The following is a 57,671-nucleotide window of genomic DNA, read 5'->3' as shown; positions in this document are numbered from 1 at the left end:
ACCCAAACAGAAGTCCAGCAATTTTGCCAACGTAATGGTATTCAGCTAGAGGCTTGGTCACCTTTAATGCAAGGCCAATTATTAGACCATCCTACTCTACTAGAAATTGCAAATAAGTATAACAAAACGGTACCGCAGATTATTATCCGTTGGGATCTACAAAACGGGGTTATTACGATTCCAAAATCAACGAAGGAACATCGGATTATCGAGAACTCCAATATCTTTGACTTCCAATTAACGGAAGAAGATATGAATCGAATTAATGGTCTGAATCAAAATCACCGGGTTGGGCCAGATCCTGACAACTTTGATTTTTAGGGGATAGTCTAGCTGCTAAATAAGATGCCTCTTTATATCTAACCGGGTGAGAAAACTGAAAATAACATTGTAAATTGGAGACGCAATTCCTTATGAATGAAATAGCGTCTCTTTTTCTATACACCATCCCTTGTACCTAAAATACAAGTTCATTAAGAATTTATTCTAGCAAAACTTGATTTCCTTCCAGTTAAAGGGAATTTTTATGTTAAAGTAATTGTATAGTATGCTTGAACCAAACTTACTCACCAAACGAAACAATATGGACGTGAGTTTAATGAAATCAACTATACAATGCGGAACTTCAGTGGGTTCTATAATAATGAAAGGTATGGTTTAACGAATGAAATTGCTCACAAAGAATCTTCTTTTTAATGTTGCTTTATGTATGCTTGTAGGAATGCTAGCTGGATGTGCTGGCGAAACAAACGAAAAGTCCACAACAGATTCTTCCGAAAAAAGTTTAGCTTTAGAATCAACAGAAGATAAAAAGGAAACAGATGAAAATTCTTCAACAAGTGAGTTAGAAGAGGCAGAGACTAATGCAAATGACACCTCTTCGGATAAAAATGTTAATAACAATTCGGAGATAATCGCATCTGAAACTAGTGACGCAAATGTCGTCTATCAGGGAGAAACACTATCCCAATATTCTAGTGAACAGATCGAATATGCTCGAATTTGGTTACAGCTAGGACCGAACCAAGAGATAGATGAGTTAAACGTTCGGCATATTTCAGCTGGGGAACCAGTTAATATTTATGATGAAACAAGTGCTACCTACCCAAAAGATGTGGTTACATTAGAGGGATCTCGTTCTGTTGATGGTTCCGTAACTTATAGTAGTAATGGGAATGGTACGATCAACGTGTACAATGTTCCTTCACATTGGGCTAGTCCCGCTCAGGTCGAAGAGAACTTTATGAAAGAATACACAGAGGATATTATAAAAAGTGCAAAGCTGGTGTACGTTGATCCAGGTGACAACGAAAAAATTATAGAATTAATCAAACTGCTACATGTTAATAATTAAGGATAGCTTCAGTTCCATCAGCTTAGAAAAAGGGACAGAACCCCTTAAGTTGGCGTCATAATTCTAACTTAAAGGGGTGTTTTTATGGCAAAATATAGGTAAAAATTCAACATAAGACTTCATTAATTAAATGATCCCCACAATTCCAGATTAATAGCGTATTAACTGGCACTTCTTATGGCGAGTATAGTAATAATCTCTTTTGTAAAACATCTAAGACCTCTTCAGGTATTTCTTTGACCTTTATATCTTCACCCAGAAAAAGTAGCCAATTGGATAATTCATTCAACTCTTCAAGATGATTAACATCAATAAAAGTCTTTAAAACAGCCGTGGTTTGATATGGATTCGTATAAGATATGCTAGCCTTCAAAGGATGGTATTTTTTGAACTGGGCAATTGCCTTTGGACCTAGTTCTAAAACAAGGTTAACCATTTCTTCCTGCTTACTCATTTTTTCTAAAACCTTTTTCTTATTTAAACGTTTTTTGACCGGGGATGGTTCAACATTTGTAAGATTGTCTACAGGAACGATCCTTCTCTTTTCATCCTTTACATCAAATCCTTCAATAAACCACATGCTTTTTTCACGATATAAATGTAAGAGATAAATTGGATATATCTTTACCTTATTATCTTCTTTGATCGTAAGTAGTAAATTGCTATCCAAAAGAATGTTTTGGATAAGAGTTTCTAACATAGGATGGGGCAGGTCTGATAAATCAAGCAAGTCAGGATTGTGAGGATTCGTACCTTCAAAAAGCAAAATTTTATGAAGAAGCACTAGGTCATCTTGCTGGTTTTCTGAGATAAGCCCGAGAAGTTTTTCTGCTAATGAATGACGACTCTTTAAATAGGGAAGTTGTTGATTTCTAGTGGCCATAAAGGCAATAAACAATGCTTTGATTTCATTATCTGTAAAGCGTACCGTTGGCAGGACAGAGTTGTTCATAACAAAATAGCCACCATCTCTACCAACTTCAGCAACAAGTGGCATCCCCATCGCCTCTATTTCCCTAATATCCCGAATAGCTGTCGAACGGGAAATATTAAACTCTTTCATGATTTCCGATATGGTAAAGTGGGCACGATTGTTGATATAGCGCATGATTGTATTAATCCGCTCAACTTTTTTCATTAGGGCCTCCTAAACAGTGTCACTTTTTGACATGGTTTAAGGCTATTATAAACTCAGAAAGAAAAAACAAAAACACTTTGTTTTAAAAAAAGGAGGAAATTTGGAAATGGCAAATTATAAGTTAGAGGAAAAGGAAAGCTTTACTGTATTAGGGATTGGAACGGAGCTTAAGAGTGATTACACAGACTATATGGGCATCAACAAGGAAAAGGCAGATTTCTGGCAGGCAGTACAAGAAGACGGAAGTTTAGATAAGTTAAAAGCTATTGCTTCGAATGACTATATTTTTGTTGTGAACGAGGCAGTGAATAATAAAATGATGCATTATGCTGGGGTTATGACAGAAGAAACCCTACCAGAAGCAACACGACTTATCCAATTTCCAGAAGGGGAATACATCATAGTCGAGGGGGAGGCAAGTACAGATGAAGAGCTAAGTAACAAGCTCACTGGAATGGCCTTTGGTGAAGCCCTTCCTGAAGCAGATTACGTTGCCTATGTTGGTGGACCGAATACCGCTGTGGTGATGGGACAGCGGGACGGCCTTGTGTATGGTGAAATGTGGATTCCTGTTGTTCGGAAATAAAGGAGGAAGCGATATGTCATATATTGTTGATTTTAAAAATGTATCTACAATAGGGTTAGAGTCATCACCTGTGGCAGATGCGCTAGCCGGGTTGCGGGCTAATGAAGCGAGATACTTTATGAATAAATACAAACATGAATTTACGGTAGTACCAGCTAGTGAAAGTCAGGAGACATTAGAATATGTGAACCGAATATTAAAGGAAGAACGTGATCTTGAGTTTGCTGCTAAACCTTTAGAAACGTCGAAGTTTCAAGTTGAAAACATCAGATGGGCCTACATTTTTTATGAGGATGGACTTGAAGTTAATGTGTTGTATACGGTTGACAACCCTAAGAAGCGCGCTGTTGGTTTTAAGCTTTCTGAAGGAATGGAAGTCCCAAAAGAGCTAGAGGGTAAGTTTAAATTTGCTAGGCAGAAGTCTAAATTAGCCGGAACTATACGAGGATCATTCTTTGTCATTAAAGGGGAGTATTAATCTTAACAAGCACCCTCCAACTAACTGGAGAGTGCTTTTTCTTTGCAGGGAATCCAGATTAGAAAACCCCATTTACATAGCTTAATCAAAAGATAAGCTATCTCTTTATGCTTTAATCCTTTTAAAATCCCCATTAATTAATACTGCCTATCAATTTTATTCACTTTACTTTATTAATCAGCTCTATATATTGTGAATCTCCATATCCTACTGTTGGGAAAACTTCGAATAGCCGCTTAAGCAATTCAGGTGTAGGTAACTGTTTATTTTTCTCAATAAATTTTGTTACAATATTAGTTTCTTTCTGCATTTCTAAGTATAACTCTATAGCTTGGTACATGACTGGAGGAAGTTCATTTTTTGGTTTCATGTGATGGACCAATACTTCTTCATAAACGGAATAATAGCTACCCAAAGTAAGCTCCGTTTGGCTAACTTTAAACTCGTCCTCTCTAAAGCTATTGAAAAATACTTTACCTTTATATTGAGACTGCTCAAGATAGGCTAGAATAGTTAGAAGGTTCATCTGACAAAACATATCTTCCCCAAACCATAATACAATATAATCATAGTTTTTATGGAACAGGTTATTGAAGGGTTTTATTACCTTAGATCGGTAATTGTCCTCTGACTCACCATGTCCTGCTGCTCTTGTTTGAATAAAGTCTTGGTCGAATATTGAAGTCGTAGTCGCATTAATGCACATTGCTTCATTAAATGGCGCATAATCCGAATTCCCCATAAGCTTCTTACTTTTAAATTCCTCATACATGAGTTGGCCGTTTAATATGTTCAGTACGTTATAGTCAAATAGTTCACTCTTCCTACTCTTTAAACGTTCAACCTCAACTTCCCTCGATATATTCATTCTACAATCATCCTTACCATAATAGATTTGGAGCTTAGCAAATGATTGAACAGGCATCTGATTTACTTGGAATTCCTTTGGATTAATACCAAAAACTGCTTTGAAAGCCCTACTGTAAGCTTCCTGAGATGAATAATTATAATCAAAGGCAATATCGATGATCTTTCGATTATTTGCTAGATCTTCCGTAGATAAATACAATCTTCTAAGAAGAATATAGCGCCTAATACTAATACCTGTAACTTGATGAAATTTAAAAGAACAATAATAAGGTGAATATCCCATATAACGAGCCAAATCATCTAGCGAGAACTCTACTTTTAACCTATCCTCCATCCAATCAATCATTAATTGTATATATTCATTCATCTGCCTCACTCCTTACTAAAATAATAGGCTATATTCAGGTTATTATTTTGATAGTTGTTGTGCTAACATTAGCAGACTTTGCTTTACTAATGCTACTTTACCAAAAATAAAACTCCCCAAAGGTATCAGAATTCTATCTACCTTTGGAGAGTAAATCTCTTTTATGCTAATTATAATTATTTCTATTCTTCGTTAAACGTAACTTCTACATCACCATCTGAAGTGCTGATTTCCATCTTATTATCCGTTTTGGCAGAATGGGATGCTTTCACTCCTAATTCTTTATCATTCACATAGACGTCACCAAAGCTTGATTTAATCGTATAACTCAACTCTGATTCTTTATTCGCTAAATCCAAATAGACACTTCCAAATTTACTTTCAATCATGGTTTCACCAAAGAGTACGCCATTAATTTCTATATCTCCATCCGTGCTCTCTATTTTAGCCCCTTGACTGGTGAAATTTTCAAAGTAAGTATCACCAAATTCGATTTTTATGTTGGTATTTACAGCATCAATAGACTTAAACTCATTAGATCCATCCGTCATTTCTATCATGAAATCATGTGTCTTCACATCTGAGGCTGTGACATCGCCAAACCTGTTCTCAATCGTTAATCCATTTGAGTTAATATCATATATCGCTACATCGCCATCTGTAGCTTGAATCACCCATTGATCTACTGATATTCCATCTATATGAATATCACCAAATTTACTGGATATCTTGGCATCTTCTAATTCAGCATCCACTGGAACATAAATTTTAATGTTTGTTTTATCAGTGAATCCAGATAGATTCATGGAAAAACCGAACCACGTATTGGCGGATTTTTCATCGCTAATTTTCAGTACTTCATTTTCAACTTTATGGCTAATCTCTATACCATCCAATCGTTCAATCTCTAATCTGAATTCATTTGAGGGAATAATCTCTATATCTGCATCTGCAAGATCTACGTCAAGATTCTTATATTCTTCTAATATAAATTCTTCTTGTAAACGGTCACTTTCCCCCACTGCCTTAAGTCCATCGCCAGTATTAATAATTGAAAACTTAGCTCCCGTCAAAAGGCCAATTACTGCAAGAAGGATGCCAACTACAATTAATCCACTACCAATTACTTTCACTTTATTTTTCCCTTGTTTCACTTATTTCCCCTCCTTGCGTCTGTTTGTGATTTTATCAACCAGCCTTTTTAATAATCTCACTACACCAGTGCTAACCTTTTTGGAGAAATATACAATTGGGGAATATAGTAGCATCCCAATACCAAATACAACTAGACCTATGCCAATAAAGAATATTGCCGTCTGCCAATGTTGAAAGATTACTGCAAATCCGGATACCGTACTGACAAATCCCGAAATTGGTAAACCAATGACAAAAATAAAAAGTGTAAGAATAGTCATTCCACATACCAAGATTAAGGAAAGTGCAAAAAGAACAACCACAGCCAGCAATGGCAACGCAATAGGTGAAGCTAGAATTGCCAGTATGATGAACCAAACTGCAGAAAAGCTTTTTTTCGTTGGACTATTATCCGTATCCAAATCTTTCACCGCATAGTCCGCTAAAATCTGTGATGCAACATGGGACGGGGAACCTAACCTTGCAATAACAACATCTGTACTTTCTTCGCCTGCTTCTTCAAAATACTCCTGATAATAAAGAATAGCCTCATCTATTTCTTGTTTTGGTAGTTTTTTGATTTTCAATCGAAGCTTCCTTAGATATTCATCCTTACTCACTATTTTTACCCCCTAATAAAACAGAATCAATTCTTTGCTTATAGTCGACCCACTCTTGAAGCAGCTCCTTATACCTTTCAATACCACTATCCGTAATACGGTAATATCTGCGATTTCTACCCTGGAATGGCTGATCATATGTGGTCAAGTAATCTTGCTTCTGCAATCTACGTAGGACAGGGTAAAGTGTCGATTCCGATATATCCATAATCTCACGTACCTGCTGAGTCAAGGAGTAGCCATACGCATCCTCTCTTGCCAACACGGCAAGGACACATGCATCAAGTAATGAGGAACCCAGCTGGAATGACATTGGAACACCTCCATATTTAATTTATAATACTATACGTTATATAATATTGTTTCTGGTGATATTATATGACGTATAATATCAGAGTGTCAATAATATTTTGTGGAAAAAATTTCTTTAAATGGAAGACGGTCTAATTTGTTTGCAAGTTTTATTCAAGAAATAACAAAACAGCACCCTCTAATAAATCGAAGGTGCTGTATATATAATTCTAAGTTTTTCCCATCAATAGGTGCCTTTTCATTAGGCTTGATTAACGTCATTCACAAAAATCATTTTCGAGATCTTCAGCGTGCTCCACAACCCCGACCTGATTTAGTTCAAAATAATAATTGGAATAACAGTCTTCAAGTCCCCTTAGCCAAACAATTTCATCATCACTTGCACCTTGATTCCAAGTCTCGTTCGTATGACTGTGACTTTCGATGTATATTTTCGCCTGTCCGTCTTCTATCGTAAAATCTTTAATATTACTTACATCGACATAAATATCGGTATCATCATAATTATAGACTACTGTATTATCCTTAAAAATCGTTAGGTAGGGTTCAAAACCTGGAAAGTCCGAGCCGAAGAATTCCTCTTTGAAACCAAAATTAATTTGTTCTTCTAATCTGTCATCTTGGTCAGGACCGAACTTTTCATCAAATATTTCTATATAAGCTCCTAATGGTTCATAATCGCTATATTGAGCTCCGTAACTTAGTGCAGTCGATTCCGTTATGCTATAACCATATTTTTCTTCATAAGAATCGATAATTTCTTCAACATGTTTATCGAATTTAATATGTTGAAACTCGCTACCATTATGTTGGTTATTGAAGATTTTATCTAGATTAGTATTTTGATTGACAAATATCGGTATAAAGTTTACGACTGAGAAAATATTATCTTCTCCTGAATTATATGTAATGGGAGCTTTTATTCCTAAGACAACTAATCCGGATGCTGTAGCCGAAAGCTCTCTGTTCTCTGAAAGGGTCACAATATCGTTCCCCTCTTCTATCCAAAATTCAACTGGAGGATTTGATTTATTGAATATTTTCGAGGATTGGGAATCATAGCTTATGGTATAGGTATCTCCGATTTCCATCATACTAGGAATACTTATATTACTGTATGTGAATTCTTCTTCTTTATCATGTATTAGGATAAAAATACCAAAACCAAGCAGTATTAAAAAACCTAAACATAACGCTACTAGTAGTTTATTTCTTTTAGTTTGCAAGCATACTCACCCTTTAATGGAAATTAATAATTCACCTTCCAAAATTTTGCATAAACACTTATAGGTCAATTTTACCATAACACCTTTTAAAAGGGTGATACTACTGTATGCAATTCAAACCAAGCCATAAACAACACTCCTGTCCCAACTAATTGAGGAAAAGCAAAAAAGAGGTATACTAAATACTGTCATCTTTAAAAAATATGAACAAAGAAGGAATTAAATTTGGATATTTTTGCAGCTGAGACCATACTTACACTACTAACCGTTGTCGCAATTGATTTAGTATTATCTGGAGATAATGCGGTGGTTATTGCAATGGCTACTAGAAGATTACCTGAACATAATCGTAATAAAGCAATATATTTAGGGACAGGCTTTGCTATCGTTTTGAGGATTGTATTTGCGGTAGTTATTGCATTACTATTAAATATTCCACTTGTCCATTTTTTTGGAGGTCTACTCCTTTTATATATTGCCTATCATGTACTAGTCAATAATGGCCAGGAGGAAAATTCTGTTGAGGCAAAGGACTCTATTGCTGGTGCAGTCGGAACAATTATAGCTGCGGATGCCGTCATGAGCTTAGATAATGTCGTTGCCGTTGCGGGTGCTTCCAAAGGTAATATTTTAATACTTGCTTTAGGAGTACTGATTAGTATTCCTATTATGATATTTGGGTCAAAAATCATTGTTAAATTCATGGAAAAATATCCTTGGATCGCGTACATTGGCTCGGGAATTTTGGCTTGGACTGCCGGTAACATGATTATTGGTGATGAAAAAATAATGGAGTGGTTTCATATTAAAGAAGGCATTATTACCTATATTTTCAGCATTATTGTAACAGTACTATTACTGGCAGTTGCTTATTTTAGGAACCAAAAGAGAGCTTCTTCAGCCAATTGAATAAAAACCGGGTTATATAGATAATAACCCGGTTTTTCTATTTTACTAAAAGAGAAAAGTTTTGTTCCTAGCGTTAAAAAGAGGAGTTAACTCCAAGGTGAATAATACTTAAGCTCACTAAATGGTCTTGTTACTTTTCCCTTCATCCTAACTAATCTCTATTTATTATTCATCACTTTAGCGAGCTCAGACAATGACTCGTATTGTTTAATGTGATAATTCCGCCCTTCCTTTTGCAAGTAACTTTTTTCACAAAACTGGGTTAACACATGCAATAGGTGACGGTAGGATACCCCTAAATAATCACACACCGTTACGTGTTTCTCTTTATAAATCCCTTCATCAGCAGTCTGCAAGATAAAGTCTGCTAGCCGATTTTCAAGGGGAAAGGCAAGACTTTGGGAATATTTCGCCGCTATCGTCGTTGCTTTGACACTTAAAAACCTTGTTAATTCACGAAGAAACTTTGTATCCTCCAGTAACTTTTCACGATAACGATTAAATGGTAGAGCAAAACAAATTGTCTTGGTGGTTGCTTGAATTCCCTTTGTATAATATATTTCATTTAATAACTCCATCTCACCAATGAATTCCTTCGCATTGATAAAGTTGATTAATGATACTTTTCCATTTTGATGGGTTACATATATTTTCGCTTTTCCTTCGATCATGTAAAATAGAAAATCTGGCCTCATTCCTTCTTGAATGATCCACTCGTCCCGCTTATATTCACGAATCTCCGTGTATTCGTCAATCGAAAAAGAGAATAGATGGGCAATAGAGTGTTCTTCTAAATATAGCCGCTTCTTCTCACCTTTATAAATTTCCATCTTCCACCTCAAAAATAGGAGATTTCTCATATTATTTATCCTTATTTCCATGATATCATGCAATCATTGAGGAGGATACGTATGAATACACAAAGATGGATGGGCACACGATTTTTTAGTTTCTTTCTAACGTGGGGGATTTTTCTACCTTACTGGTCTGGTTGGCTTGTCTATGCAAAAGGGGTTACCGTACCAGAGGCTAGTCTAATTATGAGTTTAGGATTAGTCGCAAGAGGTCTTTCCACCTTATTTGCATTTCCATATTTATCGGAGAAATTTAGTAGTAAAAGTCTTTTAAATGTGGCTGGAATCAGTACTTTAATAGCTATTCTTTGCTATATTCCAATCAATTCCTTTGCCGGTTTACTCGTTATTACGATTATTGTACACATCTTTTACCCGACGTTAATGCCTGCTTTAGATAGTGCGGCAAGTGTTTTGATGCAAAACAACCAATTAAAACATTACGGCAGAAGCCGTCAATGGGGGTCCATTGGATTTGTTTCTATTGGATTTGTCATCACTATCTTTACCGGAGAGTTTGGCGATGAAGTCATTCTTTGGGCATTTTTAATTGGGATAATTGCTTTAGTTGGCCTCAATTTCTTGAATGCACCTGATATTTTATCGAAGAAACCGGAAGTAGATGACACGGAAAAAGTAAGTATGGTAAAGCTGTTTAAGATGAAACACTTTCCGTTAGTACTTATTATTGTTGTTTTACTCCAAGCGGCACATGCCACATATTATAATTATGGCTATATTTTTTTACAGGATATCGAAGCACCTATACACCTTATTGGGGTAATCCTTAATATTGCGGTACTTGCGGAAATCGCATTCTTTTTCATTGCAGATAAGAGCTTTAATAGGTTCTCAACTGGTAGTTTACTAACGCTATCTGCTCTTGGTTCTACCGTACGTTGGATATTAGTATTTGCCTTTCCGAATGTCATTGTTTTCTGTATCGCACAGGTCCTACATGCTTTTTCATTCGCTATGGCACATTATGCGTTTATGAAGTATTTAACGGCTCATATACCACTAGCTTATATCTCCAGAGCACAAGGCATGTACTCTGCCTTTGCGATGAGCTGGAGTACAGGGGTGTTTACAGTACTGGGTGGCTATTTATACGAGATTGAACCAAGGTTCGCCTTTATTGGGATGGTAGTATGTAGCTTGCCAGCGATGGTGATTGCGATGATTTATCGCAGATTGGATACTGGGTTGAAAGCTAGAGTTAACTGATTAGTAGATGGCTAAATAGAAAGACGAGATCCTACCTGAAATAGATCTCATCTTTCTATTATTCTATATTAAAAAGTATCTAGGATCTCTTATATTCATCCTTGGATTAGGATTAAAGAGTTTATATATAGCCTTACAGATTTTAACGATAAGCAATATTGGATACCAGCCTATTATTAATGTAAACAAGTTAACTATTATCGCTGCCTCATATAAGTCCGGTATTTCCGAAAACAAAAATAATGATAGGCAATTCCCTATAGAACCAACTAGTACGTATACTATTGGCATATACCACTTTGTATATTTTCGCCAATATACAAACAGAAACGGAATTACCATATTTACTAACACGACACCAAGTAGTATTTTTTCTTCGAATTCAAACGTATTATCTTCTAACAACGGTACACTCGGCATGATTACTGCTCCAGCAAAAAGTGCATATAAAAATAACATGATAATGACTAAAAACTCTGCTCGCTTTGTTCGTCTCCGTTGATCCTTTTCTTTTAACTGTTCAACCTTTTCATCTTTCCAAATGATATAAGGCTTCGAGGTTTGGTTCATTGTCAGGGGAATAGGTACTGGCAACCTTTCACCATCCCATGGAATTCCTTCAATCTGATTAAAGTCAACATCATAAGAAGCCGTGCTATCATATGCGATAGTTAAGTCATATTCTGTATAATATATTGGAATACCCTTATCCTTTAGTCTTAACAACCAATCCTCCAATTCTTCCGCATCATACAACCGTTGATAAAAGTTACCGTCTTGATGCATAATGATGAGTAATACACCTAATATATCAAAGCTAGTTTTATGTAAGTTTAAATATTTACCTCTCAAATTACCAATTAATACCTTGTTCATCTCGTCGAAACCAATATGTTTCTCTTCTACCTTATTCTTAGTTTTGTGAATATGCTTGATAGCAATTCCATTCTCATGGAGCACAAACTCACTTACATGATTTACATATCGATTAATTGTTGCAACACTGACCCACGGTATGCTCACCAGCACAATAACGACAAACGTACAAAAGATAGCTGGTATTAAAAAATCCCCTCCAAGTATATACCAGTATATCGTTGCTATAGCTAGTGCCAATGTTAACAAGCCAAATATCACTGCAAGTACCAAATTTAAGTAAAAGCCTGTCTTTGGCATTTTTGAAGAATATTGAAGGGGTTCATGTTGACTTTTTTTCATTGGATCATCCTTTCCTAAGCTTTTTTAAGATTCATACGGTTAGAATGATAAAAAGTTTCGGGAATTTTATAATGTCCCATAACATTAAACCCCGTCACGATAATATCCATATGATCCCAAGTAATTTTCACTCCACACGTCCTGTTCCGCAGAGATAAGATCCAATAATTTATTCAATGACTTGAAAGCTTTCATACGTGCAACCAGCTTTTGATCAATATATCCTAATGATTGAATGGCTAATTCCTTTGCTCGTTTAATATGCTGATGCTCTGTTTCCGATAACACTTCTCGAACGACATCTAATGACCAGGCCGCCCGAGACACCGTGCGAATAATTAGAATACGTCTAACATCTGCTGGCGAATACATTCGATAGCCGCTCTCCTGGTGACGAACAGGCGTTATTAGCTCCTCATTTTCCCAATGACGTATTGCAGAAGTAGCTACTCCCGCAATCTCCGCTACTTCACCAATCGAATAAAATTCTTTTTTCTTACGACTTCGTTCAAACCATTCTACTTCTTCTACATCTAACATTTCTATAACCTGTTCTGCTTGATGTCTTTCTTTCTGTAATTCGGTTTGCGCTTGATTAATCTTCCACAAAACCGGCATTATTTTTCCTTCTTGGATTAACGGCATCATTTCCCGAACAAACTGCATCCCGAAACCAATATTCATCTTCACGATACATTGGAAATAGGCTGCATGAATCGGTGAGTACTCGCGATAGCCATTTTTTGCTCTCGGAACTTCTGGAACAAGCCCCCATTCTTCATAATGCTTCAGCGTACTTGTGGACACACGACAAAGCCTAGCTATTTCAATTCCCTTCATTTTTTCACCGTCCTTATCCCTTCAAGTATAACCTTAAAGAACTTGATAACCTTTTAGTCTTCAAACCCTATCATAACAAATAAAATTCCAATCAAGTAGGGGGATTGCATCAATGTTGTACGATAGAAGAGCGAGTTAAAGGTGAATAATACTGTCAACAGGCTATATGAACACCTTTCATAAAGACAAAATAATAAAGGAGGCAATTCATATGTTAAACATGATTCGTATTGAAGGTGCACAAGAAAACAACTTAAAGAACATCACGCTAGATATTCCTAGGAATCAATTAGTAGTTATCACAGGGCCCTCTGGTTCTGGAAAATCAACCATTGCATTCGACGTACTGGAGCGGGAATGTAATCGTCAATTTCTAGAATCCAGCGGACTATCTACTGATGTGTTCGAACGACCAAAAGTAGATAGAATTAGCGGTCTATCCCCCTCTATTGCCATTAACCAGCATGTAACGAACCGCAACCCCCGATCAACTGTTGGAACTGTAACCGATCTCTACACTTACTTGCGAAAACTCTTTGAACAAAAAGGAAAACGTCCATGCTCCAATTGTGGTGAAACACTTTCTCCACTACCAACTGGATCTGATGAAGGAACAGTAATATGTGAAAACTGTCAGGCAACACATGAACGTCTAACCCGTGCTGATTTTTCTTTTAACAAACCTTCTGGTGCCTGTCCTACCTGTTCAGGGTTAGGTGTTGCCAAAGAGATTAATATGCAACGACTCTTTAATCGTGAGAAATCCTTAAATAATGAAGGAGTAAGCATTTGGTCTGGGACTTGGGGAGAGTACAATACGAATGTCGTGATTGCCGGAAGTGAGCATTACGGCTTAAATATAACCGCAGACAAACCACTCCAAGATTTCACCGAGGTAGAGTTAGACTTCCTTTATTACGGAGTAGAAGATGAAAGATTTGCGCATCACTTCCCAGACATTAAGCCACCGAAAACCGTTGCCAAAGGAAAGTTTGCTGGTGTATTAGGCGCAATGTGGCGTTCCTATAAAGAAAGCGGAGAAAATGCACAGGTTGCAGATTTCTTTGAGTCAAAAATCTGCCCGGACTGTCACGGTGAACGATTGCGGGAAGAGATTCGCTCTGTTCATGTCAATGGAAAACGCTTGCCTGAGCTCTCTCTTCTTCCTTTAAACGAGCTGTTGAACTGGGTTACTAACACGATAGAACTATTTCGGGATGAGGATGATGACCTTTTAGCGACCGTTCTCAATGATATGCATGAACGACTCAAGCGAATTTTGCAAGTTGGCTTAGGCTATTTAACACTTGATCGTCAAGCAATCACCTTATCAGGAGGGGAAGCACAAAGATTACGGCTTGCTTCTATCCTAGGCTCTGGACTTACCGGTGTGTTATATATTCTAGACGAACCTACTGCCGGATTACACCCTCGTGATACGGATGGGTTAATCGCAGTAATGAAGAGTTTACGTGACCTAGGAAATACTGTTCTTGTTATTGAACACGACGAATCCGTAATGGAGGAAGCTGATCACCTCATCGATATTGGCCCAGGTGCTGGACGACTCGGTGGAGAAGTAATTGGTATCGGGACAGCTTCTGACCTTGTTCAGAATCCAACTTCCATCACTGGTCGCACACTTGGAAGAGAAATCTCCTTACCTTCCAGAGGGCGGAAAGGTAATGGAAGATCTATTTCCATCAATAATGCTACGAGACATAATTTAAAGAATGTTTCCGTTGATTTACCACTTGAAACACTCACCGCGATAACGGGGGTTTCTGGGTCAGGAAAGTCTACTCTAATCTTTGATGTCTTAGCGAATCAAGAAGGCTGCGAGTCTATTACTGGAATGGAAGAGATTGACTCCATTATCAATATTGGACAAAGTCCACTAGTTCGAATGGCGCGCTCGAATGTAGCGACGTATATGGATATCTATACAGATTTACGAAAAGCCTTTGCCGATCAAGAAAGTGCTAAAGATTTAGGCCTTACCGCTAAACATTTCTCTTTCAACACACCTGGAGGTCGCTGTGATCGATGTGAAGGAATGGGGAAAGTAGATGTGGATCTTCATTTCTTGTCCAATACCCAAGTTACCTGTCCAGTTTGTAAAGGCAAACGTTTTAAGGAAGAAGTACTGGAGGTAACGGTAGAAGGGTATTCGATTTCCGATTTCTTAGAAATGAATGTGGAAGATGCACAAAAGCTTCTTTCAGGGAAAAAAGTTCAAAGCCGATTAAACCTTTTAGTTGATGTTGGATTGGGTTACCTAACGTTAGGACAACAGCTTACCACTTTATCTGGTGGTGAAGGGCAGCGTTTGAAGCTAGCAAAAGAATTAAGTGGATCCCAAAAAGGGCATACACTCTATTTGCTAGATGAACCAACAAGTGGACTTCACACCTCAGACATTACCCATTTACACGAATTACTGAATCGCCTAGTAGATGCGGGAAATACCGTCATCATGGTCGAACACAATATACCAATGATCTCCTCAAGCGACTATATTATTGATATGGGGCCAAATGGTGGAGCAGAAGGTGGCGAAGTGATAGCTACTGGAACTCCTGTTGAGTTGAAGGTGAATGCGGATTCTGTCACTGGTAAATATATTGCTATCTGATTATACATTAGAGGCTGGGACAAAATTAGACGAATCAATAGCGAACAATAATCTAATTAAGCACCGGAAATATACGTAGACTCCTTGAAAAAGGAGACCACTTTTTCTACGTGCGATGTGTCGCTGCCGTAGCATTCCTTGTCCTGTGGGAGGATAGGCCTAGCTGAGACCCCTCGGGGAGCGATAGCTCTGAGGAGGCTCAGCAGCCGCCCATTGTGAGGTAGACACTGCGACGGTTTTGTCGAGCAGATGTCGCCCCTGTACGGGAAGTAAAAGCGAAGTATATTTGCGGTGCGGGTTTTCCCACTATCTATAGATATTGTTCGGATTCTGATTAGGCTAAAATACTTTTGTCCCGGCCTCATTTTGTCAAGGTTTCATTTCTTATCCACACTAAAGCTTCCAATTACCTTTGACCGATATTTGTAAGTTATCGATTACTTTATCTTTCAATGTAACATCAGGGATAAACAAAAAAGCTCCTGCCTTTGCCAATGCATTTACCTTCGACCTTGATACTCCTAATATCTCTGCTATCAGCTTATCTATTCTAAGACCAAAATCATATTTACAGGTAATTCTAATTGTCACTTCGCTAGATATGGACTCAGAATTTCCCTTTCGTATCTCATAAGCTATATCTTTATTTACAGCATCACATCGTTTTCGTAAATTGCTAATTTGAAAAGCATGATACCAAATCATATCTTTATTATTTTCCATATACTTTTGATGTCGTAATGGATCAATTCGGTTTACATGTACTCTTGATAAAATTGGGCAATTCCAAGTACCCTCGCAATTTATACACTTATATATAAGCCAAATATCAATCATTTTCTGATTTGCATTGACTCTAAATTTATCACTACATGAGAACTCTGTGCTCTTTTTGCAGTTCTTACAATTTCGGATAACATTAGGTGTTTCATGAGCAATAATCTCATACGAAACAATATTATTTAAACTCATTCCGGCTCCTCCAATTAATTCAGAGGAACGCAAATAATACTGAATGGAGAATGATTTTCCGATAGAAAAACTCGCTCTTCCTATATGAATGTGTTCGTTTTTCTTATGCAGGCTGTAAAGTTTTTTTGCCTACAAAAAAAAGCAGGATACCTTATAGGTATCCCGCTTGGAATTAACAAAACAGATTATCCCGCGTTCCCTGTAATGGTTAAAAATAGGCACACTTCTCCCTTAGACTGAACAGTACTGTTCAAAAAAGAAATGTACTATTTAGTTACTCAACCATTACAAGTAATTTGGCAAATCCAATTCCACCTTCCGTATTTCTCCTATTTAGAATTATACAACAATTACACTTGTTGTCAATGACACCATGCATCATCTAAATATATTTCCTGATATCGTGAACATAGCCCCCACACACAATCGATCCACTTATTTTTTCTTCTTCAATTCTCTCAAATATCCCATAGACGAGGCAAACGCAGCAGCTCTTTCCGGAATACCTTTTCTCACTAGTGCTTCTGCAGTTTCTTCAATTTTGTTTCCAGCACCTTTTAACTCCATATGATTACCCTCCCTTCCTGCCCATATTATTTACCTGGTAAATAAATATATTTATAAGGCGGTATTATAGAGTTGTGATTCTTATCCCTTCGTCTTTTAAAGGCACGTGATAGGTTGATGCCCAAGCACGATAGGCGAATGAAGCATATTCTTTAGTGTAGAAAACAATTAGGAGGAATTTGCCTTGACTAATGAATATCAAACTTTCGGACTGCCAGAAACATTTCATCCGGAGGTTCACGAGGAACGTATACGACCTGGGTTTGGATTCGGTAGACCGGGTTTTGGTTTTGGAAGACCTGGATTCGGATTTGGAAGACCTGGATTCGGATTCGGTGGGCCTGGTTTCGGCTTAGGATTTTTAGGAGGACTTGCGACAGGAGCAGTATTGTCCCCAGGACCTGGATTTGGCTATAACTATCCGCCATATCCTTACTATCAACCGTACTACCCATACTCACAATATCCAAACTATAACGTGCCTTTCTCCCCATATTAAAATCAACCGATATAACGAAAAAGCGGAGCGACAACTCGCTCCGCTTCTTCATTCCAAATTACTCCCATTCGTCTCAATAACTTCTTTATACCAGTAATAACTTTTCTTTTTAATACGTTTAAGGTCATGTTCCCCTTCTTCATGCTGATTCACATAGACAAATCCGTATCGTTTTTGGAAGCCATTTAACCAGCTTAAAAGGTCTGTAAATGACCATGTGCAGTAGCCAATTAAGTCTACGCCATCACTAATCGCTTCCTGAATCGCCTTCAAATGTAATCGGATATAATCTATACGATAGTCATCATTGACGATACCTCCGTCCTCAAGCTTATCATATTCCCCTAAGCCATTTTCACTGATCAGAACAGGTAATCCGTATCGATTTGTAATGCGCCGAAGTGCGATTCGAAGTCCGGTTGGGTCGATGTTCCAATCCCAATTCGTTCGCTCCAGATTTTCGTTTTTAACTGTTTTAAATAGACCTGGTACACCGCTATCTTCGGTTGAACCTTTCTTTCCGGAAGTATTCATTTTACCTTCTGATACACCGTCTAAAGGATTCCTCTCAAAAGTAGTCGTTTGGTAATAGTTTAATCCCATAAAATCCGGTTTACCTTCTTTTAGTAATTCCAGATCACCGTCTTCAATCGTTGGAGTCAGTCCCTTCCTCTCTAAGTAATTCCAGGCAACTTGAGGGTATGTTCCCCACGCATAGATGTCCATCCACCAATGCGCATTCAACTCTTCTGCATTTTCCGCTGCAAGAATATCCTCCGGCTTAGCGGTTGCAGCATAGGAAGGAGAATAAGCAAAACTAGGTCCAATCTTTCCTTCTGGTACATAGTTACGGAATTCTTTAATGGCACTTGCATTCGCAAGATTCGCATGATGATTCACTTGATAGAATAGCTTCTCATCCTTCACCCCTGGAGGATGAAGGGCGTTTCTGTATCCAAAGCCTACGAAGATATTTTGTTCATTCAAGCTCACCCAATACTTCACACGATCACCAAAGTGCTTGAATAGTGTAACCGAATAATTAGTAAAGTCGCGAATAATCTCCCGGGATTCCCACCCACCATATTCATCTTGAAGCGCCTGTGGTAAATCCCAATGATAAATGGTTAAAATCGGTTCAATCTTATGCTTAATCAACTCATCGATGATATCACTATAGAATTGGAGACCTTTTTCATTTACTTCGCCTTTCCCTTTAGGAAAGATACGAGTCCAGGCAACCGAGAAACGATAGGCCTTCAAGCCCTGCTCCGCCATCAGACGGATATCCTCTTTATACCGATGGTAGTGGTCAACTGCCGTATCACCAGTCGTACCTTTGAAGGTTTTGCCGGGAATACGGACAAATTGGTCCCAGTTAGAAGGTCCCTTTCCATCCTCGTTCCAAGCCCCTTCTACTTGGTAAGCAGCAGAAGCTGAACCCCATAAGAAATTACTAGGGAATGCCACTAAATCTTTATGTATCATGTTACTTCCTCCTCTGTAAGAAGTGATATAACGCACCAATCAAATTAGAGTCATTGCCAAATTGGCATGGATAAACCTGAATATCTAAACATGCTTCATTCGGCTTCATCAGCTTGAGCTTATCATTAATTTTATCAATTAACCCATCCCGTTTACTGATAGCCCCACCAATTAATATTTTTTCTGGGTCAATCATGTATTGTAAATTGTATATCCCTACTGCCAAGCGCTTGATGAATTTCTCAATCTCATCCTGCACCTCCAGATCACCCGCATCTGCCATTTGAAACACCTTTAGTCCATCAAGGGTGTCTGGGTCCATATTTTTCCGTTTAGCCACCTGCATCACTAAGCCAAAGGTTGCCGCAAGTGAGCTCCAGGTTTCGCCGATTGGCTGATCAAAATAATCCTCCAGAATCATATATCCGTATTCACCAGCGAAAAGATTCCTACCATGGCGAACCTTTTTATCCAAAACTAGCGCCCCACCAATTCCAGTACCAATCACAATACAAATGTAGTCGTCAATTCCTTTAGCGGCACCAATCCAGCCCTCTGCTAACCCCGCACAATTCGCATCATTTTCTAATTCCACCACCAGATTTGTACGTTCCTGAAGAAGCTCCTTTATGTTCGGACCATGAATATAAGGAACAGCCGTGATTCCTTTAATATATCCGGTTTCCACGTCGACTGCACCTGGCATACTAAGGGCAATGCCACTTAGTTCATGACTTCCTTGAAACTCCTCTACCACGGATACAATAGCATTTACTAAAGATTCTATACCGCCCTTCGGTGTTGGAACGGAGGACTTTTGTATAAAAGACCCGGCTTCATCCATAAGGGAATACTTAATTGCGGAACCACCAACGTCAAAAACTGCATAATAGTTCACCCGAAAACCTCCTAACACCCCATACAAGATTCTAGTTGCTTATTTTCTAATACCATTCAGTGAATCACTTTACCAGAAGGTTTTACTCGCTCCACATGACTCCCTAATAATCAGTTCAGAGTCTGTAAACACTGGCTTCAATTTCGATTTTCCTTCAATCAAATCATTTAACATATACGCAGATAACTTACCGATTTTTCCTTATCCTGTTTTACTGTGGTCAGCTTAGGATCACTATAACGGCATGCTGGAATGTCATCACAACCAACAACACTGAGGTCGGTTGGAACCTGTAATCCCGCTTCACGCACAGCCTTTAATGCTCCTAATGCCATTAAATCAGACGCAGCAAACACTGCTTCAGGAACATCCTCTAATTCTAGCATTCTCTTCATGGCGAGATAGCCGCTCTCTTCCTGGAAATCTCCGAATTGAACCCAATCATCCTTAATTTCAAGGTCGAATTGATTCATTGCATCCTTAAATCCCTTTAACCGTAAATTTGAAATAACAGATTCACGCATCCCGCCGATAAATCCAATTTTACGATGGGAATTTAGATAAAAATGCTCGACTACTTTTCTCGATAAACTCACATTATCTGTCATGACATAGCTTGCATTAGGACCTTTTAACTCGATATCAATCCCAATACAAGGAAATCCACTTTCCGCAAGCTCAAACGTAGCATCCTCTACTTCCTCACCAGCGATAATCAAACAGCCATCCACATTGAAATGCTTGCACCTAGCTAAATAGCTTCCTTGATCCTGTAAGAAGTGCTCATTCGAAAACATCAGGATGTCATACCCCAGTAACCCAATATTCTTCTTAAAGGTGGAAATAACTTCGTTGAAATATGGGTGCGTCATGTCCACATTGATTCGTCCAGCATAAATCAAACCGATAAGATTAGATTTTTTCGTTGCTAGGGACCTCGCTGAAAAATTTGGTGCATAGCCCATATCGTTAATAACGGTCATGACTTTATTCTTCGTTTCCTCACTTATTCCCTTATAATTATTAATTACTTTTGAAACAGTAGCTTGTGATACTCCTGCCATTTGTGCAATATCTTTTATGGTTAACCCCATCGTATGATCTCCCCTAATTCCTTTAGAAAAACTCGCATTCGCTCGTCCTTTTGCGAATGTATTAGTTTTACTTATGCAGGCGAGAAAGGTTTTTATACTTTCCCATCTGCCAAAAAAATATTCTTCCTACTGCTAGATTACTAGGAGTCCTAGAGTGACACAATAGCCAGGCAGGAAAAAAGCATTATTTTACCGATCCTTCCGTAATACTCGAAATAAATAATCGGTTAAATAGTAAGAATATAACTAGTAACGGAACGGTTGCCCAGAATACACCAGACATAATCATTCCGAAGTCTATATTATTCGTATTGCTTAATTGCGCTAACGCGACTTGGATGGTATACATATCTGGATCTCTCAAAACGGTAAACTGCCATAGGAACTCTCCCCACACTGCAGTAAAGACGATAATTCCAAGTGTTGCGAATGCTGGTAGAATAATAGGCAAGACGATTCTCCAGTAAATCCGGAAGTTCGAGCATCCATCTAATTTCGCAGCTTCAATTAGTTCATCCGGAACCGCTCCCGATATATATTGTCGCATTAAGAATATCCCTAACGGATTTAAAAAGAACAAAATCATAACTCCCGGTAAGGTATCCAAAAGCCCTGCTTTTGAAATTAGGAAGTATTGCGGAATTAACCCTAGCTGTGGCGGGATAATCATCGTTACCAAAATCGCAACAAACAGTATATTTTTCCCTGGGAATTTAAACTTTGCAAATGCAAATCCCGCTAATGAACTGATGAATAGTACGACAATCGTTACAACCGCACACAGTACAAATGAATTTAACATCCCTCCAAAGAAGTCAATCTGACTTAACACCTTTGTAAAGTTCTCAACCAGCATATCTCCTGGTGTTAGAGTTGGTGGAATGGAGTTGTAAGCCGCACTTGGCCGTGTCGCCATAACAAACATCCAATAAAACGGAAAAAGAGAAAGGATCGAAGCAATGAATAAAAAGGCGTAAATGGATATTCTACCAACGGATAGCTTTTTTCGATTTTTTCTCACGCTAGTACTCATTTCTTAACACCTCTCTTTTTCCTTCCAAATCCTTGCGTTAATCGTAAATTAATGACAGCAAAAATTGTAATGATAACTAATAGAATAATCGCTGTCGCAGAAGCAGTTCCAAATGACTGTAGTCGGAAAGCATCTCGATACAAGTACATCACAATCGTCATCGCTTCATCTCGAGTGAATGCATCTGCACCTAGGAATACAGTAGGTTCAGAGAATAACTGCATCGCGCCCACTGTTGATGTAAATACCGTCAAGATGATAAATGGCTTCATCATTGGGATCGTAATATATCTGAGTTGTTGAAACTTATTAGCCCCATCAACGGTCGCTGCTTCATACAAATCATTCGGTATACTTTGAATCCCTGCTAAATAAATAATCGTGTTATATCCAACCCATCGCCAAAATACCATCAGGGATATCGCAATCTTGGTACCCCATTCAGATGCCGCCCATGAGACCGGATCGAGTCCAAAGAGATTGGTTAACACATAATTGGCAAAAGAAGATTCATGATTACTGAATAACACACTAAAAATTAAAGCCACTGCAACCATTGATGTTAAATATGGCATAAAGATGGTAACGCGGAAGAAGCTTTTGAACTTAAGGAAAGCCAGATTTAATAAATAGGCTAGAATAAGCCCGACCACTAATTGGGGAGCCGTCCCCATAATTCCCATCACAATCGTGTTGTAAACCGATTTCCAAAAAAGCGGATCGGTTAGTACGAGCTCAAAGTTAGCAAGACCATTAAAGGTCATCGGGCTTAACCCATTCCATTTTTGGAAGGCTAAATAAATGCTAAATAGCGCTGGATATAGTCCAATTAATGCAAAGATAATGAAGAAAGGCGCGATATACAAATAACCCGAAATCATGTCCTTCTTCTCTTCAGACCTATATTTCTTTTTTTTCCATATCGCTTTCTTATTGGCAGAATTCATGTTCACGCCTCTTTTCCATTTCAAAGAATACAGTTGCCTTTTAGGCATTTTTCCACCACTCACAGAGCATAGAAACCCTTTATATGAAAGGGGGCCGGCTTACCCCAATCATCCTTTATGAAGCTAAAGGCCTGTCATGTTAAGCCGACCATTTCACTATTACTATCGTTATTTATGAACAGACTAACTAGTTTCATAGATTAACGTTTCATTAAGTCCTCAGCACGTTTTACAGCCGCTTCCCATTCTTTCTCTGGGTCTGCACCTTCGTTTTGGACATTTTTAAGTGCATTCAAGATTTCGTTATGCACCGGGAAGTATTTCTCCCCTTTGTATCCAATACCAGTAATATCTTGAGCCGCTTCAGCAAATACCGGAGCTGTCGCCTGGTTACCAAAGAATTCATCTTCATTTGTCTTGAACTCTTCCATCTCATAAACAGAATGAGCAGAAGGGAATAATCCATGACTTTGGAAAGATTTCAACTGATTTTCCGGTGATACAAGCCATTCGATAAAGTCATACGCCTCTTGTGCATGCTTTGTTTCACTTGGTACCGCGATGTATGATCCACCCCAGTTTGCTGCAAACTCAGTTGGTAATGTCGCTACTTTCCATTTACCAACAGCATCCGGTGCATTTCCTTCCATCCAGCCTTTTAACCAGCCTGCACCAAGTTCTGCTGCAAATTCACCTTTATTAACCGCATTAGCCCATTCCGGACTCCACATTTCATATTTGCCAACGATACCTAAATCATTTAAATGAACCGCATAGTCATATGCTTTCTTCACTTCACTGTCTTCACCAAGATTTAATTCATTATCCGGAGTTAAATAAGCTGTTTCTGCTGCATCTAAGTATGCTCTAAATGCCATTTCGATACTATCCACAAAAGGCATTCCCGTTGCCTCTTTTACTTTTAATCCTGCTTCTTCAAATGCTTCCGGTGAATTAATTAGAGCTGCCACCTCTTCTGGATCCGTTGGTAATCCTGCTTGTTCAAATAAATCTGTTCGGTAGTATAATGCTTTCGGACCGATATCTGTCGGAAGTCCAAACAAGAAGTCTCCATCCGCATTTTCTCCACTTTTCCATTTCCAATCTAAGTATTGATCCTGTACATCTTTTGCCCCAAGGTCATACAAGTTATTAAATCGATCTTGTGCAACTTTGAAACGGTCGAATTGATCAATTTCTAACATTGCGATATCCGGTGCACCACTTCCAGCTGATAAAGAAGTAAATAGTGCATCATGATGATCTGCTGTTTCAGATGATTTTATTTTAATTTTCACATTCGGGTTTTGTTTTTCATATTCTTTTGCTAATTCTTCATAGCCAGTCGCACCAAATGTCCAGAAGTCTAGCGTAATTTCACCCTTCGAATCTCCACCAGTTTCCTTGTCCCCATCTCCACTACACGCTACTAACGAAACTACAAGTAAAGCCAAAAACCCTAGTAAAGCAATACCTTTAATCCTTTTCAACGTCATTACCCCCTAATAATTTGTTTACTCTCTTGATTCAATTTAGAAAAGTGCCCCCCTTATAGTTAAAGGAATTAAATTAAGGAAACCGCTTTCTAAAATGTTCAAAAAAATATAAAAGTAACCGCTTACAACGTATTATAGTGGGTATTATTTTAAAAATCAACATGTTTTTTTGGGATTTTTTGAAAAAATAATACACCTCAGATGATTTATCAGTGGATATCGCCACCATTTTAGGAAACCGTTTTCGAAGGGTAACTATTTGAAGAGTTTATTGATAGATTTATAGGAAAAACAAGCTTGCACTAATGATGGTATTTAAAATATAGTAAAGTCTACATTTGTTAGTGGTAAAAAGCATGATCATTAATTTATTTGTTCTAGTAAGTCATAAAGTTTATGTGTTAACTCTTCTTGTTTTGTAAGATTGCTTTGTTGAGTAATCTCAATTCCAACTTTATTTATTTCTTCTAAAACCTCCATTATTCCGCTATCGTTAGTTCTTTCTACAAAATATCTAGAATATATACTAGAGACAGATCCAATATGAGAGTAATGACTTTCTTTTGTTGTATTCTCTGGTATTACTTTCAGAGACTCTTGAGTCTCTTGTACCCACTCTCCCATTGTTGCATACTCGGATATTTCAATCGTTGCAGTTTCAAGTGATTCCTCATTATCGAGCTGTTCGATTGTATTAGACTTGTGTTCAACATTTTTGCCTACATTTTCATCCTCTTGTTTTACATATATTTGTGAATCTCTATCTCCCATATTCACTACGAAAATAATGGCTGTACTAATGGTAACAATTAGCAATCCAAATCGTAAAAGTATTTTCTTCATCCTCCATTCTCCTTTATGTATTATTTATCACTTGTATAACATTATGGTATGGTATGGTTTTTACTTTTCAGCTATTTCTTTTGCCTGGATAAACTTTTCTATATTCTCTAACGCTTTATTAAATGGTACTTTCGCTTCACAATTAGGTACTAACTCTTTAGTTTTCTTCAAATAACCAATCGTATCGTCTAACCAAATCAAAAAAGGCGGATGTTCTTCTGCATAGACCTTTGCTTGATTCAATTGTTCCATAGTCCCCTCTACATAAAGATTTATTTGGTTCATATCTTCCCACTCGTAAACGTCCGTGTTATACGTTGAGTGAATTAAGCCAACAATTACCGGTAGATATTGTTCTTTAGTCGGCTCTTGGGGACCTATGTTAGAATCATAGGTTACAGAAAAACCCATTCCCAATTTGAATAAGTCATACCCATTATCATAAGAAATAGTAGTCCTATTCTCTTCCACAACTCCATCTGTTGGAAATTTGTAATCTTGAATTTCCTTAATAATATCTTGATAACCATCCACTAAACGCTCTATCTCTATCTCTTTTTCTTGTAAAATACCATCAATAATAAATTCACTTTCTTTCGGCTCATCATTTTCATTTTCAGCATTTACTTCCGAATTTCCGTTCTCTAGCATCGGCGAAAATAACCAAACAACTAGTAGGCAGACGAAAAAGAAACCCAATAGTATATACATCTTTTTCATAACCAAATCTCCTTTCTAAATAATTTAGTGCCACCTTACCGATTCAATAAGCATCCTTAATCTTATTATGTAATTCCTGAATAGCTACGTGTTCACCACTAGGATTCTCATTTATGGATTCATTGTCCCCCCTCCGGGTAACCTTCTCTTAATATAGACGCTCATTTAGAAAAAAAGCTTCGGTTTATTTTCTATATTTAGATCAGATAATTAAAGAGAGTTTACACAGGGTTGTGGACTACCTCTTGAGTTGATTAATCCCCCTATATGTGGAATGTCAGCTTATTCCTCCCTTAATTAAATAATAAGCCCTGATTTTGGTTATAATATAGAATTCTCTTGATTCTGGTAATGGAATTTTAACAATGATAGAACTTCATTAATCCCAAACCAGAAAAAAGGCTCTCGAGGTTCTCTCGACAGCCCGAAAAACTTATTCGTTAATTTAGTTAATCATGGAGATTGCTTGATCTAAAACTTTGTCTCCTTGGATCATACCATATGCCATTTGGTCGATAATATCTACCTTAACTCCCTTTGGCTCCAGTTTTTTTCTTATTGTCTTTTCAAGATATCGAACTTGTGGACCTATTAGCACAACATCAAGGTTTTCCAAATTATTATTTAACTGGGACTCTGCAACTGCATCTATTTCTACCTCTATATTTCGTTCTTTAGCAGAATCTCGCATCTTCTTAACGAGCATGGATGTGGACATACCAGCTGAGCACACTAAGATTATTTTCATTCGTTTTTCCCCTCCAAACATTGCATTTTTTCATACATGTCAATCATTTCATTGGCTAAATCTTTTACCGTTAACGCTGTCATTAAATGATCTTGTGCATGCACTAATATGACCGTAACCTCATTCTTTTTTCCGCTCGCTTCATTTTGCAACAGTTCCGTTTGCACATGATGTGCTTCAACAAATGCTTGTTCTGCTTCCTTTATTTTTTCTCTTGCCACTGAAAAGTTATAATCCTTCGCATAGGAAATTGCCTCCATTGCACTTGAACGAGCATTTCCTGCATGAAGAATGATATTGAATGATAATGTTTGTATATCCTCAATTGATTGCATGATTATTGCCCTCCGAAAACCTTTAATTGTGTAGTATTTATTTTCTACTATACTACTAAATTGCTCATAGCATTCTATAATTAATTAACTCAATCCCTAATTCATTTACGTAATTTTTGATTCTATCCGATGTCAATATTGTATATTCTTTTAGCCGTGTATCAACATAGGAGCTTTTGGAAATCAGATCTGGGTCAATATATGCTGGATGACAGTTAATTTCCACTGTCTCATCTTTACCCATCTCAGCAACGTTTCTTAATTGTCTTTCGAGCGTTTCGTAACTTACCGCTTCACCGTAAAACTCCCTCATCATTAACCTAGTTCTTTTTACTGTTTTATATTGTACATCTGTTATCGGATCATTGTTTTCCCTTCTAAGAGGTACTCCATATTTATTTGCTAAGGAAACGGCAATAGGTAATGCCATTTCATGACCATGAACATGATGGTGACTATCCAGATGAGTAGGACTCATACCAGTAGATAAAAACCTTTCAATTTGGGCAGTCCATTCACGTTCAATATCCTCTGGTTTAGCATGATCGAAAATAACCTGTTGGCTATAAAAGCTTCCTTTATGATCCGTTAATGATGGAACGTTCTGAGAAAGTGGTGTACCACATGTTAGAACGAGATGGACCCCAACCCCTAAATCGGAATTCTGTTTGGCTAATGCAACTGCATGATCAACATGAGGTGAATTACACATCATCGTCGTTGAGGTAACTATCCCATTTTTAAATGCATCTAAAATTCCATAAGTAACTGCACGTGTATAGCCGAAATCATCAGCATTAACAATTAACTTCATATGATTACCTCGATTCTGTTTAGGATGCAGGACATACCTTTTAAAATACTAAGCTACTACATATTCATTTCAATTTTATAAGGTTATACCGCTTCTTTTTTGCTTGTATTCGTTACATTCTTTATCATTGACCGGTCTAGGACCTTTAAGAATGGAAGATACAGTAAAGCACCTACAGCCAAGTTAACTAATTGCAAAATGGACCCTGCAATTGACCCACCTGTAGCTAAATATCCCCCGATGATTGGAGGTGTTGTCCACGGCACCATAACCACCGTTTTTGGAACAAACCCTAAGGATGTGGCAAAGTATGCTATTGTTACGTTAACAAGTGGTACCAGAATAAACGGAACAAACAATATCGGGTTCAAAACAATTGGAAGTCCGAAAATTAAAGGCTCATTAATATTAAACAATGCAGCTGGTGCACTCATTTTTCCTAAGCTTCTTACTTGTTTAGCTTTAACCGTTATAAATAATGCAATTAGAAGTGAAATACCTGTACCTGTACCACCCATCGCAACGAATACATCCAAAAATGGTTTTGTTATAATGTTTGGAACATCGTGAGCTGATACCCCTTGTTCAAATAGCTTCGTATTCTCTAAAAGTCCCGGTATATACACCGCTTCAATAATCGGTTCTAAAATGTTGGATCCATGTAATCCAAAGAACCATAAAAATGATTTTGTAAATTCAATACCTAAAACAGCAGGTAATGTACCAGCAAAGTTTTGGAATGGAGCTTGTATAGCCTTGTATATTAGGTCTTGAAGGCTTGTGCCAATTACATCAATGAACAATACCTGTAATAAACCAAAAATAAAGAGTACAATCATGGCAGGAATAAGTGATGCAAATGATCTTGAAACAGCTTCCGGAACACCATCTGGCATTTTAATTGAAAGGTTTAACTGAGATAATTTCCTGAAAATCTCTGTTGCCATCACTGCTACCAAAAGTGAAACAAATAAACCTGATGCAGACATCCAATGAAGTGAAATACCACTACCATCTTCCGTTAATGGTGATAAAATAATTAATGAAGCAACAGATACTAATGACGCCGCTAAGGCATCCACATTGTATGCTCTTGCTAAACTATAACTGACCCCTATCGCTACAACTAATGAAATGATTGCAAACGTGCCGTTCCAGATATAACCTCCAAGGTCCTTCCAGCTTTCCCCAAATACATTCACCATGAAGTTTTGAAAAGGTTCAATTGGTAGATTATTAATCAGAACCGCTAACGACCCAATGATAATCAACGGTAATATAGCTGCAAATCCATCACGTATTGCTACTAAATGACGTTGTGACCCTATTCTTCCTGCAACAGGAAGAAACTTATCCTCAAAAACACTGAATACCTTTTTCATCTTACTTCCCCCTTAGTTTGAATTGTGGTAAATCATGTTCATGTGCTTCTAATAACTCATCAAGAATTACCTTACTGTGTTTTTCATCTGCCACCAATGGATTCATGACCAAAGCCAAATATGCATCATGATATTCTCCAGTAATTGCTGCCCTAATCACTAGCTCTTCATATGCTTTCATTTGCTGAATTAATCCCTTAACACGATATGGTAGGGATCCTATAGAAATTGGCTTAGGACCATCCTTGGTTATCACACAGTTTATTTCCACAACCGCATCATCCGGCAAATCAGAAATAGCTCCATTATTAAGTGTGTTTACGGTTTGTATATCTTGTTTATTATTATAAATAGAATCCATAAGACTACATGCTACATCACTGTAAAATGCACCCCCTCGTTGTTCTAATTCCTTTGGCTTGTCATGTAATTCAGGGTTTTTATATAGCTCAAAAAGTGATTCCTCTAGTTGTTGGACCACCTCTGCTCTTGTTCCATGCTCCTCATATGCGATAAGGTCCTTCTCGAGTACTTCTCTAGTTTGAAAATAATATTGATGATAAGGGTTAGGTAGGAGTCTCGTCGATTCTATAAACGTTTTGGACCAGCCAAGGCTAACGATATTTGCTGGTGAGTAATCAAGCCCCTCACTATCGATTAACTTTTCTAAAACCTCATCGATTTGGTCGATTCCATTGACAAACACTTTCTGACCGAATATGAAATGATTCATACCGACAAATTCTATTCTGACATCATCTGGTGATACATTTAGAATTTCAGCAACAGAATGACGCATGTTATACGGAATATTACATACACCAATTATTTTTTTATGAGGCGAATACTTTAATAGTGCTTCCGTTACAATCCCAGCTGGGTTTGTAAAATTAATTATCCATGCATCTGGACAAATTGAATGAACATCATTTGCCAGATCCATAAGTACTGGTATGGTACGAAATGCTTTAAATGTTCCACCAGCACCATTCGTTTCCTGACCAATAAAACCATGGCTCAATGGAATTCGCTCATCCTTTGCACGTGCATCCAAACGGCCAACACGAATTTGGGTGGATACAAAATCAGCATTTTTAAGTGCTTCCTGACGATTCAATGTCCATGATAGATTAATAGGTTTCGTCGACTTTTCAATCATTCTCAATGCCAAATCCCCTATAATTTGTAACTTTTCCTTTCCTTCCTCAATATCAACAAGTACGATATCAGTCACTGGAAAACTATCGTAACGTTGAATAATCCCTTCAATAATTTCTGGTGTATAGCTAGATCCACCGCCTATAATAACTAGTTTTAATGTCACTCTAAGTTCACTCCTCTGGCTCCTGTTGAAAGCGCTTTAATTTCCACCAATAAAATTTAAGCAACTAAGTTTATTTTCTTACCTCAAAATGTACCATACATATTTTTAATTGTCCATACATATTTGTATTGTTATTTTAATTGTACGTACATTATATAGTTGTCCTAAACTTGTAATATCATTTGTTGTTGATTGTTATTATTTGTATTATCTTGTACACTAAAAATATACAGAAAGTTTTAAGGAGTTACTACAATGGAAAAAAACCAATCATTACATGCTTATATAAAAGAAGAATTGCTAAATCGAATTAAATCGAACGAGTATAAAAAAGGAGAAAAAATTCCTACTGAGCTAGAGCTGTGTAAGGATTTTGATGTAAGTCGGACTACTGTAAGAACTGCCTTAAATCAGCTAACACTAGAAGGATATTTGACTAGACAACAAGGTAAAGGCACCTTTGTAGCAGAACAAAAGTTAAAACAAACACTATCCCATACGGTGAAACGCTACAGTGATCAGGTGGCTGTTCAAGGAAAAAAGGCAGAAATAGAGCTAATAGCAATAAATGTAATTCCGGCTAATGAATTTCTCGTAAAATCATTAGATGTTTCTTTACAGGCTCCTGTCCAAAGGATTGAAAGGGTTCGGAAAGCTAATGGTGAACCAACACAATATGAAATAGCATATATACCGTGGGATGTAGCACCCGGAATCACAAAAGAACATGCTGAAACATCATTATATGGTTCCTTAAAGAATCACTTTCATGTTCACATTGCCAAAACGATTGAACATATCGAAATTACTTTTGCAGATGAACGTTCTAGTGCATATTTAAACTGTGACGAGGGCTTACCATGCTTCTATATCGAAACCACCGCCGAAAACGAATTAGGACAAAAAATAGAATTTTCACGTTCTTACTTTCGCGGAGATAAAACAAATTTTATGATTGAGAGGAATTATCCTTTGGAATCATAGGTTTAAATTATGTTCTATTCACAAAACAAACTAGTAGGCGAATAAAGATTTTTACTAAATTAGGGACGATTTCTGCAGATACAGTTGAAATGTCCCGATTTTTTTAGCTATTAGTACTTAATATGAAAAGTACTTCTAATGAATAAGGGTCTTCTAACATTCTACTTTTGTACTTTTATATATTAGACCACTAATGAACCCATTCATCTCCCACTTAGCACAGCTTGAAGTGGGAGTCATCTGGCTAAAATGATAAAATGGTATAATAACGACGTACTATCATTAAAAACTAGCATTTGCTCGCACTTTAGCGGATGTGTTAGTTTTCTTATATCAGCGGAAAGTTTTTATACTTTCCCAACTATAAATAAAAGGAGATACTTTCCTATGGCCCCTTTAAATGAAGAACAATTGAAAGATATACGTGATGAACGTAAACAACAAATTATGAGTGCTGCTATAAAAGTATTTGCTGAAAATGGTATCAAACTAACAAAGATAAGTATGATTGCAAAAGAAGCTGGCGTTAGCCACGGCTTAGTTTACCATTACTTTAGCTCGAAAGAAGAAGTATTGTATGAAAGCTTAGAATGGGCTATGGAAATGGCCGATACGAAAAAAAATTGGATGAAATGAATCATACGAATCTATCTCCACTTGAAAAGATAAAAGCTTTTGCAACATTTGGATTAAAAGAAGGTAACAGCGATATATTTAGAGTTATACAGCATTTAGGAAACTCCGATAAAATGCCCGAACACATTCAAGAACTCGTATTCAATAGTGGGAAGATATATATGGAATCATTGTTCCCTTGGATATTAGAAGGACAAAAAAACGGAGAAATTATCCAAGGAGATCCACAAGAACTTTTAGAGGTTTTTCTCAACGTTATCTCCGGTATTATGGCGGATGACCTCGATTTTTGGAATCAAAATATTGATCAAAAGGTTGATATATTACTAAGAATGCTATCCACACGTTAATTGCTTATATTTTTATTGACACTTCTATTCGTTTATCATATCATATTATTGACTGAATGAATCAATCATAAAACATTCAGTCAATTTTTCGCAGTTTTGTTGACTGAATGAATCAATCATAAAATAAAAGGAGTGAGTTAAGATGAATGACGCGATTATTTCTGTTAAAGATTTGAAGAAGTTTTACGGAAGCCAGAAAGTATTGGATGGTATTAATTTTGAGGTAGAACGCGGACAAATATTTGCCCTGCTAGGTGAAAATGGCGCAGGTAAAACAACAACAATTCGAATTTTATCCACATTGATCAGACCAGATGAAGGAATTGCTATGATCGATGGTCTAGACACATCCCGTGAAGCTAATGAAGTGAGAAAACGAATCAGTTTAACGGGACAATATGCGACGGTAGATGAGCTATTAACCGGAGAAGAAAATCTACAGATGATGGGACATCTCAATCACCTGAACCGAAGTACTGTCAAAAAGCGTACAGCTACGTTGCTAAGACAATTTGATTTGTTAGATGCTGCTAAAAAACAAGCAAAATCTTATTCTGGTGGAATGCGCAGAAGATTAGACATAGCACTAGGCTTACTAGCAAATCCAAAGGTCATCTTTCTAGATGAGCCTACAACAGGATTAGATCCAAGAAGTCGATTGAATATGTGGACATTAATTCAAGAGCTTGCTAAGAACGGGACAACGATATTTTTAACAACGCAATATTTAGAAGAAGCTGACCAGCTCGCAGATAAAATTGCCCTTATTCACAATGGGAAAATTGTGGTAGAAGGCACAGCTACAGAGCTTAAAAAGATGATTGGCGAAGAAAAGCTTGTATTACAATTTCAGTCCCCAGCCAACCTCATGAAGGCACACAATCTCCTTGATGGACAATTAAATCATGCTAGTAATAGTCTGATCCTTACAGCAAAAGACTCTACTGAAGACTTACGAAATACGTTAAATACATTACATGAACAAGATATGATGCCAATTGATATTTATTTCCGTAAACCTACTCTGGAAGATGTTTTTATGGAGATTACTAGTCATAAACAGGAGGGAGAAGTAAAATATGGATGAGATGAAGTGGGTTATAAGAGATGGATGGACTATGTCACGACGTAGTTTTAAGCATATTTTAAGAAATCCTGATGCGTTATTTCTAAGTATTGGGTTACCTGTAGTCCTCATGCTAATGTTTGTTTTTGTATTTGGTGGAGCTATTAATACTGGCACAGAATATATAAATTATGTTGTTCCAGGGGTTATCATAACCTGTGTTGGATATGCTAGCTCCATGACAGCCGGAAGCGTCGCTCAAGATATGGTCGGTGGATTATTCGAACGATTCCGCAGTATGCCGTTAAGACCCTCTTCTTTACTAGTAGGTCATGTCATCGGTAGTTTTGTTAGAAATGGAATTGGTGCAGTCATTGTTTTAGTTGTAGCATTACTAATTGGCTTTGAACCAAATGCAGAATTTTGGGATTGGACCGGTATAATAGGCTATCTTAGCTTATTTTTACTTGCCATTAGCTGGCTAGCTGTCGTATTTGGCTTAATTGCTAAAAGCGTGGAATCTGCGAGTGCTTTTACCTTTTTCATCATGTTTTTACCCTATGTAAGTAGTGCCTTTGTTCCTACTGAGACAATGCCAAAATGGCTACACTCCTTTGCCGAACATCAACCAATGACACCGCTAATTGAAACATTACGCGGATTTTTAACAGGAACTCCAATTGGTAATAGCGCCTATCTAACACTATTATGGTTTGGTTCTTTGTTGATTCTCTCCATCATTATGGCCACTATTATTTTCAAGAGAAAGAAACAGGAATAAGCTTAATATGAAAAAATAAATGGAGTGCCCGAATAGGGTCACTCCATATTTTATAGGCTATGTACTAGAAATAGAACGCTCAGGCATGATAACATACCCCATTGCCTTCCTCATTTTGAGAACTTTTATTAGTTGATCTTGAAGAGAAGCATGACAGGTTACCTCGATAATTACCTCACTCTTACGTTTTGCCACTACATTTAATTTCTTTTTATTGATAACTACTTCGACTAATAATCCCAGCAGGAAACCACCAACTAAGCCTAACAGCCCCCAAATAATTGGACCCCATTGCCATACGAATCCATATATAGTTCCAAGAACAGAAAAGATTGTTGCACTCATCATCGCCCCATCAAGAACGCTACCGCCATCGGCACGATGAATGGTATCCATGATATGTTGCTGAGAATCCAAGTTTTCCACAGGCAATGCTACGATATTTTGCGCAGGAACACCCATCTTCTCTATATCATGAATGACCATTTCGACAAACATGGAATGGTCAAATGTAGCAATAACCTTTGTTGCATCCTCTTCCATTTTGATTGGTTGTGTCAAGTTTTCATCCCTCACTCTAAGAAACCGTATTTGCTCAATATCATATAGTATATTGCTTTCAGTTACCGATACATAAGCCTGATAGATCGCAAAAGCAAATATGGAAGGTATAAACAAAAACCACTGCCAGTCTACCATTACAACTGCTCTATCGAAATCGCCAAGAAACGAATAGAGCCACGTACGTATTGCCACCGCTTTATAGCAAATAAATACCCACCAAGCCAACATAAATGCCCCAACAACTGTACTGCCACCATATAATTGTCCCAAACCAGGGGTAACAAAAGACCAGAATAAACCTAGCAAGGGCTTTTTCTTGTCTAAGATAACTACGTCGAAAAAGCTAACATCTGAAGGTGTAACCGGCGCATCTTCAATTTCAGCTAGAACATGACTTTTCTTTATTTCCACCGCACAACGATAACTATCCCAAATGCTATAGATATAAACTGCCAAATAAAGCAAAACCCAATCCTGGTTTACTATAGCCTTAGCTTCCTCAAAGTTCCCGTGGAAGGACAAGGCAATTGCCACATTTAGGTTGGAAAAGTTATTTACCACGATTTCCCAAATAATAAGAATAAAGCCATGGAGATACTTGCCTAAAAACATATGCCCAAAACCTGGGAAGGCTGCTGACCACCAAGCCGCAATCCAAGGAGGGCGAGGATATACCGAGTTGGTTCCCCAAACGGATATCTTACCTTTGGCATAACGTGGTTTTATGTTTCCTGACTCAAACTTTTGGTGCGGCATAGGACTTGGACTCCTTTAGTTAAACCTGCTTATAATTTGAGCAAATATTTACCAATTTATTCGTTGGGAAGAATTTTAGAAATTTATATGCAAAAAATCCGATCCTTGTAATTATTAACAGGATCGGATTCTATCAAATTTACTTCGTTTGAAATTTTGAGATGGATTGTTGTAATTCCTCTGCAAGAAAAGCTAACGATTGGGCGGAACTAGAAATCTCCTCCATTGTTGCTAACTGCTCTTGCGTTGAAGCTGAACTTTCTTGACTTGATTTAACACTATCATCCGCCACTAGTTTCACTTGTTCAAGAGCTTCCGATATATTCAGCGCGATTTGTCTAATATCTTCAATGGACGTTGCAACATCGATTACTTTATTCGAAACACCTGTCATGGATTCTTCTATTTTTCCAAATGCAGATCTCGCTTCTACAGTTGAGGCTATTCCCTCTCCCACTCTTGCAGTACCTTCATATATAGAATTAACAGCATTTTGAGTTTCAGATTGTATGTCAGCAACCATTTCGATGATTTGGTTCGCAGAGTTCTTAGATGCTTCTGCTAATTTTCTAACCTCATCTGCCACTACAGCAAAACCTTTTCCATGCTCTCCAGCTCGTGCCGCTTCAATTGCAGCATTTAACGCTAAAAGATTGGTTTGATCAGATAGATCCGTAATGAGTGTAATGACACTACCTATTTCAGTAGATTTATTTTCCAATGAGCCAATCGTCTTCGCTATTGTTTCAAATGACGATTTAATATCATGAATACGTTCATCTACATTTTCTATGGAAACAATTCCATTATTGACATACCCTGTTGAATCATTCGTAGATTTTTTCATGTCGATACTATTTTCATGAATGCTGTTCACATTGTTTACTAATTGAGAAAGGGATTCGGAAACATGATTAATTTTATTTAACTGTTCTTCCACACCAGCTGCGTTATCTTGAACTAAGTTCGAAAGCATTTCCGTTGATTGCGTACTTTGTTCCGCACTTGCTGTTAGTTCTTCAGATGCTGATGCTACATGATGTGCTGATTCACTCGTTTTCATAATCGTTTCATTTAAATCATCCACCATGATATTTAATGAATTGGCTAGCTCACCGATTTCATCCTTTGATTTCAGCTGAATCTTATCAACAGTCAGGTTTCCAGCCGCTATTTTCTTCAACGATGAAGATACAAGTCTAACAGGTTTTGAGATTACTTTAACCAGATATAAGATAACTAAAACAGATAAAACAAGGATGGAACCAAATATGATCATCATCAAGTATTGGCTATGTTTACTAATCTCTGCAACTTCCACCCATGCATCATTGGTTAGTTTTTCTGTATCTTCCATGATTAGTTTATGTGTTTCTCTGTAAGAATCGAAGTACTCTTTCCCAGCACCAATGTTGGCTCTGGCTCCTTCTAGGTCTCCATCTTCCACTTGCTGAATTATAGATTCAAAGAAAGATTGAATATCTGCTATTTGCGGTTGTGCTTCTTCTATTAATGAAGCCATAATGGGATGTCCGTCTACATATGAGTCAATTATTTCAAGATTGTTAGAAATTTCTTCCAAACCCAAGTAATAGGGTTCCAGAAATTCCTCATCACCAGCAACTAAATATCCTCTTACTCCCGTTTCTTGATTCACTAATGCTGCTAGAATATTATTCGCTGCATTTGATAGGGGGATTGCATCATTCACAATGTCATTTGCTTCTGATTCTACTTTATGTATCCCATACCAACCCAGACCAAATATCCCTGCAATGAATAAAATGATAACACCAAAACTAACTACTAACTTTTTTCCTATCGACATAACCTTTCCTCCGATTCGTGTTGTAAGATTCTAAGTTTTCTTAGGTTCACTTTTATTAAGAACTGTGATAATAATGATTCTAATAGTGATATAGTTCATCTAAAACAAATATATTTTAGTAAACTAGTTACTAAAATATACTAACATATTTCCCTCTCTAAAAATAGCGTTTATTCGACATTTTTCTGTGAATTTCGACACCAAATTATGTAAGTTTATGAGGTTTTGGCTGATGGTTTTTAATGAAGAAAACAACGGGTTAAAAACCTATATTGGTTTTCTCATATAGGTACAATTCGCTCTATCTGTATTCCTTGATTACTAGATAGTGCCCAGTATGGAACTAATTCTGAAGTATTTTCATCCCGTTCGCTCTTATTCGCTATAGTAACTATCTTACAGAAGATTAATCTAGTTAAGGAGAGAAATAAATTAAAAAGAATCTTTAGCTTCATTAGAGCCAAAGAACCTCAGTAGTTTCTTTCAAATTCAATATTTCATCATAAATTGCTTCTAGATCTAAACTCTAAAATATTTTCATCTGGGTCTATCACATGGAAAGACGAGTGTGCCGAACTTCTTCTCACCTGAAAGTTTTTTGATTCTAAGAGCCGATAGTAATAGAATATTTGCATCGGTTTAGATTCTTTTATTCATAAATAGAAATTTCCATCCGGATTACCTCTCTTTACAGAAAAATATCTTCTTTGGGAGGAAGATATTTTTTATGTTTATTTAAAATAAAACCTTGCATCATATCTAATTGGTTGTAGATACTTACAAAATCATTTGTGGGATCACATCTTAAAGTTTCATCATCTTCCAAATGCATTATTGGAAGATTTTCAAACTCTGAAATTGCTTGTTTTACATTTTCCAGAGAGAATTCATTGAGGACCATTACATCGTACAGTGTTAGCTTTTAAAGGTTCAAATGCTTATTTAATTGTTACAGATATAGCGTCAACTATCCCTGATATGAAAAGTTATGTTGAACAATTAGGCCTAGATCCTTTTAACTCGATTATCCTTGATGGTTCAGGTTCAACCGCTATGAAATGTAAAGAATTTACGAAAAAGGGTGGAGAACGTCATATATTTAATATGATTAGACTTAGGAAGACAAATTAAGAGAGTGGATTATCCACTCTCTTTTTTCTTGATATTTTCAAAGATAGTAAGAATTACAGCCACAACAAATGGAAGTGTATAGTATGGGTTGATAATCAATTGATAACTTGTATTTACAGCAGATTCTTTTATCATGTCTGGAAGAAATGGTGTAATGATCATAGCTATGAATAAGAAAAATACTAAATCAAAGAAAGCACTATCATTATTTAGTTTTCTTTTGAAAAGGTTTTTCAGGTAAGAACCAACAAAACCAATGACAAATATAAAAGTAATAAAAAATAAAGTAATTATGAATGGGAACCAAATAAATATCTCGTAGTTCGAGAATTGTATGGTTTTCGGTTGGTTCGGTTCAAAATAAATAAGTAAGTAATACATTAATGCGGTAATGAAAGATGTTATAAGTAGGTTTAAAACTTTTGAAAAGAAGGCAGTCATTAACAACACCTCGTTTTTAGCGGTTTAGTAAAAAAATTAACTGAGAAATACTATATATAATAGCATATATTCTAGTTTATATTTGAATAATTAAATATTTGAAACCTTTGTTGATTATATACCTGAATACTATTCAGTAAGAGGTGATTTTGCGAAACGATATATAGCGAAAGAAAAAATACGAATCTCAAATCCTTAATATATTTAAATCTTTATCAGATATTTAATGATTTTCATATACAGTTGAAATGAATTTTATCGAACAAAAATTTAATATTTATAGGGAATTCTCGTTAGAATACTTGGAAAGCAACAGTCATAGTTTTTACTTTCAACAAGATAAAATAATCCCACGTAATCTTCAAGAAATTGAAACTATGTTAGAGAAACTAAAGACTAAAAAATTTAATGATTTCTTCGTGCTGAGTAATTATGGGAGTATTAACAAAAGTTAGATTGTGGATACAGATAACAGTTCTATTCCTACATATATTATATTAAAGAAAATGTTAGATAAGAAAAAACTTGAAATCCAAACACCTGCATTAGATATTATATTTAGTACCATTAGTTATTAAAATAACAGGTGCATTAATTGTGCGAATACTATATTATACTAGATTACTTCAACTTCCTCAGATTGATTCAATTTACTCAAGGATTATTATATTAAAAGGGTACTTTTGTCATTTGAGAATGCTTAATAAATTGTTATTATTAATATAAAATGAGCGATGGTTCCTTATTTTTGGAAAATATTGAATCTTATTAGGCGGTTATACGTAAGTATAGTTAAATAAAGGAGGAGATAAACTTGAAAAAATTAATGCAAGTGTTGTTTGCAGTAGTGTTGTTATTTGTAGCAGGGTGTGATGCCGAAACCTCCAAAGAAGATGAGATTAAAGAATTTGTGATGGAATATAAAACCAAAATGTATACAATTGAGGACCCTTCAAATATGCCAACAGGTTCAGAACTCATAGAGCGTATTAAACCTTATGTGTCAGAAAAAGTACATGAAAAGTTATTAGTAAATAGTGGGCTTAATTATATACCCAGGGTAGCAACGAATATCTCTGCAAGTATTGAAGTACAAGATGTTGAACTCACTAAAACAGAAGATAATAAAGACGGAACAACCGATTACGACTTTGTTCTAGAATTAAAGTTTTATAACGAGGATTTTTCAGAAGTTGTAACAAAGGCAGGGCAATTAACTATACAAGATGAAAATGGATATAAAGTTACTCGTGATTGGGTAGAGCCTACTCAATTTGAACAAGACGCTCTTTTAAAAAAGACAAAACAATAAAACGTCTGAATTTATAATGAACTGCCCACGACCCTCTATAGCCCGCGGCACTTTTGATACCACCATTAGTTACATAATTATACATTGGGTCATAGAATTGCGAATCTGGTTGTCCTTCGCAAACTACTTTTTCACCACATTTACATTTATAAAAATGGGCTAGGTATTTAATTGGGTCCTTTGTTTTTTGATCATAAGTATGAGCACCGCCTTGTGCAATCATTCTATGGACTCCATAAACAGCACAAGGTGCAATCCCCGTAGGTTCGATCCCCGTGGACACCTTTTTTTCTTGATTAATTCCCACAGTTTCATTATCAATGAACTGATCTTTCATAATTTAATATCCCCCTTAATTAAATTTGAACTCTATCTGGATTAAGTTCTCATATTAAAAAGTGGAATAAAGAATAAATGAATCAGCTAATCAACTATTTTTTATAATAATCCTTGTTTTTATCACAAATATAATTTGTGAAGTGCGGATTGAAACATCCCAACACGATTGGCCATTTAAAGTAATAACGAATCAAATCGTGAATAGAAAAAGATTTTTCATTCGTTTTTATGTTAATATTTAGGAATATAACAATTAGGAGTTTAATTCCATAAATGTTAAGTTAACGGGATTAGAGTTGTGGTATTTAGCAAACCCTTTTACCAGTGATTTTGAGAAGGATGGACCTTTTAATATTTTTTTGATAGGGATGCAATTATAGATTTTAATATCAAAGTGGATTCTTTATGTGCCAATATTAGTTCTAATTACAATGTTCGTGAGAGTGGTAAAATGTTTTTTGATAAAAAACTACATTTCACCCCTTATATTAAAATAACTCCAGATGAACCTCAATCAATAGAATGGTTTGAAAAAACTGTGCGAAAATTAAGAAATTTATATACTCTGTTACTGAAATCACCTATTCAAATAGAGTCACTAAGAGCAAATATTGGCGAGAATAAAGTAGTTAATATCTACCCGATTCGATTTGAAGAAAAGAAAAAACTAGAGGTTAATTGGTTTGAAATTGAGCCACTATGTTTACCTAGATTAAAAGGTAGTTTAGAAACAGTATTTAACAATTGGTTTGATTCAAAAGCTGAAGCTTCCCAATTACTTTATTCACATATTATAAACTCTCAACATAAGATGCCTGTTGAAGATATTTTTATTAACTACACTAAAGCTTTAGAGAGCTATCATAGAAACTGCGCAGAGCAGGGAACGTTCATTACAGAGGATAGGTATAATTTAGTAGTTGAAAAGATGATTGAAGCAGTTGAAGCAGATGTCACTAATGATTTGAAGAATAAGCTGAAAGCAACTTTAAAGTATGCTAACGAATTCGGATTCCAAAGAAGAATAAAAGAATTAGTCAAATATTTGCCTGAAGAGTTAATAATTGAGATTGATACTTTTAGAGACAGGAAAAATTTTGCCGATAAGGTGAGAAATACAAGAGATCAATTAACTCATTACTCAAACACTGGTGCGGTTGTTTTCAATCACCTTGAAATGATATACGTTAATATGTTACTAAGGATAATAACAATGGTTTATTTATTACGAGACTTAGGGATTCAGGATGAATTTATTATGGAAGCGATATTTAAAGATTCTACCAATTTTGGAATACTAGAGAAAATAAATGAAGTATTAAGTTAATGTGGTTATTTCAGAAAGGGACGCTTACCTGTATCTATCATTAACGCATTTATTATTTACAAACTATAAAGTATTTGGACAAACATAAATAAGATTCCTGCATAAAACATTATATTTTTCCATATTGATTTTTCTTAGAGTATTCGTTAATATAAATTATAAAATAACATAATAATTAAATGGGAACTCCCAATAAGCACACGAATTCATTCGTGCGTTTATTGGGAGTTTTTTATTTCCCGTTTATTATGGCTGTTGAATAAAAAGATGGAGGTGTACCAATGAAAAAGTTTTTTATCACTCTTACCACTTTTGCATTAACAATATTAACAACCTCAACGGTGTTTGCCAATTCTAACCCTTGGAGTAAAGCTGGAATCAAGGATTCCGGTAGTATTGATTCTTCAGGACTGTTTAAGGATTTGGATATGCTAGTCGGTATTGTTATTGCACTAGGGGGATTTATCATTATCAAAGCTTACTATGGGCGTTTTTCTACTATACCATGCGTAGCTTAACCATTATGATTTTTATGATTTTAGGTCCTGTCATGGTTGCTCTTTACTTAATACCACAAACAAAAGATATAACTCTTGGTTGGATTAGGGAATTTATAGGAACTGTATTAGTGCAGGCTGTACATGCCATTACCTTCTTCTTAATAGCAGTACTTTCTATTACAGCCGATGGCACGATTGAGTCTGTAATGTTATACGTTATTTTTATCCCTGTTGGAGAGGCCGTTAAGGGCATATTTGGACTAACCAATAATACACAAGGGGCTTTAGGTAAAGCAACCACATTTAGCGGTTTGGCAGCACTAGGCGGTGTGATAGGCGCGACCAAAGGTGCAATCTCTGGTAAATCGGTATCGGGAGCATTACAGTCTATGAAAAATGGTGCTCAGACTGGCGCAAAAACAGGTAAATCAGATGACGGCTCTAATTAAACGATGAATGTGGGTAGTAATTAGCCAAGCGCTCCAGGAAGAGTATCTGAAAAGATGCTTAGAGCAGGAGATATTGTTTCTGGTGGAGGAAAGGCAGTTGTTGGCTCACTAGGAGCTATTGCAGGAGCTGCATTAGGTCCGGCTGGTGCTTTAATGGGTGCTGAGCTAGGAAGTAGAGGTGGAGGAGCACTAGGTGGTATTACTGCAAGATCCACAGCCGCGTTAGGTCAGGGAATTAATTCACGTATTCAAAAAGGAATTGGTGCGCACAGTCTTTCGCATTCTGAAGGTGATAGCCAATTTACTAGTATTTCAAAAGGGTTAGGTGCTGCTACTGTTGTTTCAGGAATAAGTCGTCAATTTAAAAGGGCTAGCTCCTCGGCATTGCAAGGAATGAGGAATAATCCAAGTCGACCAATTCATGGCGCGTTGTCCAGTCTGAACAATGAACTCAATATAAATGATAAGTTGAAACAAGCTGGCAATGCGATAGTCCATCCTAAAGAATCATTTGATAATTACAGAAGCGCTAATCCAGTCGCTTACAGAGAAACTATGAAAAAGTTTCTGGTTATGTAGGTGGAGTAATTGGTGGAAGAACAGGTCACCAAGTTGGAAATCAACTTGCTCAAAAAGTCTCCCCATTCAAGGACAAAGTTCAGAATCAAATATATTCACCAAGCCAAATTATGCAGAACGCTAGAAGAGATACTAATGGGAATATAGCTCCTGGTTCCGTACAGTTAGTAACGACGTCTGAAGACTCTTACATTCAAATAGAGAATCAATCTGGACAGAAACAAATTGTATCTAAGATGGTAGGGGGGAATGCAAATCTTAAAAAGGGTCAGTCGACCAGCGTAGATATATCTAAACAATTACAGCACATCGTTGCTAATCCTAATATCAATCAAAACGTTGAAAATATGCTTAAGAAAGAAGTTCAGCAACATCAAGTTGTCAATCAACGAAATTTACAAAGAGCATTAAATGATACAAGAAGAAATCCACAAGGTTTTAAAGGGACTGATTTACGATGAATAATAACAATCAGTCACAAGTAGCACAACAAGCTAAGAATGCAATTAAGAAGAAAGTAAAAAGGAAGGTTGCTAAGGTTGCGGTAAAGGTTGTAATGTCTATGGTGATTAAGCTAATAGCGTTAGTAGGATTACCTGTGCTACTAACTATAGCTGGTATCTTCCTTTTAGTTGTTCTCATAAGTGTATTTATTTCTTCCATTTTTGGGGGGAATTATGGTGGTGAGGACTTAGGATTAGAAGGTGAAGCAGAGGAACTAAGGCTATATATCATAGAACAGGTTGAATCAACAGTGGACCATAGTAGACCTGAACAGATTCCTTATAAGTTACCTCATAACTTAATTGCCGCAGTAATGCAAGTTGATGTGATGATGGGAAATGAAACAGAAAAACCAATGATAAAACCAATGGCCGAAGAATTAGCTCCTGACTTTACCTATGATGACATACCTGTAAAAACTGAATCATATACCAGAACTTGTACAAATGGGAACTGTTCAACTAGTGGAACAACAGTTTCTACATCATATGTAGAAAAATTAGTAAAGGTAGTCACTTGGGATGGAGTTGTAAAAATTACCTATGATACTAGTTGGGGTGATTGGCAGGTATCGACTTCATCCTCCTCTACTACAGTTAAAAATAGTGACGGTACAACATCTACAATTAATACTACGGTATATTCTTATTCGAGAACAGAGGAACTAACGGAAGTAAAGCAACGTGAATACGATTATACAAAACTTGAAAATGTATTGTTTGATTGGGATTATAAACGCGAAGATATTCAGTTTGTAGAAGCTGTTTATGATGAAACTGATGGAGAAATCTATTACACCGAATGGTTAGATGGAAATGTAGATGAGGTAGGAAATGGAGGCTACAACCCCAATCCTAATTTACCTAATCTACCACCAGTTGATGATGGTTTATATACCGCGCCTACTACGGGGCCGATTTCGTCGTATATGGGACCCAGATGGGGTACGCAACATTATGGTGTACCAATAGTATCGATAGCAGATGGAGTTGTTTCTAGATCTGAATACCATAACTCTTATAGTATAAGTGAAATTTACTAGAAAAAAGGTAAACCCACCGTTTACCTTTTTTCTAGTATTTTTAACAGAATAGCTATTATTAGTGAAGTTTGTATAATAACTATAACTAATAGACTAATAATCATTTCGCTATCCAGCGATGAATTGATGTTCAATACTAAAAATAATAATGTACTCATAACTAATATTATAAAAGTGTACAGTATTAACTTTCTCAAATGACCCTCACCTTTTAGATTTAATCTAGAGATCCAACTCGATACCGTACGCCCGAGTATCAGTAGTTGAAGTTGGTGTTATACCCAACCCAGCTGGATAAACAGTTACACTAGGGCTACCAGAAAACCTTTTATGACCGTATTCAAACTTAACATTAATTGTTTTAGATGGAAGTGATTTATTTCGGTATACGTATTGACTTATCATTCCACTATTTAAGGTCCAATTGCTATACGTCTTTATATCGTATGATGCACCAACACCAGCACTTGCAGACCAATCAGAGGTGGTTTTTTGTAAGCACTACAGTTGACGTTTCCATCTCCCCAATAATCCCAACAATGTCTACTCTGATGTTGTGTCGGCTTGCCTGAACTCATAGGTATAGAAAGACCAGCTGATTCTGGGAAACCAATTGTCATTTTATCTACTAAAGTGAAAGTAGGTAGTGTCTTCCATCTGAATTGACCAAGGAGATAAAATTTATCACTTCCAGAACGATCACTAGTTACTTTATATCCATATCCTTTTACGTCAATTTGACTTGATGGAATGGTCTTCATGAGTTTAATTTCTCCATCTGAGTAGCTTGTAGCTATATCATCATTAGTAGATTCTCTGCTGACTAACTTCGCCTTATCCTTTATTAAATGTTTTAGAACATCCTCTGGTAGTGATTCTATTTCTTCCTTAGTATGACCAACTTCGTTTACTAGGTAGTCGTACTCATTTTCTGTTAATCTGATGTCTTTGGAATTATAAGCGGATTCTGCTGAAACATTGAGGCCTAAAATTAGTAACCCAAACACTACAACTAGTAGCTGAACAAGGTGCTTTTTAAGACTCATTTTTACCACAATCCTTTTAGATAAATTTTTACACTATATATAATTAAACAACAGTCACCTAAAACCCTTTATTTTCCATTATTTTTATTTAAAAATGAGGCTATTTTACCAAATATCTGTAAACTCGAAAGAACGACATAATATAGGATAATGTAGTATTTAGTGAATATCGAAGAGTCAAATCATACTTTTAAAAACATGAATCATCTTGTCTTTCACATTATATCGTGTAAAATAGAGACAGCATGATAGAACGGGTGGGGATATCGCTTCCCTTCTGGAAACCATTTGCTTGGTGAAAGGAGGGGATGTCGATGGAGATAGAAGTAGTATTGTTAATTTTAACGGTGCTTTTTACAGCTGGTGCATTTTTGTTGAAGCTGTTAGACTTCATTAGACAGTTAGTCAAAGATTTTATTGACAAAAGCTGAACCCCACCCTTTGATCGCTAAATCAAAATAAGGGTGAGGTTCTTTTTTGTACATGCATATTGTCCAGGAGGGAGCCCCACCCGAACATCAGTATCATGCAAACTAAACCGGGAATGTTGACAGCATTCTCGGTTATTATATTAGTATTGTTTATTTACTGTTATTATACATAGTAATAAAAAATATGTCTATTGGCTTTGTCCAAACAACATGTACCAATATTCAGTTTCCCCATAAATTACGTATACATAACACAGATATCAAAAGAAATAAACGTCTAGTATCTAAATAGCTTAAGGCCTTTCTACCGTCATTTTACTAAAATAGACTAAGCTGTTCCATTTCGTCGTTCAATCCCCTTTTAGAATCTAATATCTGCTGTTTAGTTTCCTTCCTACATATTTCATTTGTAATTGAATGACGACTATAGGTACCAAGGTTATGATGTGGGTTGATAACAACTACAAAGAGTTTTCACCTCTGAATCTATCTCTTCATAGTAACATGTTAATTTTCCCATCACACATTCTTTAAAGTGACTACGTGAAGCGAACCCAGCTCTACTAAAACCAGTCTTGGTAAGGCCATTTTTCTGTTTGGTATTCACATTTTTTACCTCCGCTAATTTTATATGCCTTTTCCACTATCTCCTTAACTTTTTAATGAATTATCTTTATAGGAATTAGTGCTAGCCTTAACTAATAATTTAAAAAGGCAGACTAGGAAAAATCCTTGTCCACCTTTTCTTTTCTTCTTACTTCTCATTAATACTTGACAACACATGTTTCTCCGCCTTTGCTATCGTATTATGTAACATTTTGCCATAATATCGAACTTGCCGCGGATACTTCGCTCTAACCAGTTTAGTTTTGATTTTTGTAATCTTCTCTTTTTCGTCCCTAGTCAAATTTTGTATTAATGTTGACATGTTAATTCCTCCTATTTTATCCTATCAAGCCTCTGAAATTCACTCTTTACTTTTTTCGCTGTCAATTTGTCTTTTAATTTCGGCAATTAGCTTTTCCTCTGCTTCTTCCAACATTTTGCGCTTCTCTTCACTCGCATGTAACTGCTGACTTAACAAGATAGATTCTCCACTTAAACCAGCAATGATAGAAATACCAATAATAGATGGATATTCCAAATCTAGAGCACCTGGTACTAAAATAGTTATGGCCAACAATGCGGCAATAGCACCTACAAATACATCATAGATAAAACCAAAGTAGTTTTTTCCATCAACTTTATAAGGTTTATCCAACTCTCTCCTACTGTTCATTAAGCTAACTAAGAAACCGATTAGTCCACCAAGAAAAACTGATAAGAACAGTTTGCCAATAATGATCATAATAGTATCATCCCCCCTATCTTTTTTAATTAGAAAAACAAAAAGAGCCCCAGGGGGATTAATAACCATACTTATTGTATGATAATTAATCATCCCAAAGGACTCTATGTTTATAGTTTATTAAAACCTGCAGCTAACCTAATTGAAAGGTTGCTAATTAAGTAGAAAAGAAAAAGATTATATATCTATTATATATAGTAGTTAACCAAAAGAAAACATCAAACTACTGTTTTATCGACTTCAGCTAATAATGCCTTTATTTTGTCTTTGTAGAAACGTACACGTCTTGGATATTTTGCATTTTTAATTTTTTCTCTATATCCTAGATATAAATCGAGTTGTTCTTTAGTAAAGGAACTCGTAGCCGTAGGATTTTGTGTTCTCGCTAGATCGATTAAAGTATTGAGTCGTTTTGAATAATACTCAGCCTCTTCTAATGATTTCGCATTATTCAAAAGATCCCTTATAAGACTATACTCATTCCTTTGTTCTTCAGTAAAAGAAATCATCAAAATCCCTCCTTTTATTACTATAATATTAACATAATCTAATGCAATTAACACGTTCACGAAAAAAATGATTTCCAAAAGATTGACTTCTTATGCATTGAAATGAGAACTACATGGATGGTTGGGACCGTCAAGTAAAATGAAACAGTTAATGCTAAAATAACTGAAACACTTTATTGGGAATTTAATCCCTCCTTTATGGTGGATGGCAGCCTCTTACAACAAGGCATCTGTTAATCATCGTACTGATTTTATACGGTCGCTTTTGAGAATGCTATCATTATTTCGTGACTTGGGGTTTGTGCTTCCATGTCTAAATCACTATTATGTAATTTTAGCTTTTTTCTAGAGCGATGAAGCGCTGTTTTAATAGATTCATTACTTATTCTTAGCATAGATGCTATCTCTTTTGAACTGTAGCCAAATACATCCTTCAACGTAACAAGCATAGCCTGTTTCAAAGGTAAAGTAGATAGTAGGATTTCAATTAGACCGTCATAATCTATCAAATCGTCCGCTTCTCCTAAAAGGTTTTCGTTCAACGGAATACTTTCTTTATATTTCCTTTTCTCATCGATAAAATGGTTCTTAGCAACCGTACATAAATAGGAGTATGCAATCTCTTTGTTCGGATTCGTTTTCTTTATTTTATAGACTTTTAGCATCGTTTCTTGAACAAGATCCTCAGCTGTCCAAGGTGACCCAGTCAACATTAAGCAATATTTATAAAGTTTATTAATCTCAGTTTCTAACACTTCAAAAACCATGGTTGCCTCCCTTTTTCTATATATTTATATGTAAATGTAACTTTTACACTATTATATTCGTTATAAGAAAGAATTTCATTTTAAGGAGGAAGATTATGTTTAAAGTAGGCGGTATATTTATACCAGTTACAGACATTGAGAAATCTACTGATTGGTATGTAAAGTTTCTTGGAGCTAGGATTATCGATAGTTGGGGGGAGGGCGTTGGATTTTACTTACCAGAGGGGACTGCACAATTAGCTTTGGTAAAAGTGGAATCACCTCAGCCAACTGAATTTACTATCAAGGGTAGCCGAAAGAATTCCTATTATAATTTTGTGGTGGATGATATCGACATGGCACATCAACATTTCAAGAACAATGACATACCAACTACCGAGATCGATGATTTAGGTGGAATGAAGTTTTTTGATTTCTTTGACTTGGACGGTAACCCATTTAGTGTGGTTAATGAAGTTGAAGGCTCCCCATACCACTCCGATAATATACGGGAAATGCAGGAGAGGGATAAAAAGAATAAATTAATTTTTGATAACAAGTAAATAATTGCCTCTTAGTTAGTTAGGAACCTGTAATACTAGACTAATTACAGACAAAAGAAAAACGAGCTTGAAATCTCAGGCTCGTTTCTTTCTTTTTGAGAGCTTTATCATATTTGCAATGTTTTCTATGATAAAGAAGATGGCTTGCAATTATTTTTATTACTAAAGTGACTACACTAAACTCCTAACCAATCCATCTTCACCATATTCTATATTGCTCCCATTGATATAAAAGGGCTTACTGTATCAATCCCCATCATTTCTAATATAGAAAGAAGAGCGACGATTAATTCACGTCCATACTTCCATCTTCTATTCCTTCCACTAATTTAAAAATAAATCGATAAATTAACCGATATGCTTCCTCTAATGACATCTCTTCATGAAACCCTTCCACATAATTCAAGGCAAAATTCAAGTCCCACATGCCATCCTTTTGATTGAACATCAATTCGAATCTTGCTTCATCTCCAGATAGTTCTTTACTTAAGTATTCTTTAAGAGATAACTCAAACTTTTTCTGCAATTGCAATCCTACCATAACGTCGTATGTACCAAATACATCACTTAGTTCCAACGAAACTGCATCGACGCCGATAAGTTCCAACCAATCCGATTCTAAGTAAAGAAACTCATTCTTGTGTTTTTGAAGGTAGTCAATTGGATGTTCTAAGAAAACGAATGATTCTTCAGCAAGCATTTCTTCCGTTTCTTTATCGCATCTTTCTATGTAAGCATCTAGGAAACGTGTCGTAGGATCTTTTTCTATAAGTGTAATATCATTTGAGATTAATTCATATTTCTCAATAAACTCTTTTTCCTCTTGATATATTTCAACCGTAGGCATTTCACCCATCAATTCGGATGAAATGTATTGTTTTATTCGTTTATGTAACATTGGTGTATCCTCCTGAATATAGTGCCTATCACCAGTGCGGTACTTCTTTCGTGCATGTTGGGTAAAAGCACGCCATTTCATGTTTCTTACTCTTTAACGAGTACGTTTGCTACCTCTTGTTGTAGTACCTGAATTACCTTTTGGTCGGCGATTATTAGGTTTCCTGCTTGAAGAAGGATTTGACGAATACCTGTTATCTTTTCTACGACCTTCAGAAGTACTACCTTCTTTTAACTGTTCACGGCTTACTCTATCATAATCCTCTCGATCAGGGATACTTATCCCTTCTATCACTTGTATGTCAAACTTTTGACCAATGCCTTTTTCAATCATTCGTAGGAACTCCATATCCTTAGGAGCCACTAACGTAATGGCAACCCCATCTCCACCTGCACGCCCAGTTCGTCCAATCCGGTGAACATAGCTTTCCACATCATGGGGAATATCATAATTATAGACATGTGTCACACCCTCTACATCAAGGCCCCGTGCGGCAACTTCTGTCGCAACTAAAAACTGAGTTTTCGCCTCACGAAAACGTTTCATCGCTTTTTCACGTTTGGACTGTGTTAAATCCCCATGCAATTCGTCTGATTCATAACCGCTCGCAATCAATGCTTCGTGTAGTTTTTTAGCACGTACTTTTGTACGACAGAATATAATCGCTAAAAAAGGCCGATGTTCTTGAATTAAATTTAATAACGTTGCTTGCTTTCTTCTATCCGTTGTTTCAATGACCACTTGTTTAATCTCATCAACCGTAACACGTTCTGCTTTCACTTCAATGAATTCTGGCTCTACCATATATTTTTTTGCTAAAGACCGAATTTCGTTAGGCATAGTCGCAGAGAACAGCATGGTTTGTCTAGAAGAAAGTGTTTCATGAATGATATCATCCACCTCTGGAAGAAAGCCCATCAGTAACATTTGGTCAGCTTCATCTATCACAAGCATCTGAACCGTAGAAAGTTCGATTGTTCCACGACGAATATGATCTAATAACCGACCTGGTGTTGCAACGACTATATGCGTGGAACCCTTTAACTTTTTTAATTGATGCGCCACATCCTGACCACCGTACACTGCTAGCGTATGGATGCCTTCTACATTTTCAACCATTCTCTTTATTTCTTTTGAAATTTGCAGCGCTAATTCTCTTGTTGGAGTTAATATAAGTGCTTGAACATCTGACTTTTGCACATCAATCTTTTCCAGAATCGGAAGAACAAAAGCCAACGTCTTTCCTGTTCCCGTTTGTGCTTTTGCAATAACATCCTTCCCCTCAAGTACAGATGGTATCGTCCGTTCTTGGATGGAAGTAGGAGTTATTATTCCTAATGACCGTAATGTATGGTTAATCTCTTTTCGAATACCTAGTTGTAAAAAGTCAGGCAATGCTAATCACGTCTCTTTTCTTATATCTTATATTGATGTTAGTTTGTTTTTTGGAAGGCTTGTTAACTATAGCATATTGGTTAGTATTTACGGAGTGAATTGGATTATTAATTTAAATGGAGCATGGGGACTTGTCTCATGCTTAACCCGAATAAATTTTTGAGAAAGAAAAAAGGAAGTAAAAGGGGAAAGTTATTATAGGTTCAGCAGTAAGTATTGTCCAAAATAGGTACGTTCCTACTTTTAGACTAACTCCTTCCTCTCCTCTGGTGTCATTTCTTCTGAACTAGTAATTCTCATTAGAAAGTATATCATGTAAAAAAATATATTAAATTTGCACTTAATTCAGAGGATAGACCCCATCCTTTTCATAAGCCTGTAAACCTATCTAAAACTTTGGATGCGCGCAGCTTCCTCCTAGCCTCCCTCGACCAGCTCTTGACTGCTTCAACGCTTACCCCCTCTTGTTCTGCTATCTCCTTTTGGGAAAACCCTTGAATGACATAATAGTACACCCACTTCCACTGGTTCGGAGTTAGGATTTTCTTTACCTCACACCAAACCTTCGCATCATCAATCTCAATACCTTCTTGCTTTAGAAGAGGGAAAATACTAGCTGTAGAATTGTTCCCATCCAGCTTATCAATACTCTCCTTATCTGCGTAGGCATCACTAATCTTCTGTTCCCTTGCCTTACTACGAATCAAATCTATCAAGCGATTCCGAATGACAAAGTTGAAATACGTTGCGAGTGGTCCTTTATCCGGTTGATAGTTCTTATAAGCAATCCACATGGCATAAAGCCCCTCTACATAAAACTCATTATGCGGATCTCTAATATTTAATTTGTGAATCTGATAGTGAATTCGATTTTCATTCTGTTTTACTATTTCTTCAAACGTAAAATCCTTATTCATTGAACACGCTCCTACAAGCTGTATTTGTGCCGGCATCATTAGGATAGGTGGAATGTTGGTGGATGTCATACTGGCTAACTATCGGTGATATGGCAGAGAAATTGAAATTTGTAGTAGGAGATTCATTTTTTGGGATAAAATCAGGTCCTAAAATTGCGTTTTGGAGCTAGTGATAGAAGTTAGATAGATTTTTCTATTTTTCATTTTGCTGCATTTAATTTTACATATATTGTCATAATCCATACGTTCGTTTGTAGTTGATTCTAGATGCTCCTATGAAAATGGGTACAAAAAGGGACGTGCCCATGTGAATAAAGAGCAGCTACAATTGATATCCGACCTTTTTGGTCATGAAATAAGAATGTATAGAATGATAGAAAAAGATGTTACACAAGAACGGTTTGCACAGGATACTGGGATTGGTCCGGAGCATATTGGGGAGATTGAGAGAGGAGCCAAATTGGTACGCATTGAAACTTTACTAAGGCTTCGCAAAGCTGGAGTAAATATCAATCAAATATTTGATCGGATACTTAAGGAATTAGGGGAAAATGGGATTGATATTGGTAAAGAGTAAAGTTTGCCTAGCTGATAAGGGAACTATCTTATGATATCAGTACATCCTCATTATGAAATTACGGAGCAAACCGTTGCACTGATTCCTAGTAAACATATTGATTATCAAACGATTGTAATAGAAGTAGATAAAGAATTGTACATAAAGAAAACCCCTTTTGAGATTATCGAAAAGGGCTGTTTGGATAACTTTTCAACTTTTGAAGGTAGAAGAAAGGCAGTTATGCATCTTACTGGGTTTAGGAGGAAGGTTCCTATTCCTATTAGTGTTTATCGGGGGATTTTTGTGTTTCCTACTCAGGCTTTTAGGGACTGGGATTGTTGTTGGGTTTTTTATGGTCATGTTGAGGGGGTTGTGGAGATAGGGGAGGAGCAATCTTTGGTTTTGTTTAAGGGCGGAAGGCAGGTCAGAGTGGATGTTTCTAAGGTGAGTTTATTGAAGCAGTTGGAGAGGGCGAGATTTGTGATTTCTTTAATTAGGAGACAAATTTTAAGCTAAATCACAAATTGATTACCGCCTTTCCCGGTAAATTAAGAATGAATAATTATTGATGTTTAATGATAGAATAGTAGAACAATTATATCGGTAGTGTTATAATTGTTGAGTCTACTATTAGTATGCTAGTAGCATTCAATGTATCAAATTGTCAAATAACAGCCTAGACACACAACTACACAATTCTGGAGCATAGGTTATCTCAATTATTAATAATCTTATTAATAACCGACATAACCAATAAAGTTTAGTGTGAAATGATGATTTACATATTTCCATTAAATCAGCCTCCTTGTTGGTGACATATACATTGTAACTTATAAGTTGCATCACCCCTGGTGTGCTACATGTAAAAATGGCCAATATTGTAGCGACTATGGCCTAGAGTGCAAAAGGAACACTTGTCAGAGACCAGGTCTGCTGTTCCTTTCGCTCCAAAAAGGAGAAATTGATATGCTGGATTCAAATGTATACAAAAAGAAGCGGTATATACATTTTGATCATAGAATAGATATAGAAAAAGTGGAAAGCTATGTAACTAATGGCAAAAAGATTGCTAAACATAGCTTTTTGCCATTTATTCATTATGTTTCAACATTTGATAGATATATAGGGCAACCAAACACTGAAATAAATGGTCGTCCAATAAAAGATAAAAACCGAGATATTATGTATGCTGGACATCTCGATAATTATATTTACAAATACTACGCAGAAGAGTTAAATGAAAAATATAATAGTTTCACTAGAAATAACTGTATAGATGACTGTTCTATTGCGTATAGGAGTAACAAAAAAGGAAAATCTAATATTAACTTTGCTGCGGAAGTAATCAACAAAATAGTCGACTTTGATGATGTCTATATCTTGATCGGAGACTTTACGAAGTTTTTCGATAAAATTAATCATAGAATTCTAAAAGAAAATCTATTGAAAGTCCTACAAGTAAATAGGTTAGAAGATGATTGGTACAATGTCTATAAATCTATTACCAAGTTTGGTTATTATGAGAAGGAATTTTTAATTGAAAAATTTGGAACGGATCGTCAAATAAAATGTAATAACAAGTCCAGTTATTTTGATTATATGAATGAGTTTAGAACCTTTCAACGCATGTATCGTTGTAAGAAGAATGACGAAAATTTTGGTATTCCCCAAGGAACTGCAATAAGTGCTGTTTATGCCAATGTCTATGCTATTAATTTTGATATTGAGATTAATAAAATCTCAAGTCAATATGGTGGAATATATAGACGATATTCTGATGACTTTATTTTAGTTATACCTAAGAGGATAGGTAATAAAGTCATCTCGCAAGAGGAATTTAGAAAGTTGGAACTTCTGGTTAGAGACATTTCTAATAGTAATAAAATAGAACTACACGAAGGTAAGACAGAGAAGTTAGAGTATAAAAATGGTGAGATCCATAGCTTGGATACCTCGAAAAAGCATCGTTTAGATTATCTAGGTTTTGTATTTGATGGGAAGACAGTAAAAATGAGAGGGAAAAGTCCTTATAAATTTTACAGAGAAGCAAACAAACTGATTATTAAAGCGAATAAAGTAAAGAAAGAAAAAAATTTAGATAAAGTCCCATATAGAAAACGAATTTACGGTTTTTATACCGACCTAGGAATTAATAGAGGTACATATGGTAATTTCATCACTTATGTAGTTAGGGCTCAAAGTAAATTTGATAAGTTATCACCTAGAACTGATAATATAATGATGAAACAAATTAGGAATCGAAAGAAGATTGTGAGAAAATTGGATGACAAATAATCTTGGTATTCATACTATACAATTAATAGAAAAATCCCCCGAATTATTATCCGAGGGATTTTTCCTATATATAAGCGGGATAGTAAAACTACGCAAAAAGTTTTTTACATATCCTAATAAGTGTCCCTTTATACCATTAAAATCTTTCTGTAAATCAAGAGATACATCAAAATTTGATTACCCTTAATCTGATTATGGTTGGGCTGATTCAATGCAGTTGTCTTCGCATAAAGCAACATATCTGCAACTGTTTCACCCAGTCCTTTCTCCCAAATATTTTATAGGTAAATATAACGATAAAGGTTACCGGATTTTGCTTTGTAGCTCCTCCTTCAAACCTTGCTACCATATTCTCAGAATAAAATTTTGCATCTACAATGTTTTCTATCTTTTTGAAGTACTAATTCTGTTTGCATAATCGGTAATGCCTCAGTAAATTCATCACCAACACTCCAATAAACTTGAGGACTGGAAACATTTTACTTCGTTTAAAAGTGAACTGCTAAATCCTATGCTATGGCGTTAATAATTATAATCTACAACAACCTTTTCTACAGAAACAGGATTCGTACGCCTTTTTCAACTTCCTGTTCTTCACTTTTAGACGAGCTGATTTCGAATCAGAAGTCGTCTTGACCATTGTTCATAATTTCACACCTCATTATCCTTAACAGTAATTTGTTCCTATACAACTTGAGCCGTATAATAAAACTTTTGGCTCTTTAGCTGTCGTTTATATCCCCACTGAGTAAATGTTACCATTAAACATAAAATTAAATAGACTTTAAATTGCCATTAAAAATAGATACTTCGTTCTGAGTAGTTTACCGGGTACCTCGATAATTTTTTAAAAATTAGATTGGAATATTTAATAGTTATTTAAAAGAATTGCTAACTTCTCTAATTCTATATTGATAATTTCAAAATCAGTGTTTAAATTATTCTCTCTAACCAGAGCCCTTTTCTCTTTTTCTTCTTCGGAATTTAACCATTCTAAGCTTTCTAATAATCCCCTTTCTTCGAAGAATTTTGTTGTATTTAGATTTGCAATTGGTATATATTCTTTGGTCTCTTTATGTAATAATATTCCTTTAATCTTAAAAGATTTAATTAAGTCTTTTAATTTTCCATCATGGGATAAGAAAAATGGTATAAAATAGGATTTTTCCTTATTTACATTTATTTGAAACTCCATAATTCTTGGAACCAAAAAGTCCCAAGCTATATTTTCGATCTTTTCTAACAGTCCTTCTTGGTTACCATTCTTATTAATTTTATTCAGCATAGCAACAGAATGAGTATCTTCAAAATAATTAAAAGCAGTTATTAATTCTCTCTCGTAATATATACCTACCTTATTAGCTACAAATTCAAATAACATCTTCATTTTATTCTTAGCACTTTTCTTGCTACTAAACTGTATTTGCCAAATACCTAGTGTGTACGT

60 protein-coding genes and 2 pseudogenes (1 of these 62 running past the window's edge) are annotated in these 57,671 nt (G+C 36.2%); 25 read left to right on the top strand and 37 right to left on the bottom strand.

Going from position 1 to position 57,671, the window contains the following annotated elements:
* Both G5W_RS0109405 and G5W_RS0109400 read left to right on the top strand, forming a co-directional pair.
* Window positions 1–321: the 3' end of an aldo/keto reductase gene (locus G5W_RS0109405; protein ID WP_010096132.1), read on the top strand. 522 nt of this gene lie to the left of the window's left edge; the window shows 321 of its 843 coding nt (coding positions 523–843); the start codon falls outside the window, past its left edge; its stop codon occupies window positions 319–321.
* 343 nt (window positions 322–664) lie between these two features.
* Complete coding sequence (locus tag G5W_RS0109400; protein ID WP_010096131.1) at window positions 665–1,354, top strand: hypothetical protein; 690 nt, start codon at window positions 665–667, stop codon at window positions 1,352–1,354.
* A 175-nt stretch (window positions 1,355–1,529) separates the two neighbouring features.
* Here G5W_RS0109400 and G5W_RS0109395 read toward each other — a convergent pair whose 3' ends face one another.
* A complete protein-coding gene (locus G5W_RS0109395) occupies window positions 1,530–2,492 on the bottom strand; it encodes a helix-turn-helix transcriptional regulator (protein WP_010096130.1) in 963 nt (320 codons plus the stop codon).
* Between the two features lie 106 nt (window positions 2,493–2,598).
* Here G5W_RS0109395 and G5W_RS0109390 point away from each other — a divergent pair, with 106 nt between their 5' ends.
* Both G5W_RS0109390 and G5W_RS0109385 read left to right on the top strand, forming a co-directional pair.
* Window positions 2,599–3,078, top strand: coding sequence for a GyrI-like domain-containing protein (locus tag G5W_RS0109390; RefSeq protein WP_010096129.1), 480 nt, complete (start codon window positions 2,599–2,601; stop codon window positions 3,076–3,078).
* A 13-nt stretch (window positions 3,079–3,091) separates the two neighbouring features.
* Window positions 3,092–3,556, top strand: a complete 465-nt coding sequence (locus G5W_RS0109385) for a hypothetical protein (RefSeq protein WP_010096128.1) — start codon at window positions 3,092–3,094, stop codon at window positions 3,554–3,556.
* A 160-nt stretch (window positions 3,557–3,716) separates the two neighbouring features.
* On the opposite strand, the gene G5W_RS0109380 is transcribed toward G5W_RS0109385, so the two are convergent.
* The 5 genes from G5W_RS0109380 to G5W_RS0109360 form a co-directional block, all read right to left on the bottom strand.
* Entirely contained in the window at window positions 3,717–4,793 is a 1,077-nt protein-coding gene (locus G5W_RS0109380) for a helix-turn-helix domain-containing protein (RefSeq protein WP_010096127.1), read from the bottom strand.
* A gap of 182 nt (window positions 4,794–4,975) precedes the next feature.
* Window positions 4,976–5,947, bottom strand: coding sequence for a DUF4097 family beta strand repeat-containing protein (locus G5W_RS22785; RefSeq protein ID WP_010096125.1), 972 nt, complete (start codon window positions 5,945–5,947; stop codon window positions 4,976–4,978).
* Window positions 5,948–6,547 carry a DUF1700 domain-containing protein gene (locus tag G5W_RS0109370; RefSeq protein ID WP_010096123.1) on the bottom strand — a complete coding sequence of 200 codons (600 nt, stop codon included), beginning with the start codon at window positions 6,545–6,547 and terminating at the stop codon, window positions 5,948–5,950.
* The gene (locus G5W_RS0109365) at window positions 6,540–6,860 is read right to left on the bottom strand and encodes a PadR family transcriptional regulator (RefSeq protein ID WP_010096122.1); all 321 of its coding nucleotides are present in this window, start codon (window positions 6,858–6,860) and stop codon (window positions 6,540–6,542) included. The genes G5W_RS0109370 and G5W_RS0109365 overlap by 8 nt, the downstream gene beginning before the upstream one ends.
* A gap of 256 nt (window positions 6,861–7,116) precedes the next feature.
* Window positions 7,117–8,085 carry a hypothetical protein gene (locus tag G5W_RS0109360; protein ID WP_010096121.1) on the bottom strand — a complete coding sequence of 323 codons (969 nt, stop codon included), beginning with the start codon at window positions 8,083–8,085 and terminating at the stop codon, window positions 7,117–7,119.
* Between the two features lie 225 nt (window positions 8,086–8,310).
* Between G5W_RS0109360 and G5W_RS0109355 the strand changes: the two genes are divergently transcribed.
* On the top strand, window positions 8,311–8,994 hold the full coding sequence (locus G5W_RS0109355; protein ID WP_010096120.1) for a TerC family protein: 684 nt from the start codon (window positions 8,311–8,313) through the stop codon (window positions 8,992–8,994).
* Window positions 8,995–9,152: 158 nt separating this feature from the next.
* Here the strand turns inward: G5W_RS0109355 and yeiL are convergent, their stop codons facing one another.
* Window positions 9,153–9,824: a transcriptional regulator YeiL gene (gene yeiL / locus G5W_RS0109350; protein ID WP_010096119.1), complete on the bottom strand. Its 672-nt coding sequence runs from the start codon at window positions 9,822–9,824 to the stop codon at window positions 9,153–9,155.
* 81 nt (window positions 9,825–9,905) lie between these two features.
* On the opposite strand from yeiL, the gene G5W_RS0109345 reads away from it, so the two are divergent.
* Window positions 9,906–11,075 carry an MFS transporter gene (locus tag G5W_RS0109345; protein WP_010096118.1) on the top strand — a complete coding sequence of 390 codons (1,170 nt, stop codon included), beginning with the start codon at window positions 9,906–9,908 and terminating at the stop codon, window positions 11,073–11,075.
* Between the two features lie 63 nt (window positions 11,076–11,138).
* Here G5W_RS0109345 and G5W_RS0109340 read toward each other — a convergent pair whose 3' ends face one another.
* Window positions 11,139–12,293 (bottom strand): hypothetical protein, encoded by a 1,155-nt coding sequence (locus tag G5W_RS0109340; RefSeq protein ID WP_010096117.1) that lies wholly within the window; start codon window positions 12,291–12,293, stop codon window positions 11,139–11,141.
* Between the two features lie 84 nt (window positions 12,294–12,377).
* A complete protein-coding gene (locus G5W_RS20825; RefSeq protein ID WP_010096115.1) occupies window positions 12,378–13,133 on the bottom strand; it encodes a MerR family transcriptional regulator in 756 nt (251 codons plus the stop codon).
* 211 nt (window positions 13,134–13,344) lie between these two features.
* Here G5W_RS20825 and uvrA point away from each other — a divergent pair, with 211 nt between their 5' ends.
* On the top strand, window positions 13,345–15,768 hold the full coding sequence (gene uvrA / locus G5W_RS0109330) for an excinuclease ABC subunit UvrA (RefSeq protein ID WP_010096113.1): 2,424 nt from the start codon (window positions 13,345–13,347) through the stop codon (window positions 15,766–15,768).
* A 393-nt stretch (window positions 15,769–16,161) separates the two neighbouring features.
* On the opposite strand, the gene G5W_RS0109325 is transcribed toward uvrA, so the two are convergent.
* Window positions 16,162–16,740: a DUF1062 domain-containing protein gene (locus G5W_RS0109325; protein WP_010096112.1), complete on the bottom strand. Its 579-nt coding sequence runs from the start codon at window positions 16,738–16,740 to the stop codon at window positions 16,162–16,164.
* A gap of 435 nt (window positions 16,741–17,175) precedes the next feature.
* Window positions 17,176–17,307: a hypothetical protein gene (locus G5W_RS24485; RefSeq protein WP_010096111.1), complete on the bottom strand. Its 132-nt coding sequence runs from the start codon at window positions 17,305–17,307 to the stop codon at window positions 17,176–17,178.
* Window positions 17,308–17,557: 250 nt separating this feature from the next.
* Between G5W_RS24485 and G5W_RS0109310 the strand changes: the two genes are divergently transcribed.
* Window positions 17,558–17,806, top strand: coding sequence for a hypothetical protein (locus tag G5W_RS0109310; RefSeq protein WP_420178303.1), 249 nt, complete (start codon window positions 17,558–17,560; stop codon window positions 17,804–17,806).
* A gap of 48 nt (window positions 17,807–17,854) precedes the next feature.
* Here the strand turns inward: G5W_RS0109310 and G5W_RS0109305 are convergent, their stop codons facing one another.
* From G5W_RS0109305 to G5W_RS0109245, 13 genes and pseudogenes are all read right to left on the bottom strand, one after another.
* Entirely contained in the window at window positions 17,855–19,294 is a 1,440-nt protein-coding gene (locus tag G5W_RS0109305) for a glycoside hydrolase family 1 protein (RefSeq protein ID WP_010096109.1), read from the bottom strand.
* Window position 19,295: 1 nt separating this feature from the next.
* Window positions 19,296–20,192, bottom strand: coding sequence for an ROK family protein (locus G5W_RS0109300; protein WP_010096107.1), 897 nt, complete (start codon window positions 20,190–20,192; stop codon window positions 19,296–19,298).
* Between the two features lie 69 nt (window positions 20,193–20,261).
* Window positions 20,262–21,286 (bottom strand): annotated as a pseudogene (locus G5W_RS22115) (LacI family DNA-binding transcriptional regulator).
* A gap of 184 nt (window positions 21,287–21,470) precedes the next feature.
* The gene (locus tag G5W_RS0109290) at window positions 21,471–22,319 is read right to left on the bottom strand and encodes a carbohydrate ABC transporter permease (protein ID WP_010096103.1); all 849 of its coding nucleotides are present in this window, start codon (window positions 22,317–22,319) and stop codon (window positions 21,471–21,473) included.
* Window positions 22,316–23,266, bottom strand: a complete 951-nt coding sequence (locus G5W_RS0109285) for a carbohydrate ABC transporter permease (RefSeq protein ID WP_010096102.1) — start codon at window positions 23,264–23,266, stop codon at window positions 22,316–22,318. Before G5W_RS0109285 ends, G5W_RS0109290 begins: the two co-directional genes overlap by 4 nt.
* Before the next feature lie 200 nt (window positions 23,267–23,466).
* Window positions 23,467–24,762, bottom strand: a complete 1,296-nt coding sequence (locus tag G5W_RS0109280; protein ID WP_033445635.1) for an ABC transporter substrate-binding protein — start codon at window positions 24,760–24,762, stop codon at window positions 23,467–23,469.
* A gap of 363 nt (window positions 24,763–25,125) precedes the next feature.
* Window positions 25,126–25,605 carry a hypothetical protein gene (locus tag G5W_RS0109275; RefSeq protein ID WP_010096100.1) on the bottom strand — a complete coding sequence of 160 codons (480 nt, stop codon included), beginning with the start codon at window positions 25,603–25,605 and terminating at the stop codon, window positions 25,126–25,128.
* Window positions 25,606–25,665: 60 nt separating this feature from the next.
* On the bottom strand, window positions 25,666–26,325 hold the full coding sequence (locus G5W_RS0109270) for a hypothetical protein (protein WP_010096099.1): 660 nt from the start codon (window positions 26,323–26,325) through the stop codon (window positions 25,666–25,668).
* A gap of 445 nt (window positions 26,326–26,770) precedes the next feature.
* Entirely contained in the window at window positions 26,771–27,073 is a 303-nt protein-coding gene (locus G5W_RS0109265; protein WP_010096097.1) for a PTS sugar transporter subunit IIB, read from the bottom strand.
* Complete coding sequence (locus G5W_RS0109260) at window positions 27,070–27,408, bottom strand: PTS lactose/cellobiose transporter subunit IIA (RefSeq protein WP_010096095.1); 339 nt, start codon at window positions 27,406–27,408, stop codon at window positions 27,070–27,072. Before G5W_RS0109260 ends, G5W_RS0109265 begins: the two co-directional genes overlap by 4 nt.
* 64 nt (window positions 27,409–27,472) lie before the next feature.
* Window positions 27,473–28,222 (bottom strand): chitin disaccharide deacetylase, encoded by a 750-nt coding sequence (chbG, locus tag G5W_RS0109255; RefSeq protein ID WP_010096093.1) that lies wholly within the window; start codon window positions 28,220–28,222, stop codon window positions 27,473–27,475.
* Between the two features lie 83 nt (window positions 28,223–28,305).
* Entirely contained in the window at window positions 28,306–29,604 is a 1,299-nt protein-coding gene (gene celB / locus G5W_RS0109250; RefSeq protein WP_010096091.1) for a PTS cellobiose transporter subunit IIC, read from the bottom strand.
* A 1-nt stretch (window position 29,605) separates the two neighbouring features.
* Window positions 29,606–30,928 (bottom strand): 6-phospho-beta-glucosidase, encoded by a 1,323-nt coding sequence (locus G5W_RS0109245; protein WP_010096090.1) that lies wholly within the window; start codon window positions 30,926–30,928, stop codon window positions 29,606–29,608.
* Window positions 30,929–31,183: 255 nt separating this feature from the next.
* Here G5W_RS0109245 and G5W_RS0109240 point away from each other — a divergent pair, with 255 nt between their 5' ends.
* The 5 genes from G5W_RS0109240 (at window position 31,184) to G5W_RS0109225 (ending at window position 34,745) form a co-directional block, all read left to right on the top strand.
* Window positions 31,184–31,912: a GntR family transcriptional regulator gene (locus G5W_RS0109240; protein WP_010096089.1), complete on the top strand. Its 729-nt coding sequence runs from the start codon at window positions 31,184–31,186 to the stop codon at window positions 31,910–31,912.
* Window positions 31,913–32,299: 387 nt separating this feature from the next.
* Window positions 32,300–32,548, top strand: a complete 249-nt coding sequence (locus G5W_RS23760; protein ID WP_050801661.1) for a TetR/AcrR family transcriptional regulator — start codon at window positions 32,300–32,302, stop codon at window positions 32,546–32,548.
* Window positions 32,503–32,898: a hypothetical protein gene (locus G5W_RS22775; RefSeq protein WP_157998044.1), complete on the top strand. Its 396-nt coding sequence runs from the start codon at window positions 32,503–32,505 to the stop codon at window positions 32,896–32,898. The genes G5W_RS23760 and G5W_RS22775 overlap by 46 nt, the downstream gene beginning before the upstream one ends.
* A gap of 142 nt (window positions 32,899–33,040) precedes the next feature.
* A complete protein-coding gene (locus G5W_RS0109230; RefSeq protein ID WP_010096088.1) occupies window positions 33,041–33,985 on the top strand; it encodes a daunorubicin resistance protein DrrA family ABC transporter ATP-binding protein in 945 nt (314 codons plus the stop codon).
* A complete protein-coding gene (locus G5W_RS0109225; RefSeq protein ID WP_010096087.1) occupies window positions 33,978–34,745 on the top strand; it encodes an ABC transporter permease in 768 nt (255 codons plus the stop codon). Before G5W_RS0109230 ends, G5W_RS0109225 begins: the two co-directional genes overlap by 8 nt.
* A gap of 57 nt (window positions 34,746–34,802) precedes the next feature.
* On the opposite strand, the gene G5W_RS0109220 is transcribed toward G5W_RS0109225, so the two are convergent.
* Entirely contained in the window at window positions 34,803–36,065 is a 1,263-nt protein-coding gene (locus tag G5W_RS0109220; RefSeq protein ID WP_010096085.1) for a hypothetical protein, read from the bottom strand.
* Between the two features lie 139 nt (window positions 36,066–36,204).
* Entirely contained in the window at window positions 36,205–37,893 is a 1,689-nt protein-coding gene (locus G5W_RS0109215; protein WP_010096083.1) for a methyl-accepting chemotaxis protein, read from the bottom strand.
* Between the two features lie 912 nt (window positions 37,894–38,805).
* On the opposite strand from G5W_RS0109215, the gene G5W_RS0109205 reads away from it, so the two are divergent.
* Window positions 38,806–39,024: a hypothetical protein gene (locus G5W_RS0109205; protein WP_010096081.1), complete on the top strand. Its 219-nt coding sequence runs from the start codon at window positions 38,806–38,808 to the stop codon at window positions 39,022–39,024.
* Between the two features lie 9 nt (window positions 39,025–39,033).
* Here the strand turns inward: G5W_RS0109205 and G5W_RS0109200 are convergent, their stop codons facing one another.
* Complete coding sequence (locus tag G5W_RS0109200; protein WP_010096080.1) at window positions 39,034–39,465, bottom strand: hypothetical protein; 432 nt, start codon at window positions 39,463–39,465, stop codon at window positions 39,034–39,036.
* An 814-nt stretch (window positions 39,466–40,279) separates the two neighbouring features.
* On the opposite strand from G5W_RS0109200, the gene G5W_RS0109195 reads away from it, so the two are divergent.
* Complete coding sequence (locus G5W_RS0109195; protein WP_010096078.1) at window positions 40,280–40,777, top strand: hypothetical protein; 498 nt, start codon at window positions 40,280–40,282, stop codon at window positions 40,775–40,777.
* Here the strand turns inward: G5W_RS0109195 and G5W_RS0109190 are convergent.
* Window positions 40,731–41,114, bottom strand: a complete 384-nt coding sequence (locus G5W_RS0109190) for a hypothetical protein (RefSeq protein WP_010096077.1) — start codon at window positions 41,112–41,114, stop codon at window positions 40,731–40,733. The two genes, G5W_RS0109195 and G5W_RS0109190, sit on opposite strands and share 47 nt — an antisense overlap.
* A 396-nt stretch (window positions 41,115–41,510) precedes the next feature.
* Here G5W_RS0109190 and G5W_RS0109185 point away from each other — a divergent pair, with 396 nt between their 5' ends.
* The 6 genes from G5W_RS0109185 to G5W_RS0109160 all read left to right on the top strand — a co-directional run bounded on the left by G5W_RS0109185 (window position 41,511) and on the right by G5W_RS0109160 (window position 45,517).
* On the top strand, window positions 41,511–42,443 hold the full coding sequence (locus G5W_RS0109185) for a HEPN domain-containing protein (protein WP_138919007.1): 933 nt from the start codon (window positions 41,511–41,513) through the stop codon (window positions 42,441–42,443).
* 281 nt (window positions 42,444–42,724) lie between these two features.
* Entirely contained in the window at window positions 42,725–42,961 is a 237-nt protein-coding gene (locus G5W_RS0109180; RefSeq protein ID WP_010096073.1) for a hypothetical protein, read from the top strand.
* 5 nt (window positions 42,962–42,966) lie between these two features.
* Window positions 42,967–43,392, top strand: a complete 426-nt coding sequence (locus tag G5W_RS0109175) for a hypothetical protein (protein ID WP_138919006.1) — start codon at window positions 42,967–42,969, stop codon at window positions 43,390–43,392.
* Window positions 43,393–43,446: 54 nt separating this feature from the next.
* Entirely contained in the window at window positions 43,447–43,971 is a 525-nt protein-coding gene (locus G5W_RS0109170; protein ID WP_010096069.1) for a hypothetical protein, read from the top strand.
* A gap of 110 nt (window positions 43,972–44,081) precedes the next feature.
* Entirely contained in the window at window positions 44,082–44,432 is a 351-nt protein-coding gene (locus tag G5W_RS0109165; RefSeq protein WP_010096068.1) for a hypothetical protein, read from the top strand.
* Complete coding sequence (locus tag G5W_RS0109160) at window positions 44,429–45,517, top strand: M23 family metallopeptidase (protein WP_010096067.1); 1,089 nt, start codon at window positions 44,429–44,431, stop codon at window positions 45,515–45,517. Before G5W_RS0109165 ends, G5W_RS0109160 begins: the two co-directional genes overlap by 4 nt.
* Window positions 45,518–45,954: 437 nt before the next feature.
* Here G5W_RS0109160 and G5W_RS22105 read toward each other — a convergent pair whose 3' ends face one another.
* From G5W_RS22105 to G5W_RS0109130, 5 genes are all read right to left on the bottom strand, one after another.
* Window positions 45,955–46,563 carry a hypothetical protein gene (locus tag G5W_RS22105; protein WP_010096066.1) on the bottom strand — a complete coding sequence of 203 codons (609 nt, stop codon included), beginning with the start codon at window positions 46,561–46,563 and terminating at the stop codon, window positions 45,955–45,957.
* Window positions 46,564–47,748: 1,185 nt separating this feature from the next.
* Window positions 47,749–47,922, bottom strand: coding sequence for a hypothetical protein (locus G5W_RS23755; protein ID WP_010096063.1), 174 nt, complete (start codon window positions 47,920–47,922; stop codon window positions 47,749–47,751).
* 39 nt (window positions 47,923–47,961) lie between these two features.
* Entirely contained in the window at window positions 47,962–48,342 is a 381-nt protein-coding gene (locus G5W_RS0109140) for a DUF4257 domain-containing protein (RefSeq protein ID WP_010096062.1), read from the bottom strand.
* 218 nt (window positions 48,343–48,560) lie between these two features.
* Window positions 48,561–48,851, bottom strand: a complete 291-nt coding sequence (locus G5W_RS0109135) for a hypothetical protein (RefSeq protein ID WP_010096061.1) — start codon at window positions 48,849–48,851, stop codon at window positions 48,561–48,563.
* A 251-nt stretch (window positions 48,852–49,102) separates the two neighbouring features.
* On the bottom strand, window positions 49,103–49,618 hold the full coding sequence (locus tag G5W_RS0109130) for an RNA polymerase sigma factor (protein ID WP_010096060.1): 516 nt from the start codon (window positions 49,616–49,618) through the stop codon (window positions 49,103–49,105).
* A 95-nt stretch (window positions 49,619–49,713) separates the two neighbouring features.
* Here G5W_RS0109130 and G5W_RS0109125 point away from each other — a divergent pair, with 95 nt between their 5' ends.
* A complete protein-coding gene (locus tag G5W_RS0109125) occupies window positions 49,714–50,160 on the top strand; it encodes a VOC family protein (protein WP_010096059.1) in 447 nt (148 codons plus the stop codon).
* 286 nt (window positions 50,161–50,446) lie between these two features.
* Here G5W_RS0109125 and G5W_RS0109120 read toward each other — a convergent pair whose 3' ends face one another.
* The 3 genes from G5W_RS0109120 to G5W_RS0109110 all read right to left on the bottom strand — a co-directional run bounded on the left by G5W_RS0109120 (window position 50,447) and on the right by G5W_RS0109110 (window position 53,370).
* Window positions 50,447–51,058, bottom strand: coding sequence for a hypothetical protein (locus tag G5W_RS0109120; RefSeq protein WP_010096057.1), 612 nt, complete (start codon window positions 51,056–51,058; stop codon window positions 50,447–50,449).
* A 93-nt stretch (window positions 51,059–51,151) separates the two neighbouring features.
* Window positions 51,152–52,453: a DEAD/DEAH box helicase gene (locus tag G5W_RS0109115; RefSeq protein ID WP_010096056.1), complete on the bottom strand. Its 1,302-nt coding sequence runs from the start codon at window positions 52,451–52,453 to the stop codon at window positions 51,152–51,154.
* Between the two features lie 368 nt (window positions 52,454–52,821).
* Window positions 52,822–53,370 carry a sigma-70 family RNA polymerase sigma factor gene (locus tag G5W_RS0109110; RefSeq protein WP_010096055.1) on the bottom strand — a complete coding sequence of 183 codons (549 nt, stop codon included), beginning with the start codon at window positions 53,368–53,370 and terminating at the stop codon, window positions 52,822–52,824.
* Window positions 53,371–53,677: 307 nt separating this feature from the next.
* On the opposite strand from G5W_RS0109110, the gene G5W_RS20805 reads away from it, so the two are divergent.
* From G5W_RS20805 to G5W_RS0109090, 3 genes are all read left to right on the top strand, one after another.
* Window positions 53,678–53,947 carry a helix-turn-helix domain-containing protein gene (locus tag G5W_RS20805; RefSeq protein WP_010096053.1) on the top strand — a complete coding sequence of 90 codons (270 nt, stop codon included), beginning with the start codon at window positions 53,678–53,680 and terminating at the stop codon, window positions 53,945–53,947.
* A gap of 30 nt (window positions 53,948–53,977) precedes the next feature.
* Window positions 53,978–54,445 carry a competence protein ComK gene (locus G5W_RS20800; protein ID WP_010096050.1) on the top strand — a complete coding sequence of 156 codons (468 nt, stop codon included), beginning with the start codon at window positions 53,978–53,980 and terminating at the stop codon, window positions 54,443–54,445.
* Between the two features lie 450 nt (window positions 54,446–54,895).
* The gene (locus G5W_RS0109090; protein WP_010096048.1) at window positions 54,896–56,224 is read left to right on the top strand and encodes an RNA-dependent RNA polymerase family protein; all 1,329 of its coding nucleotides are present in this window, start codon (window positions 54,896–54,898) and stop codon (window positions 56,222–56,224) included.
* An 868-nt stretch (window positions 56,225–57,092) separates the two neighbouring features.
* On the opposite strand, the pseudogene G5W_RS0109085 reads toward G5W_RS0109090, so the two are convergent.
* Window positions 57,093–57,671, bottom strand: a pseudogene (locus tag G5W_RS0109085) (hypothetical protein); the annotation flags it as partial.

The sequence above is a fragment of the Ornithinibacillus scapharcae TW25 genome (assembly GCF_000190475.1).
GTDB classification, from domain to species: Bacteria; Bacillota; Bacilli; order Bacillales; family Amphibacillaceae; genus Ornithinibacillus; species Ornithinibacillus scapharcae.
Note: the sequence above shows the minus strand (reverse complement) of the source record. Positions and strands in the feature narration are given on the sequence as shown.

Bases quoted from the DNA above. Each gene is read 5' to 3' on its own strand.
- G5W_RS0109400 (WP_010096131.1), top strand. From the start codon at position 665: ATGAAATTGCTCACAAAGAATCTTCTTTTTAATGTTGCTTTATGTATG.
- G5W_RS0109395 (WP_010096130.1), bottom strand. From the start codon at position 2,492: ATGAAAAAAGTTGAGCGGATTAATACAATCATGCGCTATATCAACAAT.
- G5W_RS0109390 (WP_010096129.1), top strand. From the start codon at position 2,599: ATGGCAAATTATAAGTTAGAGGAAAAGGAAAGCTTTACTGTATTAGGG.
- G5W_RS0109385 (WP_010096128.1), top strand. From the start codon at position 3,092: ATGTCATATATTGTTGATTTTAAAAATGTATCTACAATAGGGTTAGAG.
- G5W_RS0109380 (WP_010096127.1), bottom strand. From the start codon at position 4,793: ATGAATGAATATATACAATTAATGATTGATTGGATGGAGGATAGGTTA.
- G5W_RS0109365 (WP_010096122.1), bottom strand. From the start codon at position 6,860: ATGTCATTCCAGCTGGGTTCCTCATTACTTGATGCATGTGTCCTTGCC.
- yeiL (WP_010096119.1), bottom strand. From the start codon at position 9,824: ATGGAAATTTATAAAGGTGAGAAGAAGCGGCTATATTTAGAAGAACAC.
- G5W_RS0109345 (WP_010096118.1), top strand. From the start codon at position 9,906: ATGAATACACAAAGATGGATGGGCACACGATTTTTTAGTTTCTTTCTA.
- G5W_RS0109340 (WP_010096117.1), bottom strand. From the start codon at position 12,293: ATGAAAAAAAGTCAACATGAACCCCTTCAATATTCTTCAAAAATGCCA.
- G5W_RS20825 (WP_010096115.1), bottom strand. From the start codon at position 13,133: ATGAAGGGAATTGAAATAGCTAGGCTTTGTCGTGTGTCCACAAGTACG.
- uvrA (WP_010096113.1), top strand. From the start codon at position 13,345: ATGTTAAACATGATTCGTATTGAAGGTGCACAAGAAAACAACTTAAAG.
- G5W_RS0109325 (WP_010096112.1), bottom strand. From the start codon at position 16,740: ATGAGTTTAAATAATATTGTTTCGTATGAGATTATTGCTCATGAAACA.
- G5W_RS24485 (WP_010096111.1), bottom strand. From the start codon at position 17,307: ATGGAGTTAAAAGGTGCTGGAAACAAAATTGAAGAAACTGCAGAAGCA.
- G5W_RS0109305 (WP_010096109.1), bottom strand. From the start codon at position 19,294: ATGATACATAAAGATTTAGTGGCATTCCCTAGTAATTTCTTATGGGGT.
- G5W_RS0109290 (WP_010096103.1), bottom strand. From the start codon at position 22,319: ATGAGTACTAGCGTGAGAAAAAATCGAAAAAAGCTATCCGTTGGTAGA.
- G5W_RS0109285 (WP_010096102.1), bottom strand. From the start codon at position 23,266: ATGAATTCTGCCAATAAGAAAGCGATATGGAAAAAAAAGAAATATAGG.
- G5W_RS0109280 (WP_033445635.1), bottom strand. From the start codon at position 24,762: ATGACGTTGAAAAGGATTAAAGGTATTGCTTTACTAGGGTTTTTGGCT.
- G5W_RS0109275 (WP_010096100.1), bottom strand. From the start codon at position 25,605: ATGAAGAAAATACTTTTACGATTTGGATTGCTAATTGTTACCATTAGT.
- G5W_RS0109270 (WP_010096099.1), bottom strand. From the start codon at position 26,325: ATGAAAAAGATGTATATACTATTGGGTTTCTTTTTCGTCTGCCTACTA.
- G5W_RS0109265 (WP_010096097.1), bottom strand. From the start codon at position 27,073: ATGAAAATAATCTTAGTGTGCTCAGCTGGTATGTCCACATCCATGCTC.
- G5W_RS0109260 (WP_010096095.1), bottom strand. From the start codon at position 27,408: ATGCAATCAATTGAGGATATACAAACATTATCATTCAATATCATTCTT.
- chbG (WP_010096093.1), bottom strand. From the start codon at position 28,222: ATGAAGTTAATTGTTAATGCTGATGATTTCGGCTATACACGTGCAGTT.
- celB (WP_010096091.1), bottom strand. From the start codon at position 29,604: ATGAAAAAGGTATTCAGTGTTTTTGAGGATAAGTTTCTTCCTGTTGCA.
- G5W_RS0109240 (WP_010096089.1), top strand. From the start codon at position 31,184: ATGGAAAAAAACCAATCATTACATGCTTATATAAAAGAAGAATTGCTA.
- G5W_RS23760 (WP_050801661.1), top strand. From the start codon at position 32,300: ATGGCCCCTTTAAATGAAGAACAATTGAAAGATATACGTGATGAACGT.
- G5W_RS22775 (WP_157998044.1), top strand. From the start codon at position 32,503: ATGGGCTATGGAAATGGCCGATACGAAAAAAAATTGGATGAAATGAAT.
- G5W_RS0109230 (WP_010096088.1), top strand. From the start codon at position 33,041: ATGAATGACGCGATTATTTCTGTTAAAGATTTGAAGAAGTTTTACGGA.
- G5W_RS0109225 (WP_010096087.1), top strand. From the start codon at position 33,978: ATGGATGAGATGAAGTGGGTTATAAGAGATGGATGGACTATGTCACGA.
- G5W_RS0109220 (WP_010096085.1), bottom strand. From the start codon at position 36,065: ATGCCGCACCAAAAGTTTGAGTCAGGAAACATAAAACCACGTTATGCC.
- G5W_RS0109215 (WP_010096083.1), bottom strand. From the start codon at position 37,893: ATGTCGATAGGAAAAAAGTTAGTAGTTAGTTTTGGTGTTATCATTTTA.
- G5W_RS0109200 (WP_010096080.1), bottom strand. From the start codon at position 39,465: ATGACTGCCTTCTTTTCAAAAGTTTTAAACCTACTTATAACATCTTTC.
- G5W_RS0109190 (WP_010096077.1), bottom strand. From the start codon at position 41,114: ATGAAAGATCAGTTCATTGATAATGAAACTGTGGGAATTAATCAAGAA.
- G5W_RS0109180 (WP_010096073.1), top strand. From the start codon at position 42,725: ATGAAAAAGTTTTTTATCACTCTTACCACTTTTGCATTAACAATATTA.
- G5W_RS0109175 (WP_138919006.1), top strand. From the start codon at position 42,967: ATGATTTTTATGATTTTAGGTCCTGTCATGGTTGCTCTTTACTTAATA.
- G5W_RS0109170 (WP_010096069.1), top strand. From the start codon at position 43,447: ATGCTTAGAGCAGGAGATATTGTTTCTGGTGGAGGAAAGGCAGTTGTT.
- G5W_RS0109165 (WP_010096068.1), top strand. From the start codon at position 44,082: ATGCAGAACGCTAGAAGAGATACTAATGGGAATATAGCTCCTGGTTCC.
- G5W_RS0109160 (WP_010096067.1), top strand. From the start codon at position 44,429: ATGAATAATAACAATCAGTCACAAGTAGCACAACAAGCTAAGAATGCA.
- G5W_RS22105 (WP_010096066.1), bottom strand. From the start codon at position 46,563: ATGAGTCTTAAAAAGCACCTTGTTCAGCTACTAGTTGTAGTGTTTGGG.
- G5W_RS23755 (WP_010096063.1), bottom strand. From the start codon at position 47,922: ATGTCAACATTAATACAAAATTTGACTAGGGACGAAAAAGAGAAGATT.
- G5W_RS0109140 (WP_010096062.1), bottom strand. From the start codon at position 48,342: ATGATCATTATTGGCAAACTGTTCTTATCAGTTTTTCTTGGTGGACTA.
- G5W_RS0109135 (WP_010096061.1), bottom strand. From the start codon at position 48,851: ATGATTTCTTTTACTGAAGAACAAAGGAATGAGTATAGTCTTATAAGG.
- G5W_RS0109130 (WP_010096060.1), bottom strand. From the start codon at position 49,618: ATGGTTTTTGAAGTGTTAGAAACTGAGATTAATAAACTTTATAAATAT.
- G5W_RS0109125 (WP_010096059.1), top strand. From the start codon at position 49,714: ATGTTTAAAGTAGGCGGTATATTTATACCAGTTACAGACATTGAGAAA.
- G5W_RS0109120 (WP_010096057.1), bottom strand. From the start codon at position 51,058: ATGTTACATAAACGAATAAAACAATACATTTCATCCGAATTGATGGGT.
- G5W_RS0109110 (WP_010096055.1), bottom strand. From the start codon at position 53,370: ATGAATAAGGATTTTACGTTTGAAGAAATAGTAAAACAGAATGAAAAT.
- G5W_RS20800 (WP_010096050.1), top strand. From the start codon at position 53,978: ATGATATCAGTACATCCTCATTATGAAATTACGGAGCAAACCGTTGCA.
- G5W_RS0109090 (WP_010096048.1), top strand. From the start codon at position 54,896: ATGCTGGATTCAAATGTATACAAAAAGAAGCGGTATATACATTTTGAT.